The sequence below is a fragment of the Tautonia sociabilis genome, from assembly GCF_003977685.1.
Taxonomy (GTDB): Bacteria; Planctomycetota; Planctomycetia; order Isosphaerales; family Isosphaeraceae; genus Tautonia; species Tautonia sociabilis.
Genome location: NZ_RYZH01000044.1, coordinates 1 through 57,671, shown reverse-complemented (window position 1 = coordinate 57,671; position 57,671 = coordinate 1). Strand labels below are relative to the sequence as shown.

Here is a 57,671-nt window from a genome sequence, read left to right as displayed (position 1 = left end):
GGATCGAGCGCGGGCCGGTCCGGGAGCCGAGGATCAGCCACTCGGAGGCCCCCGGCATCCGGTCGCTGCTGGGGCGGAAGACGGCCGCGTCGGCCCGGCCGTCGCCGTCGAAGTCGCCGATGATCGGGATGTCGTCGGGACGGAGCTGGGCGTTGAACAGCGGCGAGTTCGGGTCGCTCGACCGGAAGTCGGCCGAGCTGATGGTGCGGGAGCCGCCGCTGGACTGGCTGATCAGGAAGGTCGAGCCGCCGGCGGTCGTGCCGGGACGGTAGAGGGCCAGGTCGGCCCGGCCGTCGCGCTCAGAGTCGCCGAAGACCGACTCGATCGTCAGGGTCAGCGGAGCGCCGAACGGTCCGGCGATGCCCGAGGGGCCCCGGAGCCGGGCCCGGAGCTCGATCGTGCCGTTGGTCAGGTCGCTGGCCAGCTGGAGCCGGTAGCCGCCCTGGGCATCGGTGGTGCCCGAGGCCAGGACCTGGCCAGCCGGCCCGACGATCTCGATTGTGGTGTTCGGGGTCCCCTCGCCGATCAGGAAGGGCCGACGCGCGGCGGTCCGGCTGTCGCCGGCCAGACCGGTGTCCGACTCGGGGGCCAGGCGGAGGGTCGGGGCCTCGGTGGGGATCTCGTTGAGGATCGTCAGCACCAGCACCGGGCTGTCGATCGTGTTGCCGGCCACGTTGGTCACCCGGGCCAGGAGCCGATAGGTGCCGTCGGGCAGGTTGGAGGGGAACTGCAGGGTGTACAGGCCGTTGACCTGAGAGAGCACCGGGCTGCCGACCACGGCGCCGGGAGCAGCGCTGCCGGGGACCGTGCCGTCGACGTCGATCAGCTCGACCTGCAACCCGGCCCCGGAGGAGCCGATCAGGCGGGGCCGACGGATCGAGGTGACGTTGTCTCCCGGGACCCCCGTGTCGTCGGTCGGCGAGAGGCCGAGCGAGGCGGCCGGAGGCAGGCTGGTGTCGATCGTCACCGCCAGGCCCGGGTCGGTGCGGCTGACGTTGCCGGCGCGGTCGACGGCCCGGGCCTGCAGGAAGTAGACGCCGTCGGCCAGGTCGATGGCGATCTGGACCTCATAGGAGCCGTCGGCGGCGACCTGAGCCCGGCCGAGGACCTGGTCGCCGGGGCCGACGATCTCGACGAACGGCAGGTTTTCGGGAGTCTGCTCGTTGGCGGCCAGCGCCATCGAGCCGATGAGCCTCGGCCGCCGGACGTTGGTGATGGCGTCGCCGGCCACTCCGCTATCGTCGGCCGGGGCCAGCGCCGGCGTCGTCGGGGTCGCCGGGGCGACGGTGTCGATCGTCACCTCCAGCGTCGGGCTGTCGGCGCTGACGTTACCGGCCCGGTCGACCAGCCGGACGACGTAGGAATGGGTCCCGTCGGGGACGCCGGCGCCGGCGTTGTCGTCGGTGATCGAGACGGTTCCGGCCGGGGCGTCGGGCAGCGAGGCGACGAGCACACCGTTGCGGAGCAGCTGCACCGTCACGCCCCCCTCGACCCCGCCGACGTCGAAGGTCGGCGCCGCGATGCCACCCGGGGTCAGGGCGTTGGTGTAGTTGTCGGTGTTCGAGCTGCCGCTGTCGCTGCCCGGCTGCAGGTCCAGCAGCGTGGGGGCGTCGGGGGGAATGGTGTCGAGGATGACGTCGAAGAGGGCGATGTTGCCGGCCACGCCGGAGCTGTTGATCGCCTGGATGCCGATCCGCTTCGGACCGTCGGCCCCCAGGACGGAGGGGGGGATGCTGACGGAGAATCGGCCGGCCGAGTTGGTGGTTGTCGTGCCGACCGGCCCGCCGATCGGCTGGTTGTTGTCGTCGAGCAGGAAGGCCCGGATCGTCACTGTGTTGCCCGAGGCCGTCTGGGCGCTGATCCCCTCGAAGACGAGGTTGGCGCTGCCGACCTCTGGCGGCATGGAGGCGTTGGGAGCGATCCGCTGGCCGTTGAAGACCAGTCGGAGCGAGTCGGGGAAGACCACGGGGGCCAGGCGGATGGCGTAGGCGCCCCGGCCGAAGGTGGTCGCCACGAGGATGTCCGGGCTGATGATGTCGTCGCTGGTGCCGAGCGTGCCGTCGGGCCCGGGCAGCCGAGTCTGCGGGATGCCGGTGCGGCGGTCGACGTGGCCCAGCGCCAGGTCGAGGTCGCGGACGTCGGCCACGGGGAAGCCGCCGCCGTCACCGGGGGGCGTGGGGGTGGTGGCGATGCTGTTGGGCAGCTCCGAGGGGAAGCGCTGCCAGCTGACGCCGTCATTGTACGAGGCAAGCACACCGCCTTCGCCGGCCACGTAGAGCACCGGGTGCGTCAGCGACGGGTTGGTGGCGTCGCTCAGCGGCGGCGGGTTGTCGATGTCGTTGGGGATGACGTAGCGCCAGTCGACGGCCAGGGCCTTGATGTTGGCCAGCAACCGGTCCTCGAAGTTCGGGTCCCCGAAGATGTTGTGGGTGACCTGGAAGAGATCGCCGGTGATGTTCCGCCAGGATCCGGTGCGGGTGTCGTTGATATGGTAGACGCCGTTGGAGGTGACGGCGTAGGCCTCGAAGGTCCCCGGCCTGGGGTTGGGGACGATTGCCTGGAACGGCGCCGTGTTGCCGGCCAGGTCGCCGTTGTTGATCTGGATCCAGGAGGCGCCGCCGGTGTAGGTGACGTAGATTCCGCCGGCGGTGTTGCCGCCGATGATGTAGTCGCCGGTGATCTCCGAGTCGGGCGTCGCCGGGGCGCCGAAGGCCAGAGCCGGGAAGTAGGCGTTGCCCAGGGTGCTCGGCTCGCCGATCGGGAACCAGTTCAGACCGCGGTTGAGCGTGCGGAAGACCCGCCCGGAGACCGCCGAGCTCATGACGATCTCTTGACCGTTGACGGGATTGACGGCGAAGTTCGATCCGCCCAGGAACGGCCACTGCGGGTCGGGCACCTGGCCGCCGCCGGACTGCTGGATCAGGCCGGTGGTCCGGCCCACGCCGTTGTTCGGGGCGCCGTCGGGGGTATCGACCCGGAAGAAGCTGGTGATGGCGCCGCCGCAGCAGGGCCAGTTGTAGTAGTAGGCCGTGCCCGATCCGGTCTGGTCGGTCGCCACACCGGTGCCGTCGCCGAACGGGCCATTCCAGTTGATGTTGCCGTTTTCGAGCAGATCGGGGTCGGACCGGGGGAAGCCGTCGTCCTGGGCCTGGCCATAGAGCAAGGCGCCGGCGATCTGGGCCGTCAGGTCGCTCGGCTGCGCGGCGCCGTAGTAGAGCTGGGTGATCTGCAGGTTCCCGTTGCGCGAGCCGGTCGGCACGGTCATCGTGCCCAGGGAGGTCAACAGCGTGCCGTCGCCCGCGTCGACCCCCGAGGCGACCCCCTGATCGTAGCCGAAAATCAGCCGGCCTTTGCCGGTGAGCGGGTCGACGTAACTGAGGGCCCGGTGCACGTCGGTGCCGGTCAGCACGGCGTCGAAGGGGGTCCAGCGCACGCCCGCCCCGCTGTTGGCGAAGGCGCCGGTGTTGTTGACCCGAACCGTGACGTCGTTGGACAGCGGGTTGGCCGGGTCCCGCAGCAGGTTCATCACCGGGCTCGTCCGCGGGTCGAACCCGAACGGGTTGTTATCGCGGCGGTCGTCCGGGCTGGACGGCTCGACCGTCACGGCGCCGGTGACGTAGTTGCGGCGGACGGCTCCGCCGGGCAGATCGTTGTTCAGGAAGAAGGCGTGCGGGTCGTTGACGCTGGTGGCATCGACGCGGATCAGGCCCGATTCCTGGCCGTTGTTCGTACCGCCGAGGTAGACGACATTCGGGTTGGTCGGATCCACCGTCAACGCGATGTTGAAGTTCCCCTGGGCGAACTGGGAGTTGCCCAACGGATCGTAATCGGCCTGGGTGATGTCGTTGGTCGGCGTCGCCGGAATCGATCCGCTGTTGGACGGCGGCGGCAGGGTCGGGATGCGCAGCCGGGTCCAGTTTTGGCCGTAGTCCTTGGTCAGGTAGAGACCATCGAGCTGGCCGGCGGTGGTGGCGACCGCGGCGTAGAGCCAACCGGAATAGACGAGATCCTGGCGGGGGTCGCCGGTCAGAGTCGGCTTGGCCAGCACGATGCGGCCCTTGGCCCCGTTGGGCGTGTCCGCCTGGTTGGAGACCGGTACGGGCCGAACCGGGGCGACATCCAGATCGAGCACCGTCGGCTTGCCGACACCACCGGCCATGAGGCTCCAGGAACCGGCGCGGCCCTGGGCGGTGCTGATGAAGACCCCCTCGCCCCGGAACGAGGCGAAGACGGTTTGCAGGTTTCCGGTCGGGTTGGTGAAGATGTCCACCGGCCCGCTGGTCGGATCGAGCTCGATGTCGGTCGCCTGGCCGGCGCGGACCAACTGCCAGGTCCGGCCGGAGTCGATGCTCCGGTAGACGCCGCTGTTGGTGTTGGCCCCGGTGCCGCTGAAGGCGGCGTAGACGATCGCCTCGCCGGTGGCCGTCGGTCTTGGATCGACCACGACGTCGAAGGCCGTCAGACCGACCAGCTCGTGCCCGCGCTGAGCAAACGGCAAGGTGTTGTTCAGGCTGTCGAGCAGTTCCCAGCTCTGGCCGCCGTCGAGCGACCGCAGCAGCCCGACCCCCTGGCTGAACACATCCCCTTCGCCGGTGGCCACGAAGACGATCGACTGGTTCGGATCGTTGTTGCGGCCGAGCACGGCGATGCCGCCAATGTTCATGCCGAAGGTGGCGACCCGGTCCAGCAGCGGGATCCAGGTCGGGCCCTCGGGGTCGGTCGTCAGGAAGTTGGTCGTCTTCCAGACGCCTCCCGAGGCGCCGCCGACGAAGACCGTGTTGCCCGATGGATCCGACGGATCGACCGCCAGGCCGGTGACGCGCCCCGAGCCCTGACCGCCGTTGATCGACGCCGGTCCGACGGCCGTCCAGGTGCTGGAGGACAGCCCGTTCTCCTCGGCCATCGTGAAGATGCGGAAGTCGGCCGCGATCCGGTCGGCGACCGGCTCTCCCAGGCCGGTGCCCGTGACCGGCTCTTGGAAGATCAGCCGCCAGGAGTTGAGCGTCCCGGCCACGGTCCCGGCGTTGGTGATCCGCAGCGTGTAGGTCCCCGGGGTCAGGGATGGGTCGGTGTTGTCCAGCGCCGACAGCGGCTGCTGGGGCCGGAACCGGGAGCTGAACGGCGGGCCGCCCTGCTGGATCGGCAGCGTCGCCTCGTCGTCGAAGATCGTGTTGATGAAGTTGTCCCGGTCCCCGACGTCGCCGACGCCGGAGAACAGCAGGATCGTCGTCCCGTCGGGGGCGACCAGCTCGGCCGTCAGGTCGGGAACGTTGGTGTGGGCGATGTTCAGCTGCAGGTCGAGGTCGCGGATCTCGAACGCCTTGTCGACGACCAGCGTCGATTCGACCGAGCCGGACGCGGGGATCGTCACGGGGATGTCCCGGGAGACGAACGCCAGCTCCGCCGTTGTCTCCACCGGCCCGCCGCGCAGGATGTCCACGCCGGCGTCCTGGTCGCTGTCGACCAGGTAGCCCCCCACCGACTGGATATTCGAGGACAGCAGCAACTGGTAGGTGCCGCTGAGCTGCTGCGTCGCGAAGCCGACCTCGAAGGTGCGGGCGTCGATCGGCGTGACCGTGAAGGTCGACGGGTCCACCGGTCCGCCGGGCCCGATGATCCGCAGCACGTCCTCGACGGTGAAGGTGCTGGGCTCCATGTCGCGGTCGAACGTCACCCGGAAGGCGGCGACGGTGCCGTTGAGCACCAGGTTCGGCCCGGCCGAACCGAGCTGGCCGTTCGTGGTGACGACCTGCGTCGCAACCACCCGAGGGCCGGGCACAACCAGCGGCAGGGCCTGCCGGATGTAAGTGCCCGAGAAAGGCAGGCCCCCGTCGGGCGTCGGCTGCGAGAAGCGGTCATCCGCGGCCCCGGCCACGGCGTCGCCGCTCTGGTCCATCGCGTTGCCCGCGGTGTTGAACGAGCGGATCCGGTCGCGGATCTCCGGGCCGATGGCGTAGCTGTAGGTGCCCGGCGTGCTCTGGGCCGGGAAGGTCACCAGGAAGCTCGTCGCGCTGAGCGGCGTGACGTTCGTCGCCGGGATGCGACCCAGCACGTCCCCGCCGATCGGGTTGCCGAACGCATCCCGGGCGCGAATCTCGACATCGTCGGTGCTGAAGGTCGCCGGATCGATCGGCCGGTCGAAGGTGACCACAAACTGCTGCGCCTGAGGTGTGCCACTGGCATCGGTCGTGGTGACCACTCCCGAGGTGCCCTCGACAATTCGAGGGCCGGCGGCGATCGTCGCCCGGGCGACCTGGATGTCCAGCGCGTCCTGCCCGTCGAGCCCGCCGTTGAGGTTGCTCGACCAGGCCGAGTAGACCCGGCCGCCGAGCACCGCCAGGCCCTGCCGGATCCCGTAACCGAAGGTGCCGTCGGCGGGCGAGCTGCCGCTCGGGGCGTTGTCGGGAATCGGCCCGACAACCCGGGTCTGGCCGTTGGCGACGTCGAGGACCGCCTCCGGCTGGTTGACGAAGACCTGCTCCGAGAAGCTGGCGCCGCCGTCAATGCTGGCGGTCACGTACATCGCCGCCCGGACCCGGGAGGCGTCGTGCCTGGTGTCGTAGAAGCTGACGACCACCGTCCCGGTCGCCCGGTCAACGGCCACCTCGGGCAGGAACTGCGGCCGACCGGTGTCGGCGCCGTTGGCCCCGGAGAAGCCATCCCGGTCGGCGAAGTCGTCGTTGACCCGCCCGGCGGACTGCCAGCTGACCCCGCCATTGTCGGAATAGGCCAGGTAGATCTCCGTGTTGTCGGCCGGGTTGCCGGTGATGTCCAGCCGGTTGGTGTAAGCGACGTAAATCCTCCCCCGGTGTGGGCTGAAGGCGCCGAGGGTGTTGTCCACGGCGATCGTCGGCTGCGGCCCGACCCCCAGGGCCGTCAGCCCACCGAGCGTGCCGCCCCCCGCGTCGTTGCCTCGAACGTTCGCCACGGCGGCGACGAATGCCTCGGCCCCCAGCGTCGTGCCGCCGTTGAACACCTGCCGGGACCGGATGATGCTGGTCGGCGGGGTGGCGTTCGCGCCGCTGTTGAAGTCGTCCCAGACGACCGTGACCTGCCCCGGCTGGCTGCCGCCTCCCCCCTGGCTGACGGCGATCCGGGGCCGGGTGTTCCGCTGGTCGCCGAAGTTGCCGCCGGTGTTGAGCACCAGCGGAGTGCTGAAGCTGGCCCCCTGGTCGGTCGATCGGACCAGCTCGACGGTCAGCGGGTTCCAGTTGGTGGCCCCCTGCAGCGGCGGCGTGTCGCCGATGTAGGCGACGTAGACGTTGCCCGAGTGCGGATTGGTCACGTTGCCCGACGCATTGTCGGGGTCGGTGTAGCTGGCCGCCGTGTCGTCGACGGCCAGGGTCGGCAGGCGGATCGCCGTGGCTCCCGACTGGTCCTGGGCCGACCGGTTCCACTGGTAGACCGTCGTCGTGCCGGCCACCGAGCCGTCGGCGTTGTAGCGGCGGAGGATCAGGTCACCCGAGGTCACGCCATTGTGTTGCAGCGACAGCATGTAGAAGCTGCCGTCCGGGCCGAACGCGACACTGGCGTTGTCGATCGTCGGGTACGGCGCCGGGTTGGTTCCCGTGCTCGGGTCGATCCGACGGGCCGGGACCGACAGGGTCATCCAGGTCAGGCCGCCGTCGGTCGACATCCGGGCCTGGATCTCGGTCAGGTCGGGATCCGGATCGGTGTCGAAGCGCGTCCAGGAGGCGACCAGGTGGTTCGGGTTGGTCGGGTTGACGACGATCGTCGGCGAGCTCTCGCTGCTGTTGTCGTTGGCCCCGGGCGAATTGTTCGAGGCGTTGGCCCTCCCGAGCACCGCCGGCGCGGGGATGGTCGCCAGCAAGGTCCTCGGCTCCAGCCCCTCCAGGGTCGCCCGCCGGAGCTTCGCCTTGCGGTTGCTGCCCGACTTCTGCTGCCGGTGGCCCGAGGGCCGTTCAGACGGAGACGAACCGAAGAAGAATCCCGGACGCATCGTTTCGGTCCTCTAGGGTCGCAGCGGCGCTCGGTTCACCGATCGACGACGGGGAGATGAGGGCAGATGGCGCATCGATGGGGCGGATTCGCGCAGGTCTTTAGGGAGCATGAGGGACCCGGTCGACTCCGTCAAGGACCGGCGAATCCTTGAGCCACGTCCCGCATCGGAGATCCGGCGATGGGGGCCGAACGGTCATATTCCCTGCGATCGCAACTGGTTGCACCCACCGTCTTGGGCTGGATGCGCCGGACGACCCCGAATACCGGATCTCAATGGTGACATCAATGCTACATTGCTCGCATTGGTGCGTCAAATTCTTTCTTGCGTTCCCCCACAGAGCGCGGAGCGCGAACGGCCGCCCGGCCCGGGGCGGGGCGGTTGGGGAGGCGGCGGAGATGCTCGGCGATCGGCGCGCGGCCCGATCGGGGAGCCGTCCTGCCGGGGGAGGCGGCCCGTCGATCACCAGGGCCTCGGCGACGGCGGCGACACCAGCGGCGGCGCCGTCACTCCCTCTCCAGGACCTCTCCCGAGGGGGAGACGCGGACCTCCCGGATCCGGCCGTTGGCGGCCCGGCCGCGAAGCTCGTAGGAGTGCAGCTGGCCCTCGCCGTCGACGTTGGCCCAGGCGTCCTCGAACTCGACGCCGGGCAGGGCCTTCTCCGCGGCGGCCCGGGGCTCGTCGGGCACCGACGCGACGGTCATCGTCCGCCGGGCCATGCGGGCCGACTCCTCCTGCCGATCGCCGCAGCCGGCGACGGCTGGCAGCAGGGCGAGCAGCAGCGCCGCGGCCGAGGCCGCCGCGGAGAAGGCCGGGCGCCTCGCCCCGGGTTTAGAACGCGTCATCGGAGATCACCTCCCCGGTGGCCCGGGTGCTGAGGGCCTTGTAGATGCGGTAATCCATCGACTGCTTGAGGAACCGGACGTGGCCGTCGCAGAAGAGGAAGAACGCCCCTCGGCCGTGACGGCTGAGGAACTGGTTGACGTCCCCCATCGGGTCGCCGGGGCCGAACCCCTCGCCGGTATGGCCGAGGATCATCCCCGAGCCGTCCTCGCGCCGGCAGACGCCGGCGTCGGGGTCGAAGGGGTCGGGAGCGCAGGACCAGAGCTGCGCCCCGGGGACGGCCCCGGACCAGGTCGCATGCCCCCGGCCGGCGTTGAGCCGCACCGATCGCTCGCCGACGCAGGTGGTGTGGGTCAGCCCGTCGGTGATGTCCCGGAAGCCGATGGCGCTGTCCCGGAAGAACACCCCCTCGCCGTCCACCCCCGGTTCGCCGATCCCGAAGACGCCGACGTAGTTGGCCCCGGCCACGTCGCAGATCGGGTCCTCGGCCGAGAAGATCGCCCCCCCTTGCATCCAGACCGATCCGTTCTTGGCCGTCCAGGTCCGGGGCATGTCGTCGCTCGGGCAGATGAACACCGCCAGCCGGGCCAGGCGCACCGTGTCGAAGGCCGGCGAGTGCATCGGCTCCTCGAATCGGATCCGGTCGTAGAGCGCCTGCTGTTCCAGGTCGGGCAGGATCCGGCTGGCCCAGCCCCAGCCGGGGCCGGTTTCCCGGCGTCGCAGCCAGTCCCACTCCGACAGGTAGCCCGGCGGCAGGACGCCGTTGCGGTCGTGGTAGCCGTGCAGGGCGAGGCCGATCTGCTTCAGGTTGTTCTGGCACTGCGTCCGCCGGGCCGACTCCCTCGCCGACTGCAAGGCCGGCAGCGTCAGGCCGACCAGCACGCCGATGATGGCGATCACCACCAGCAGTTCGATCAGCGTGAAGCCGGGAAGGCGACGGCCGCCTTGGGGGGTGGTCATGGCATCGGGCTCCGCGCTCGAAGGCCCCCGGGAGGCGATTCCCGAGGATCGATCCGGGTCGGGTCGCAAGACCTATCATTCATGATCAAGGCTTCGGGGGCAACTCGCCCCGGCCGGGGGTCTCCCCCTTCTTCCCCTCCCCAGGAGCGCTGGCCCCCCCTGCCCCGAGGCATCCAGCTCGGCCAGGATCGCCGAGGCCGAGGCCCCGACGTCCGGGTCGCCGACCAGCCCCAAGACCAGTCTCCGGGCCTCGGCCGCTCGTCCCGTCGCCCGCAGGCACTGCGACAGGTTCAACGCCGCCCTCGGCCCGACGATCCCCGGATCGAACGGCTGCGAACGGTCGAACTCCCCCGAGGCCCCCAGCCGCAGCAGCCGATCCAGCAGCACCGCCGCCGCGGCGAACTGCCGGGCGTGGAAGTACGAACCCGCCAGCGCCCAGAGCAGGCCCGGGCTGTTGGGGAACCACCGCAGGGCCAAGGCCGCCGCCTCGGCCTTCGAGAGAAGTCCCCGGTATCGGTCGGCCGGCGCCGTCAGGACGTACTCCAGCGCCAGCTGAGCGTCGGGGGACGGCGGCCCCGGCGCGTCGGCCTCGTCGGCGACCCGGGCGACCGCCTCGGCCATCACCGAGTGCCCCTCCGGGTCCTCCAGCCGGAGCAGAGTCCTCCCGTATTCGATCAGGAAGTGCAGCCGTCCGGGGCGATCGGCCAGCTCCCGGCGAAGCAGCCGGGCGGCCCATCGCAGCTTGCCCGGGTCGAGCGTCGACAGGAAGGCCCACCTCCGGATCGCCAGCTCCGACGGCACGACCCGGGGAGGATCCCCCGGGGCCTCCCCCCCCTGCCCCGTCGCCAGGCTCGGGTGCAGCCGGCCGACGTACCGCAGGCCGGCCCCCTTGCGGAAGAGGCGAAGATCCCAGGACTCGGCGTACTGCTCGGGCCGGTCGGCCCGGGCCTGATGCCGGATCCGGGCGAGGAAGCCGAAGGCGTCTCCGGCGCCGGCGACCAGCGCCCGGGCCATCGGGCCGGCACCCGGCTCCAGCGCCTCGTCGGGGTTGATCCAGAGAATCCAGTCGCCGGACGCCTCGGCGATCGCCGCGTTGCGGCCCTCGGCGAAGTCGTCGTCCCAGGCGACCTGGACCACCCGGGCTCCCAGGTCCCGGGCCACCTCGGCCGTGCGGTCGGTCGACCCGGTGTCGGCCACGATCACCTCGTCGGCCACCCCCTCGACCGACCGGATCGGCCGATCGAGGTTCCGCTCATCGTTTCGGGTCAGCAGGCAGACGCTCAACCGGTTCGCCATCGTCGCCTCGGGGCCTCGAGCCGCCCCGCGTGGTCGCCGCGGGTCGTCCCCATGCTACCCCCCCGCCCCGGAGGCGTCCAAGTCGACCCACCCCCCTGCCCGTTCCTCCTCCCCGATCAACCCCTCCCGCCGCCGACCGCCTCTCGCCGCCAAGGAACCAAGGCACCAAGGCATCCGCATGATCGATCCGCCCAGCCTCCTCGATCGCCTCGGCCGCTTGCACCATGGGCCGCCGAGGGATCAAGCCGGATACATCCCTCCGCCAGCCATGCTCCCTCGAAAGCTCGATCCCCATCGACCAAGGCACCAAGGGACCAAGAAACCCAGGGCCCTGGTCAACCTTGGAGATCGTGTCTCCTTGGTTCCTTGATTCCGGGTCGATCATGTTCCCAGGTTGGTCGCGACGCCCAGAATCCAATTGGGCCGGTGTGCCAAGCTCCCTCCAGCTCCATGACACCTTGATTCCCTTGGAACTGTACCGGGCGATGAATCTTGTCGACCTTGGTGCTCCTTCTGACCTGGTCCCCTGGTCCATCGTGCTCCTTGATCATGACAGGGCATGGAGCCCCTGGATTCCATGATCCTGGCAAGAACCTGGGATCAATGCACCGACCTGCAACGGGCACCTTGGTCCCTTGGAATCCTCTCTAACTCGGTTTTTTGATCTCACAGGAGCCTCGGTCCCATGGTGCCAAGGCCTTTTTGAGACCAATCCGAACCAGCGGCCATGATCCCTTGGTCAATTGATGCCGAGGAACGAGAGTGACCCTGGCACCAAGTGATCGTCGTCACCTTGATCCGAAAGAGGAATTGGTCGCGATCGTCCTCGATTTCAAGGTCGATCGGTTTTCGAGTCTGATGGGCGATCAAGTAGCCAAGCTGACTGGCGTCCCAGGGGACCAAGGCACCCATGCGGCTTGACGTCCCGGGTTCCCAGCGTGATCGGCTGCCTCGGGGACCTTGCTCCCAGGGTGGTCTTCTGGCCAAGGTCGCTCGTCGACCCATCGATCGATGTCCCTTGATCCCGAGCGACTTGGGAGGCCCAGCCAACAGGATTGGCATGGGACCGAGGCCGGCGAGGGAACTCGGTCTTGGGGAAGATTGGAGCCAAGGTCGCGCGCTGGCCGATACGCCAGGGGGACGAGGTTCCTCGGGATCGAGGAGCCTTGAGATCGTGGCGTCTCGGTGTTGAGATTCCTTGGGATCGAGGAACCGAGACGCCGAGGTTCCGAGGCGGGCCCGCGACGCGAAGCGGCCCAAGCGGTTATGGCCGGTCCTGGCCAACGCCTCCCGTCGGGATCCGATGGCGGGGCAGGGCAGGGGAGCGGCCGATCGGGGGAGGGACGGCCGATGCGGAGCGTCGCCGTGACCAACGCGAAGGGCGGCGTCGGGAAGAGCACCACCGCCATCAACCTGGCGAGCTGCCTGGCCGACCTCGGCCGCCGGGTCCTCTTGATCGACGCCGACCCGTCGGGCAACGCCGCGCTGGGCCTCTTCCCCTCGGGGTTGCCGAGCGAGGGACTGGCCGACCTGCTGCTTGAAGAACGAGAGCTCCCCGAGGTGATCCGGCCCAGCGCCGTCGAGGGACTCGACGTGATCCCTCCCGGCGACCGCCTCGGCTCCTGCTCCGACCAGATGGGAGGCAGCCAGGGACTCGGCCAGGGCCGGGAGTTCCGGATCCGACGCATTCTGAGGCGCGTCACCGATCACGACGTGGTGATCGTCGACACCAGCCCGGTGCAGACGCCGCTCAACGTGGCGATCCTCTACGCCGTCGGCGAGGTCGTCATCCCGATCGATCCCTGCGTCGCCGCCCTAGCCGGGGTCAAGGCGCTGGAGGACCTGATCCGGGAGGTCGGCGCCCTGCGGCAAGAGTTCACCGATGCCGGCCCGCTGGTGCTGACCGGCGTCCTGATCACCCGGGTCGACCGCACGCTGGTCGCCCGGCAGATCGAGGCGGAGGTCCGCGCCTACTTCGGGCCGCTGGCCTTCGAGCGGTCGGTGCCGACCTCGGTCCGCTTCCGGGAGGCCTACGCCCGGGGCGTGCCGCTGGTCCGCTACGACCCCTACGGCGCCGGCGCCCGCGCCTACCAGGAAGCCGCCGAGGCCTTCCTGGCCCGAGGCGGCCATCCGGTCGGACCCGGCCGGAGCCGATCCGGCGATCGAGCACCCATCGAGGACGACGCAACGATCGAGGAGGAGGGCGGCGCCCCCGGCGCCGCCGCGTGAGGGCCGTTGAAGCGGGGGGCCGGCCGCCGGGCGAGGGCGGTCGCCCCCCCTCGGCCCGCGGATCAAGCAAGGGCAGTTGAGGAGGCCGGCGCGGGCGGAGCAGGGGATGCCGATCCGGTCCCGACGGCCGACGACCGCGACCCCAGGGGGCGAGCGATGAGCGCGACCAGACGCGGGGGCATCCCGGGCCCCGAGAGCCGGACCGGCCTGGTCCGGCCGGCGATGACCGAGGCCGAGTTCGAGCGCCGCATGGCCGCCGCCGAGACGGCGACCGCCTCCCGAGGCCCCGCCGGCCCGACGGCCGCCGCCACCGCCGGCACCGGCACCGGCGACAGCGACGGCGACAACCGCCGGCGCACCGATCCCGTCTCCGAACCCGACTCCGATCCGGCTCCCCGATCGGGGGGCTCATCGTCCGGCGGGTCGTCGCGGTCGAGGTCGAAGGGCAGGGGGGCCGCCAAGGTCCGCCGCGTGCAGCGGATGTTCGCCATCGAGGAGGAGCTGGACAAGAAGCTCTGGCTCTACGCCATCCACGTCGGCAAGGACCGCTCCGAGGTCGTCAACGACCTGCTCCGTCCCCTCGTCGGCTCGATGGTCCTCTACGACTCCCGAGACCGCCGCTCCAGCCGACAGGGCGACGCCGATTCGGAGAACTGACCCCGGAGAGCGCGATCGGATCTCGCCCCGACGCCGTCAAGCGTTGTCGGCCGGAGGATGATCCGGGGATCGGGGGCGAGGTCGATGACGACCGGACCCGGGGCCCCTCCTCCGGCCCTCCCGCGACGTCCCCTCGTGGCGGAGGCGGGGCCAGGGCGGGTATGCTGGCCCGGCCTCTGCGGCCGGGCGAGATCGACCGATCGCCAACCGACCCGAAGACCCGGGACCGACGACGATGCTCGACGAACAGGCCCCCCCGACGGCCCGGCCGGCACCGGCCGGTGATCGCCTCCTCTCGATCGACGCCCTCCGGGGTGCCGACATGCTCATGATCGTCGGCGTCGACCGCCTGGTGCGAGCCTGGGCCGAGTGGTCGGGCTCCCCGAGGTCGGCCCAGCTCGCCTCTCAGTTCGAGCACGTCGAGTGGGAGGGGTTCCGGTTCTACGACCTGATCTTCCCGCTCTTCCTCTTCCTGGTCGGCGCCGTGCTGCCGTTCTCTCTCGGCAAGGCCTCCGAGCGGGGCAGGGGGGCGGCCTACCGCCGGGTCGGCCGACGGGTGGTCCTGTTGTTCGCGCTGGGCCTGCTCTGCAACGGCGTGCTGCGATTCGACTGGGACAACCTCCGGGTGGCCGGCGTGCTGCAGCGAATCGCCGTCTGCTACGGGATCGCGGCGGTGATCGTCATGAACGCTCCGTGGCGATCGCAGGCCGCCATCACCGCGGCGATCCTCCTGGGCTACTGGGCCCTGCTGGCCGGCGTCGCGCCGCCGGGGGGATCGGCCGGCGACTACTCCCGGGAGGGGAACCTGGCCGGCTGGATCGACCGCCACTACCTGCCCGGCAAGATCCTCGAGCCCTACTACGGCTTCGGCGACAACGAGGGGCTGCTCTCGACGATCCCGGCGGTCGCCACCGTGCTCCTGGGGGCGCTGGCCGGTTCCTGGCTGCGGTCGGGTCGGGGGCCCTGGGAGAAGGCCGCCGGTCTGGCGGCGGCCGGGGCGGCGGCGCTGCTGGCGGGAGGGGTGTGGGGCCAGTGGTTCCCAATCATCAAGAACCTCTGGACCAGCTCCTTCGTCCTGGTCGCCGGCGGCTGGAGCCTGCTGCTGCTGTCGGCGTTTTACGCGGTGATCGACGTGCTGCGGTGGCGCCGATGGGCCTTCCCCCTGGCCGTCGTCGGCGCCAACGCCATCACGATCTACGTCGTCCCCCGCTTCCTCGACTTCGACACGTTCGCCGACTTCTTCCTCGGCGGGCTTTATCTGCTGTCCGATCGCTGGGTCGCCGGCGACTTCTCCCCGGTGGCCGCCGCGGCCGGGGCCCTGCTGGCCAAGTGGCTCTTTCTCTATTATCTCTACAAGCGTCGCCTCTTCCTGCGCGTCTGACCAGGGCGGCCGATCACCCCCGATCGGCCCGACGCCCCTTCCCCCCCGGCCCCCGGCGCGGCGACGGGGCGGCCGGAGCCGGAGCGTGGTCGTCGCCGCTGTCGGCCGGGAAGAGCGAGGGCTGTCCTGGTGCCGTCCCGCCGTCGAGGCGGGCCTCCAGCGCCGCCAGGCAGAGGGGCTCGAGCATCGTCTTCCAGCGCCGGAGCCCAGGGTGCGCCGCCTTCACCTGGGCGACAATCGCATCGCGATCCTCTGGTGCCAGCGCCTCCCATCGGGCCTTCAGGCCGGCCAGTCGGGCGGCCTCGGCAGCTTCGGCGTCCCGACGGCGCTGTTCCTCGGCGGCCTCGGCGTCCCGGCGGCGGCGCTCCTCCTCGGCGACGGCGGCCTCGGCCCTGGCGAGCCGCTCGGCATCGGCCGGCGGGACGTAGTCCTCCGGGACGCCGTAGTCCTCCCGGATCGAGGCCACCAGGTAGCCGGCCGGGTTCTTGGTCAGCCTCTTGTCATCCCGGGCGGCCATCCAGTCGAAGATCGCCAGCTTCGCTCGAAGATGCTCCGGCGCGTGCCGCTCGACCAGCTCCCCCGCCGTGCGAGCGGCCACCCCTCGGGCGGCGAGCGCCTCGGCCAACTCGGCGCGTTCCTCGGCTGTCGGCTCGATCGGCGAACGACCCCTCGGCCCCCGAACAAAGACAATCTGCCAGTGCCCCCTGGCCTTGCGCAGGTAGCGCCCCGCATCGTCCATCGGCTCGAGAAAGCCATTCTGCTCCAACTCGGCGATCGCCGGCCGCAGCCGGCGCTTCAGCTCCGTCGGCTTGTACGACCGGCTCAGGCCGACGTGCTCACAGGCGAACGTGCGCAGGTCGAACTCCAGACGATTACACCGATAGAACCGCTTGTCCAAAAATCTGAACACTCGTTTTGTTGTGGGCAGCCGCAGGCGGAGGTAGAACTCCAGGTCGATCTGCTTGAGATTGCCGCTCTGGAAGCTCCGGAAGATGACCTCGTTCCACTTGAAGCTCGACAGCGGCGGCGGCGCGTTGCCCCGCTTGCCCCGTCGCCGGCTTCCAGCCGACGGCGCTGACGCCCCCCCCCGAGACGGCCGGCGCCGCTCTCGGTCGTAGATCGTCACGTTGTCCAGCACGTGAAAATTCTCGTCCACCCAGCTCTTCGCCGCGTTGTCCCACCACGCATTCTCATACGAGAGGACGACCCCGACCCAGCGGTGCAGCGCCTCCTCGATCCGCCGGTAGCTCTGGCCGGTCTGGGGCCAGCCGAGCAGCTCGATCAGCTCGTAGCGGGAGAAGTTCACCTTCGCCTCGGTGAAGTTGTTCCACCGCTTGGTGAGTTGAATCAAGCCCACAAGCACCTCGTCATCCATCGAGGTCGGCAGGCCATGTTTGGCGGTTCCCATGATCGTCAGGCGGCGAACAATCGGCGGGCCGTCGCGGCGGTCGAGCTTGTCCTCGAAGACCAGGGTGGTCTGGCCGTCGGGCACGCGGTCGGCCAGCGAGGCGATCGGGAACTCGGCCAGGTTCAGCTCGTCCTTGAACGCCGGCTCGGCCGAGGGGTCCTCCGGGGCCTCGTCGGCCCGGGGGACTTCCTCCGGGTCGTCGAAGAGCGAAGGGGTGCGGTCTCGGTCGGTCTTGTCCGCCATGTCGGCCCCGCCTGGCGATCGTCCCCAGAACCCCCCGGACGGGTCGGTTTCCCGTCCCCTTGGGGGAATTCTGCAACACAACCGCGGACCCCTCCGGCCTGGCCCGCTCCTCGCGCGCACGCGCATACGCGGGCGCCCGCGCGTTGTTGTTGTTCTTAAAACAAAAGTCTTAAAAACAAAAGTCTAGGGGGACGCAAGTTGTTTTCTGGAAACGACTTACGTGACCAAAGTATGCTCGGTTAATCGTTAGGTGCACGGCGAAGGGTGTCCGGTTAATCGTTAGGTGGACCGCAAAGTATGCTCGGTTAATCGGTAATGGCGCCTGGAATTTTGAGTAGTTGGCGGCAAAGGCGCCCAATTTTTTTCGTGAACCGAATGCCAGTATGGGCGCCGAATCGTGGTGGCGGGTGTTCCCGGGGAAGACGGGGGGGTGGCGAGGGTGTCCGGTGAATCGGTAGGCCCGATCCGTCCGGGGCCGCTTCCGAAGGGTGTCCGGTGAATCGGTAGAACAGGCGCCCACGCTCCAGGGGGAGGCCGAAGGGTGTCCGGTACATCGGTAGAACGGGCGCCCACCACCCGGCCCGGGCGGAAGGTCGGCCGATCCGGCGAGGGTGTCCGGTGAATCGGCAGAACGGGCGATCACTATCCAGAGGGGCCGGAGGATGTCCGGCGAATTGAGTGCACGGACGATCACTTTCAAGACCCCAAAGGGTGTCCGGTGAATCGTCAGTGACGTGCGTTCAGGGGCGATGGCGGCGGCCCGTCCCAGGGTGCTCGGTTAATCGGTACGGCGGGCGTCCGACGGCGAGGGGGGGCTCCCTAGGCCAGGGTGCTCGGTTAATCGGTACGGCGGCGAGGTTCCGGCGCGTCCGACGGCCTCCGACGGCCGATCTCCGGCGGGGGACGGCTCGGGAGGCCGCGCCAAACGGCCCAGGATGCCCCCTGGCGCGACTTCGAGGCCGGGGTCGACATCTTGGCCGTCCGGACGAGTCGGCTCTTCCTGGAGCGTTTTGGAAGCCCGCGATCTGAGGGGGTCAGGGCCTCCCGGGGGGCCGGGATGCGGGCCCGAGCCGGGAGAAGAGGTCGCGCCAGCCGGATCGGGCCTCGCGATCGAGCTGGTCTTCCAGCTCTCCCAGCCGGTCGAGCAGCCAGGTCGTCGCCCGGCCTGGCTCGGTCGGCGAGTCGGTCCCGGGGGGGGTCTTCGGCGCGATCGGGGGGGGATCCGGGGGCCCCGGCGGTCGTCGAGAGGGGGGCAGGGCGGCCCCAGGGGGGAGCCGGCGCCGGAGCTCTTCCCGGAGCTCGGCCACCTCCGCCTGGAGTCGGTCGAGCCGCTCCAGGTGCCGGTCGAACAGCGCCGCCTGCTCCTCGTAGAGGCGGCGGACGACCGAGACGAGGGCCCGCTGGAACTGCTCGTTGGACCGGAGCAGCTCCTCCTGGCCGTTCTGGACCGCCCGGAGGGCCCGGGATACGGCCCCCTCATCCCCCTCGGGGGGGCGCGCGGCGGCCAGGGCGGTTGTCGGGGAGATCCGGCCCAGCGAGGGTGTCGGCGACGGGGAGGCCGGCCGGAGATCGGCCCGGAGCCGGGCCTCGAACCGGGAGCGGCCGAGCGCGATGCGGTCGCCGTCCCGGATCGGCCCGGCGGGGGAGGCCGGCCGGTCGTTGACCGTCAGGGCGGGTCCTCCCAGGTTCACCAGGAAGATTCCCCTCGCCGATCGTACGACGACCGCATGGACGCGGGCCACGCCGTCGCCGTCGGCCTGGATGGCGCACCTCGGGCTCCTGCCGAGGAACGACAGCTCGGAGAGCAGCGTCAGCGGCCGATCGGGGTCCCCCTCGGCTAGCAGGTCCAGCGGCGGCAGGCCGTCGGCCTCGGCCAGCGGGTTGGCCCCTGGGAGCCGGTCTCCCGGGCCGTCGACCGGATCGGCCTCGATCAGCTCAACGCGGTGGCCGGCCAGCTCCAGGCCCCTCCCCGGCCGCAGCCAGCACGCCCGGGCCCCCTCCGGAGCGTCGTCAAACCGCGTCCCGGTCCGGCTGACCAGGTCGACGGCGAAGGCCCCCCGGCGGTCCAGGTGCAGATAGACGTGCCTCACCGCCGCCGAGGGGCTCGGGACCGGCACGTCGGCCGTCGCGACGCGGCCGATCGTCGCATACGGCCGGTCGACAATCACCAGCGTGCGGTCACCCTGGGGGTCGATCAACCGCAGGCGGATCCGGCCCTCGGCCCAGAGCGTCGGCGACGCCCCGGGAAGGCGAATCGGGTCGGGTCGGCCGGCGTCCGGGACGATGGCGGTTCTCCTTGGCGGTCGGGCTCGGAGATCGGTCGCTCGGGCGGAGCGGGCCCGCCCCCCTCTCACCGAAAGCATGTTAGCTGCGATGCGGCAACCGCTGTCAAGGACGAGGGCTCATGCCAGAATGGCATCCCGGCCCGCCCCTCACGCGACCGGCTCGGCCGGACGGTGCCATTCTGGCATGAGCCGGGGGTTCCGTTTCGCGGGACGGATCTCGTAATTCGTTCATTTGGTTCACATTAGGTTGAATGGTTTGGGTCTGGTACGGACGTTGCTTGTCTTAGCAACGCAACGATCCGGACGGATCGGAACGGGCGAGGCAGCGGGCCGGCCCGGGCGTCCGGATCTCCGATTGTGTTGCGATCGAGCGACGGCCCCCCTGGGCAGGCGTCCGGGGTGCGCGCCGAACCGCTCGGGGAGAGACGACGATGGCAATCGAACGCTGGGATCCCTTCCGGGAGATGGTGAGCCTCCGAGACGCCTTCAACACCCTCTTGCAGGAGAGTTTCGTGCGTCCGGACAGCCTGAGTCGAGGAGAGGCCGCGGCGCTGCCCATGCCGCTGGACATCTCCGAGACGGCCGAGGCCTTCGTGGTCCGAGCGTCTCTGCCGGGAATCAAGCCCGAGGACGTTCAGATTTCCGTGCACGGCGACACCCTGACGATCCAGGGGGAAACCAAGTCCCAGGAGGAGCGGCAGGGGGAAACCTGGCACCTCCGGGAGCGCCGCCATGGTGTCTTCCGCCGGACGGTGACCCTCTCGGTGCCGGTCGATGCCGACCGCGCCTCGGCCGAGCATGAGAACGGGGTGCTGACCCTCACGCTCCCCAAGGCCGAGTCGGCCCGGCCCAAGCAGATCAAGGTCGCCTCGGCGTCTTCCAAGTGAGCCATCCGGCAGGGTGGCCGGCCCCGAAGTCGGGGCCCCCCGAGTTCCTCGGGGGGCCCCGACTTTGTTTAATTTAGCCTGTTAGGCCGGAACCAGGACAGCTGGTGCCGGCCCATCGCCGGTGCCGGCCGGCCCGCCAGGGGCTTCTGGATCTCCCCTCCCGGGGCGACCGGCTCGGGTTCCATCTCCCGCATGGTCGGTGAGGGAATTTCCCCGGGAGAGGGGGTGACGGGGATCGTCGCGGTGTAGGGCAGGGGGGCCGGGTCGGGGAGTCCGGCGTCGTTGGAGGTCGAGATCATCCGGGTGCCGGCCCCGTCGGGGATGAAGCGGAACTCGGCCGACAGGGAGCCTCCCGACAGGGAAACCTGAGGCGGGTCGAACGTCCCCGGGCTGTCGCTGCTCGGGGTAACGACGACGGGAGCACTCGGCGGCTCCCCCCCGGCCCACTCGACCACAAAGGGGCCCGAGGGCTGACCGGCCAGGCCGGTTGCCGGGTCCGGACCCCGCAGTGTGTAGCCAGGACCAACGGGCGGCGCCGAGATCGTCGCAGTCGCGGTGCCGCCGCCGATCGTCATCGACCCCGAGAAGACATCGATCGCGTCGAGCCGGAACTCGTAGTCTCCCGACGTCGTCGGCCGGAAGACCGCCGCCGACCCAACCTGGCCGGCGATCGGCGTGAAGGCCGCCTCCGTCCCGGCCCTCCGGGCCGCCCAGCGATGCGCCAGGTACAGCGGCCGATCCCCCCGCGGCGGCCCCGACGCCGTCAGCAGCGCCGCCCCGCCGCCATCGACGACCGCCTCGATCGACGCCGGCGCCGTCGCCGTACCGTCCACGGTCTCGATCGTCCGATCCTTGAAGACCAGCGGAACGACATTGCCGGTATCCGTGAAGATGGAGTCCGTCCGATACAGCTTCGCCTGGGGGATCCGGATGTCGTGATAGCGGACGTCGAGAACCCGGTGAAGCCGAACGTTCTCATAATCGACGATGTAGACAATCGTTTCTTCAGATGCGCTCGTCCGGCCGATCGTGCAGTCCCGAACGCTCGCGTCGTCCGTTCCCTGGAGGTACAAGGCGACGAGGTCGCACCGCTCCACCAGCACGCCGTGCGTCCCGTACTCGGCGTGTCTGTTCGTGGCCTTGGCGTATGCCTGGATCTGGACGAGCCTCGAGAAATCGCTGTCGGTCACTGACGTCCAGTGGTGCGTGTACCGGATCGTCACGTCCCCGATGATGCCCGGTACCGAGGTCGGCGGCATCGAATTGCTCAAACCGCGGATCTCGAGGCAGTCGCCTCCCATGGTTCGATAGATATGATAGATCGAATCATTCGACCCGTTTGGCCCATGCCACTTCCCGGACCAGTCGGCCCGAGTGCTGCTGAACCAACGGATCCCCGGCATGTCCATGTAGAATCCGTAGACGTCCGCATCGAATGTGTGGTCGTCGATAATGACCGCCGTCACTCCCTGATAGAACTGCGCGTACGCTCCCCAACCGATGTCGCTCGGTTGCTGATTGCAGCGGAGCACCGTGAGCGAGGAGGCGTCCGTCGGCTTTAGGAACGAGCCGTAATAGCCATCGTCGGGCCGAACCGTCAGGTCGGTGATCCGGAGGTCGTGGACTCCGTTCAACTCCAGATTGAAAGAGAGGCCCGGGACATTGGCCCGAAGCCGGGGTGAGGGCCCGTCCCCGTATCGAGTGATGAGGGCCGGCCCGTGCTTGCCGGAGATCACGGCGGGCTTGGTGAATGACGTGCCCGCCTTCAGGAAAATGCGCGTGTACGGCGACACCCAGCGGGCGATCGCCGCGTCGACGCTGTTGAGCGGGCTGCCAATCGATCCGTCGCCGCTCGTTGGCAGGCTCGTGTCGACATAGATGTCGGTTGTTTGTGCCGGCCACTCCTCGACGGTGATTGTCGCGAACTTCCCCGACCAGAGAACCTGGGGCGCCTGGCGGGCTCCAGACCGGTCGTGCGGCGGCCGGGCGATCGTGACGTAACAGTCATACTCTCCCGGATCGCGGAAGACCTGCGAGCAAAAGAATCCGGTCGGGAAGCAGTAGCCCTGTCCGGTCGTCAGGGTCCGGTCGTCGTGCGGCTGCCGAGTGCCGGCTCGGTAGAACTCCCACTGGATGCGGCAATGGGCCAGTTCCGACCGTTGGACACCTCCGAGGTACCACGTCGCCAGGAACTGCACGCCCAGCGGTCCTGGGCCCCGCGTCTTCGTCGGCAAGAAGCAGCGCCGGCGGTTCTCGTCGAGTGCCGTCGCGTCGTCGCGGGCCCCGTCCTCGACCGACACGCTAAAGAGATCGCAACGCGTCGCGAGCAGCCGGTCGGACCCCTGGAGGATTGTCGTCGTCCCCGAGGACGGACCGAGCCTTGCCGCGTCGATCGTCGCGGTTCCCAGCGCCTCGCCATTGCGGTAGAACCGGACGACGGTCCCATCTCGGACGACCGAGAGGTTGTAGCGGTGCCACTCCCAGCCGCCGCGGCTGTCCTGGTCGTCGGCGACCGCGAAGACGGGGTTCACCGACATCTGGCGCCGACCGAGCATCCGTACCATCGGTGTGTCCGGCGCGGCCGAGAAGGCGATCTCAAAGCCCGGGACGCCCGCGACCGCCGGGAAGGCGCCCGAGACGTTGATGAGGTCCCGACCGTTCCCGCTCGCGTCGAGCAGGTCCCCGCCCCGCTCGTCGCAGTTATAGAAGGACCAGATCCCCGATCGGGAGCCGGAAGAAAGGCCCGCCCAGGCCGGACCCTCGCCGAACAGGGCGGCAACATCCGGCCCCGCCAGCGCCCGGCCCAGCCACAACCCGATCCCGTCGAACGAGCAGCCGAACCGGGCGGTATGCGCCTGATTGAAGCCGATCCCGATCCCGCTCCAGACCGAGGCGGCCCCCGACGACCCGGACAGATCGAGCGGACCGCCGATCCTTATGGTCGTGTTCGTCAGGTCGTACCCGCCGGAGTGGGAGTCGACTCGGGTCGATCCGGGCGTCCCCTCATACCAGGCGACGAGCCCGGTGTCGGCCGCGTAGGAGCCACCGAGACCGGCGTAGGTCGGACCCGGCCCGGCTCCATCGAACTCGGCCGTCACGGCGGCCAGCGCCGTCGACCAGTTCGGGGGGGATCGGTGCAATGCGATCGGATCGAGGGCGCCCCAGAAGGAAGAAGAACCGTCATGGTTGCACCCGATCCCGACGGACGTCGCCGTCTGGGCCACCGCCGTCACGCCTCCCGTCGTGACGGGAGCCCCGCCGTCGATCCGAAGGCTGATCTCCTCCGTCACCGGATCGTAAGCGGCGATCACATCATGCGAAACACCGTTGGCCTGCCCCCCGGCCGGCGCGGCCGAAACGCTGCGGATGGTCCCCGCCACCGAGTTTCTTGTGAGCACAACCCGATCAATGTAGGCGGAGGTTGGCTGGTCGGCCACCATGCCTTTGATCTCGATCCGATGCGTCCCGGCCGGTACGGAGAAGGTGCGCGTGATCGTCGCAGCGGTGGATGTGACCGTGATGTCGGCACCGAGTTGGACACCGTCGAGAAAGACCTTGAGCGTCTGGTTGAAATTACCCCGGCGGATCGTCCAGAACTGGAACGTGTAGTTCGCCGGGTCGGGCGCCTCGAAGTCGCGGTAGACTGATCCGAGATTCTGAAGGATCAAGCACTGCTGTCCGTCCAACTGGCTATAGACAGTGCTGGTGGTGAAGGCGTTCACTCCATTGGAGATCGCCACATTCGCGGCACTACGCACCCAGCCGCCCCAATTCTCGTTCGTGCCAAGGTACTTGAATGTATTGGTCGGAAGAACGGGCGACTCGAAGCTGCCGTTGATATTGACCGTGCTCCCGTCGGTCGCGGCGATGCCGTCGTTGACATCGAGCCGGTACTGTTGGGCCGCCGCCACCCAGCGGAGCCGCACGTCGGTCCCGCTCGCGTAGAGGACCTGATCGATATCGAGCCGGTCGGGCGTGACCCGAGCGGCGAGAATCCAAGGGGTGTCCCCCAGCCGGAGCGCAGGCTCGGTGGACGTGGAGACATCAGAGCGGAGATCGTAGGGCTCTCCGTCGAAGTACGGGGTCAGGGTTTGGGCCGCGCTCTTGTGGACCAAGGTGTAGTGATGCCACTGGCCCTGGATCGCTGGGCCGACCTCCACCTCCAGCGCTGTTCCGGGGATCCGGGCGACGACGTAGCCCGACTGATAAACCAATTCCACGCGGGTTCCCGTGGCACGAGCATCCCCGATCGGCGAGGCGCAGAGAATGCCGGCGCCATCGATGCCGGTTGAGTCCTGCCGGAACCAGCCGGAGAGGGTCCAGTCCCCGCCGGACCACTCCGACTCGAAGCGGCGCGACAGTGCCGCCGTCAGGTCCGAGCCGGAGCCCGCGCTCATCGACCGAGCGCCGATTGTGGTCGGGTTGGCCTGGGTGTTCTCGGTGTTCGTCGCCCCAGTCGGGGTCGTGACGACAATATAGATCGAATCCGGTGTGGTGTCAGAGACGACGTGATGCCCGTCGATAAACCCGAAGCCGCCGAGGAGGACCTCGTCCCCGGGGACGAACGGATGCTTCAGCGTGCCTCCCGGGGCCGGCTGGAGGGTTTCCGGGTCGAGCGACGCGAGGTTGATCCGATACGAGCGATGGTAGTAATCACGGAGCCCATTGCCGTCGCCGTCGTCATCGGTCGTGAAGCCGGTGCCGCCCCGGGTCCAGACGGTGCCGAGGTCGGCCCAGGAGGTGATTGGCCATCGCGGCGCGAGGGAACGCGGGCAGCGGGCGACGGCCTCGGGCTGGCCGGGGGTCTGGATCGCCACCTCGGGGTGGCCCAGGGGGTCGATCCGCAGTTCGAGGGCGCTATGGTCGGCGGCGGCCTCGCGGTACAGGGGCACCGCCCGGAAACCGAACGGGCCGGCCAGGTCGGCGTCGATCGTCCAGGACGGCCGCCCGGAGGCCGCGACACCCGGCCGGGAGAGCGAGGCTCCTCGACCGGCGGCTCGGACCCGTCGGCAGTCGCCGAGCCACGAGAAGCCGCCCTCCGACGCGAGGAAGGCGGCGCCCCCTTCCAGGTCGGCCCAGGCCCGGACCGCCCCGCGATGGACGAGCGGGCCCGAGGGCGGGGCCGGGCCGAGGTTCGGGTCGAGCCGGAGCAGGGGGGTCGTCAAGGAAGCTGGGACGGGAGAACTCATCAGTCGCCCCGATCGGAGGGATGCGGGGCCGGCCGCGGTCTCCCCGACGTCGGGGAGACCACCTGGCGGTCGGGAGGCGACGGCCCGGGCGACCTCCTCATCGTCGAGGGGCCCGCCGTTGTCGGCCGCCGTCGTCGGCGCCGCCGATCCTCCGGGCCTGGGCGCGGCCCGGTCGGCGCAGCCGGTCGAGGCCAGCAGCCAGCTTGAGGCCGCCGCGAGGACCAGGGTCGCGAGCGATCCCGACCAGCCGGGGCGGGGGCGGGCGTCGTCTCCTCGGGGGAGGGCTGCGGATGGCCCGCCCGGCTCCTCGGGCTCGACGGTCGTCGTCGATCGGATCCGGGCTCGGTGGTCCCTCGGCGGGCGAGGCCCGCCGGGCTCGCCGCGAGAGGCGGCCGGCCTTGCTGGGGGATCGCCCCCCCCGACGTAATCATCTCCGGCGCGGGGCGCTCTGGTCACAATATCTTCCGAGGGTTCGGGCCGCGATGGTTGTCCGCGCGTCCGATGCTCCGGGGACGTCGCCCCTGTTGTGATGGTCCATTGTTTCCCGGATCGCTCCTGGGGGCCAGCCTCGGCGCCCTCCCCGGCGACGGGAGGAGAGGTGCGCCTCGTCCTGGAATTCGTCCGGCGGGATCGATGGGTATTCCGGCCCCGACCATCCCCCCCGGCCGTCATCGGCCGACGACGGTCGGGAGGCACACTTTACCGAGGGCCCAGGGGCCTGGGCCCTCGATGTCGATTCCTGTTGACCGCCCCGGCATCTCTGCTAGAGTCCGCCCGTCGCCTGCTCGGGCCATGTCGATCGCCTGGCCCGAGGAAGCGCCGGGGGGCGGCCGGGTCGCGCTCGCGCGAGGGGGACGCGGGAGTCGACATCCCTCCGGTTTGGTCGTCGTTCCCGGTCCCGGCGGGCCGACCGCCCCGATACCCGGCCGCGTCGCTGGAGGCGCGCAGATGAGCTCCGACGGATCGACGAGGGACGCCCTCCTCGTGCTCGGCATGCATCGCTCGGGGACCTCGGCCCTGACCCGGGTGCTCAGCCTCCTCGGGGCCGAGCTGCCCGGTCGCCTGATGCAGCCCCAGCCGGGCAACAACGAGACCGGCTTCTGGGAGCCGATCGAGATCGTCGAGATCCACGACGAGCTGCTCCGGTCGGTCGGCTCGAGCTGGGACGACGTCACTGAATTCCCCCGGGCCTGGTTCGACACCCAGGAGGCCGACCGGTATGTCGACCGGCTCGTCGATCGGGTCCTCGAGAACTACCGGGACGCCCCGCTGATCGTCCTGAAGGATCCGAGGATCTGCCGGTTCCTGCCGCTCTGGCTTCGGGTCCTGGATCGGGCGTCGGCCCGGCCCCACTTCGTGATCCCCGTCCGCAACCCGCTGGAGGTCGCCGCCTCGCTGAAGCGGCGAGACGGCTTTCCGATCGCCAAGTCCGCCCTGCTCTGGCTGCGCCACGTCCTCGACGCCGAGCGCGACTCCAGGGGGCACCCCCGGGCCTTCGTCGAGTACGATCAACTGCTCGTCGACTGGAAGCGGGTCACCGACCGCATCGCCGAGGGGATCGGCCTGTCCTGGCCGCATTCGTCGCACCGATCGGCTGTCGAGATCGAGGCGTTCCTCTCGGATGCCCACCGGCACAACCGATTCACCCGGGAGGAGTTTCGGAGCCACTCCCAGATCGTCGGCTGGGTCAAGTCCGCCTACGGGGCCCTGATCCGGGCGGCCGCCGGCGACGCCCGGGCTCCCGGCGAGACGCTCGATCGGATCCGGGGGCGGATCCGGCAGGCCGACCTGGCCTACGGCCCCGTCGTCGCCGACGCCCGCGCCCGGCTCGAGCGGGCCGAGGCTGGCCTCCAGGCCGCCGAGCAGTCGGCCCGGACCCTCGCCGACGAGAAGGCCCGAGCCGAGGCCGAGGCCCTCGGCCGGGCCGAGTCGCTGGCCGTCGAGCTCGAACAGGCCCGCCGCACGATCGCCGACCAGCAAGACCAGATGGCCCGGGAGCGGCTCCGGATGGAGGCCGACCTCCAGGAGGCCGAGGCCGACCGGGACCGGCTCCGGGCCGAGCTCGAGAAGACGGCCTCCGATCGGGGACGCCTGGAGGCCTTGCTGCTCACCGCCGAGGCCGACCGAGACCGACTCCGGACCGACCGGGACCGGATCGAGGCCGATCGGGACCGGATCGAGGCCGAGCGCCTGGAGCTCGCCGGCCGGCTGTCGGAGCGGTCCGACGACCTGCGCCGCGTCGAGGCCGAGCGCGACGCCGCCCGAGCCGACCGGGAGGCCGTCTACCGGATCCTCGCCGAGCAGATGGAGGCCGCCCGGGCCGCCCACGCCGAGGCCGTGCGGGCTTACCTCGGAGCCGAGTCCGAGAGGCAGCGGGTTGAGGCGGCGCTGGCCGAGCTGACCGGCTCCCGCTTCTGGCGCTACACCGGGCCGATCCGGGCGGTCGGCCCGATGGCCCGTCGGGCCGGGGCCAGCATCATCCATGCCCCCCACGTCGTTGCCCGGGGGCTGCGGCGACGGCTCATCAACGGTCGCCCCGATCAATGATCCCTGGCCGTCCCTTCCCTCGTCGGAGGGGCGGGATCCCCTCCGGGACCGACGACCGGCCGCCATCCCGGCCGGCCCGCCGGCCCCAGCCGGCGCGGATTGAGATTGTCCGCTCCGGATCGATGAAGTATGTTGCCGCGCATCGCGAGTCGATATCAATGTTCGGTTATGCCTCGCGCCTCGGATGGGACAGCGAGGCCAGTGGGCTCGACGATCAGGAGGATCCGCCCCGTGGACGACCTGACATCGGTGGCGATCGGCCCCGGGCGATCGGCCCTGGGGCGGGGACCGGCGGGCGACCCGCCGGCCGACGGGCCGGGCGTGCCGACCCTGGCGACGCCGACCGACGAGGCTCGCGCCCTCTGGGCCGAGCTGCTCGATGCCTTCCACGACCGGCAGGCCGCCCGTCGGCTCTCGGCCGACACCGACCCCCGCGCCGGCTACCGATGGCGGCCGACCCTCGCCCTGGTCCTCCCCCGCGACTTCTCGCCCGACCGCCTGTCCCACCGCCGGGATCTCGCCGTCGCGCTCGAGGTGCTGGCCTCGGCCGTCGGCCAGTACAACGTCCGGGTCCTCAGCGACAGCCCCGACGCCCCCCGGCTGTTCGCCGACGTTCGGCCGTTCTCCGCCGAGGCCGTCGCCGAGAGTGACGGCGCCCTGGTGCTCGGCTCCCGGTCGCTCAACGACGAGGTCGCCGCCGTCTGTCCCAGCCGACGGGTCGCCGCCGACCCCTGCGGCTTCCGGACCGAGGCCCGCCGCATCGTCTTCGAGGCCGGCGGCGTCGGCTGCCCCCTCGAACCGGCCGCCGAGGCCGAGGTCGTCCGGGCCACCCCCGAGGTCGTCCCGGTCTTCCTCGACGACGACGAAGAGGCCCCGGCCTTCCTGGAGGCCCTCCGCCGGCTCTCCTCGGCGGGCCGAGGCCTGCGGATCACCCTCTCCTCCCGGGCCGACGCCGACTTCTCCCGCCTCGCCCGGGAGGCCCTGGCCGGCGTGCCCCAGGCCGAGGTCGTCGACCCGCCGCCGTCGCAGCCCGACGACGCCCCCTCGTTCCTCCTCGGCAACGAGCCGATCGCCCTGCTGACCCGGCATCGCCCCGGCCGGCCCGCCTTCCTCTTCCGGGGCGGACGGTTCCTCCGGGTTGATCCCCACGCCCTCGCTCGGGGCGACCTCTACTTGCACCGGGGGGAGGAGGCCGACGCGCCGGCCCTGCTGGCTCGATGGCTCGGCCGCCTCGCCGACGCTCCGGAGGCGGCCCCCCGCCCGGTCGCCGGGGCCGAGCCGATGGTCAGCATCGTCGTCCCCGTCTACGACCGGACGACCGAGCTGCTTCGCCTGGCCGCCTCGATCTTCGACCAGGACTACCCCTGGATCGAGGTCCTCTTCGTCAGCAACGGCAGCCCTCCAGAGACGCTCGAGGCGCTGCGGGCCGCCGAGGGGCACCTGATCGTCCGCCGGATCCGCACCCGGATTATCGAGATGCCCCGCGCGTGCGGCTCCGCCACCATCCCCCGGGACGTCGGCATCCGCGCCTCCGCCGGCGAGCTGGTCTGCGTGCTCGACTCCGATGACTGGCTCGACCCCCACTTCTTCCGCTTCATCGCCGCCGCCGCCGGCGGCTGGCGATCGGACACGATCTACTACCCCAAAAAGGTCTTCCGCGACTTCGGCCGCTCGATGCGGGACGGCTTCCCCTGGGACACCCCGCTGGCCGGACCGGGGACTGTCGAGGCCCGGGAGATGGCCGGCGCCCTGCGCAGCCTCGGCAACTTCCTGTGCAACTCCGGGGTCTGCTTCCCCCGGGCCCTCTTCGATCGCTCCGGGGGGATCGACCACCGCCTGAGCTACGGTGAGGACCTCCACCTTTGGTGGCGGATGGCCCTGGCCGGCGCCCGAGCCGAGATGCACGAGGGGATCGTCAACATCGCCCTGCACCCAGGCAATAACGAGCTGGCCGTCGGCGAGGACGATCGGATCATCGAGGCCGTCGCACTGGCAAATGACCGGGGGCAGACCCAATGGCTGTGAAGCGGATCGGCATTGCCCTGCCGGTGCTCGGCATCTCCGGCGGCATCAACATCGTCCTCAACTGGGGCGCCATCCTGGCCCGGGCCGGCTACCGCGTCGAGCTGATCCTGCCCGCCTCGGCAACCGACGCCGAGATCCCCTTCCTCCCCGAGCGGGACTGCCGCCTGCTGCACGTCGTCGCTCTGCCCGAGGCCCGCCGCCGCCGCTACCACGCCGCCGTGGCGACCTGGTGGGCCACCATCCCCTGGCTGGCCGACCTGGAGGCCGACCACTACGCCTGGTTCATGCAGGCCGTCGAGGGCCAGTTCTTCGGGCCCCACACTCCCGAGCAGGCCGACTTCGCCGAGCTGGTCTCCGCCCGGATGAACGTGATCACCACCGCCCACTGGCTGCAGCGGCACGTCGAGCGCCACCTCAGCCCCGAGCCCCGCCAGACCTTCTGCGTCGTCAGCGGCCTGGACAAGGAGCTCTGGCGGCCAATGTCTCGGGAACCGCTCCGGCCGGGAGGACGCCCGGTCCGCTTCCTGGTCGAGGGCCCCCCCACCGACCCCCGCAAGAACGTCGTGCAGACCGTCCGGATGCTCGAGGGCCTGGGCCTGACGTACAGCTGGGTCGGCGCCATCGTCGACCCGGACGCCGTCGGGCCCCGCTGCCGTCGGATCGAGGCGAAGGTCCCCTACCGCTGGATGCCCTCGGTCTACGCCGATAGCGACGTGCTGGTCAAGGCCTCCAACTCCGAGGGGATGTTCGGCCCCCCGCTGGAGATGTTCGCCACCGGCGGCACCTCCGTTTCCTGGGACGTCCAGGGGGCCGAGGAGTACATGGCCGACCGCCACAACTGCCGGCTCACTCCCATGAACTCCTGGCCGAAGCTGGCCGAGGCCGCCCTCGAGCTGGCCGAGAACCCCGGCCTCGTCCGCTCCCTCCAGGAACGCGCCCTGGCCACCGCCGAGGCCTGGCCCACCTGGGAGGACCAGGCCGACCAGATCCTCCACACCATCGAGTCGCTCGCTCCCTGCGACCGCTCCTCCCTGGTCCGCCGCGTCGCCCGCACGACCTTCCGGGGAGACGCGGCCCTCGACGAGGCCCGCCGCCGGATGGCCTGGCTCGAGTCGGAGGTCGCCCGGCGGGATGCCCAGATCGCCGGCCTCTGGGCCGAGGCCGACGCCCGGGGGAGAGCCATCGAGGCCCTCCAAGCCCGGCTCGAAGCCAACCCCCTGCGCCGGGCCGCCCGCCTCGTCCGGCGGCCCGCCCGCGCCCTGCTGGACGCCGCCCGCCCCTGGATCGGCCGCCGCGCCCTGGCCTCGTACCGCGACCAAATCGCCCGAGCCTTCCGCCCGAAGGACCAACCCCTTCCCGCCCCGGAGGGGACGGTCGCCGCCGCCCTCCCCGCCCCCGCCGGCGAGGACCGCTTGGCCGCCTGAACCGGCGCCGCCCCCCTCGGTGGAGTGGGGCAGCGCCGCGGGCGACTCCCCCGGCCCTCCGCTCCTCGGGCCTCGGATCGCCGGCCGCCGCGGAGGCCTCCGGGATCAGGTCGCGCCGGCCGTCGAGCCGGACCGCAACGCGGCCTCGGCCTCGTCCCGCAGCCAGGCCAGCGCCGGGGGGGCCGAGGACCCCAGGGCCGCCAGTCGGGCATCCAGACGGGCCAGTGCCCGGGAGGCCCCGTCCGGATCCCCCAACTCGGCCAGGATCGGCACCAGCAGGGCATCGTCATATCCCGAGACGTCGGGTCCCAGGCGGAGCGACCTCGCCAGGGCCTCGTAGGCCAGCCGGGGATCGCCGGCGGCCCGGTAGCAGGCGGCCAGGGTGTTCCAGTACGCCTTGCGATCGGGCCCCAGCCGGGCCGCCTGCTCGGCCATCGCCACGGCCCTTCTGGGATCCCGGGCCGCCGGCCCGGCCGACACGGCCAGCAGCCAGGCCAGGTCGTTCAGCCCGTCGGCGTAGCGGATCAGGGCCTCGGCGTCGTCGGGAGCGGCGGCGGCCAGGGCGGCGCGCTGCTCCAGGGCGATGCCCCGGATCTCGGCCGCCGAGGCGAACCGCCCCCGTCGGGCCAGGTTCCTCGCCAGCCGCTCGCCGCACTCGGCCAGGGTCTGGCGGCCAACCGGGTCGGCCGGGTCGGCGGCGGCCAGGGCGGCGCGGAGCCCCAGGGCTCGGCGGCGGGGGGCTTCCGCCTCCTCGGGCCGGCCGAGCGCCTCCAGCAGGTCGGCCAGCCGGTCGCAGGCATCGGCCAGGCCGGCCTGCCCGGCCGGAGCCTGGGCCCGGGCGGCAATCAGCCGGCGGCAGGCCGCCTCCGCTTCCCTTGGCCTCCCTGAGATCGCCAGCCGCTCCACCCGCTCCAGCTCCCGATCGACCGGTTCCTCCCGCCTCGGCCCCGGAGACCCCGCTCCCACCGACGCCGGCAAGGCCATCAGCAGGCCAGCGATCAGCGGAATCGGCGGCATGACGTAGGCGTTCAGCGTGCTATCCAGCGTGAACACCAGCAGAACCGCCAGCAGCCCCGCCACCGCCGCGTTCCCCGGATCGGTCCAGGCCCGGGGCGGATACCGTCTGGCCACCAGCAGCGGGGGCAGGCACAGCATCCCGTACAAGGCCGCCAGTCCAATTAATCCGTAAAGCTCAAACTGAATGATCCATTGGCTGTCAACCAACTGCCGCCCATGGAGACTGAGCTTGTCGAACCGGCCGTCGGCCATCGTCCCCCAGCTCAGCAGCGGCCGGTTTCCCAGCACGTAGGGGATGATCCGATCCTCGGTGTCCCACCGGAACGACAGCGAATAGGTCCGTTCCCATCCGAGCAGCATGTAGGCCAGCGACAGCAAGATCTGCGTCGACACGATCTTGGTGAGCCGGATGACCAGAAAGATCGGCGTCACCAGCGCCATGCCGATCAGCAGCCGGCGCGACTGGAGATCCCTCAGGTACCGCATCCCGGCGATCATGGCCAGGCCGAGCAGCGTGAACCGGCCCCCCAGCTTCGGCGCCAGCGCCACCACGGCGGCCAGGGCGATCACCTCCGGCACACTCCCCAGCCGCTGCTTGCCGACCGTCAGGCTCAGCAGGAAGCACCCCAGCAGCAGCAGCCCCACCGCCGCGCTCTGATGGCAGAGGATCGCCGCAGCAAGAACCACCGCCGTCCAGAACCCAAAGGGAACACCCCACAGCGATCGCACCGATCGGCCGCACCACAGCGCGAAGGCCGACAGCCCCGTCAGGCTCACCCAGAGGTTCAGCTCCAGCGAGTTCCGGGCCATCAGCACCGGGTTGTACAGCCCGTACTTGAACCCTGTCCGGACCGGGATGCCGTAGATCAGGCCGCTGATCGACTGCCGCCCCAGCACCTCGAAGGCGATCAGCGGCGCCATCAGCACCCCGCAGACCGCCATCCCCACGGCCAGATCCCGGCTCGCCCCCGGCCGAGCGGCGTAGAGCCTTCCCACGAGGTAGGGCACTCCCCAGCGGAGGACCGCGTCGGAGCAGGCCGAAACCGCGTCCCAGAACGGCAGACCGCCGGCCATCGTCGCGACGGGAGGCGTCAGGCAGACGGCTATCGCGAAGCCGTCGTACCAGCGCGGCCGGAACGCTCCCAGCCGGCCGCCGTCGAAGACCAGGATGCCAATCAACGCCCCGAGGTTGGCGGCCATGTACTTGTCGAAGTCGGGGAGCCCCGCCAGAGGCACGCCGACCCGGGCCGACAGCAGCACGTGGGACGCCAGGTACGAGGCGATCACCCCCCGCCACGCCCCCAGCCGGGCGCACAACCCCAGCGTCACAACCGGCCAGGCCAGCATGGCGACAATCGCGATCTGGTTCACGGCCGCATTCCCTCCCGAGCCGCGAGTCGGGAACCGCCGCCGAGGCCGAGCACCCGGCGGTAAACGTCGATCGTCCGGGCCGCGACCGCCTCCGGGGCGAATCGCTTGAGACTGTGCTCCAAGGCCGATCGGCCCATCGCCTCCGCGCCGGCCGGGTCGGCCAGCACCGAGGAAACCGCCGAGGCCAGCGCGGCCGGGTCGTCCGGCTCCACGTGGAGGCCGTGCGTGCCGTGCTCGAACAGCTCCGCGGCCCCCCCCACCCGCGTGGCCACCAGCGGGCAGCCGGCGGCCATGGCCTCGGCGGCGGTCAACGAGAACGTCTCATATCGAGAGGCGACCACCGTCACCGCCGCCCGGGCCCTCAGCGCCGCGATCTCCGACGGCGGCCGGCGGCCAAGCCACCGGATCCGACCGTCCTCCAGCGCCCCCGGCAACCGAGCGGCCGCGTACTCCGGCAGCGTCTCGCCGATACCGTTGCGCGCCGGGTTGCCATCCGGGCCGATGATCGTCAGCCGGGCCCCCGGCCGGTCCCTCAGCAGCAGGGCGAAGGCGTCGATCACCGTGTCGCCCCCCTTGCACCGATCGAATCGGCCGACGAACAGGATGTGCTCCGGCTCGCACCCCTCGGCTCGCCAGCGCGCCTCGGGAGGCACGGGACGCACGGGGTTGGGAATCACCTCCCCCGAGCCAGCGGGCAGGCCGTAGTGCGCCGCCGATCGGGCCAGCACGTCCCGGGACGGGGCGGTGATGGCCGCTGACCGGCGGAGGCCCCGGCCCTCGGCCCGCACCCGGGCCTCGAACTCCGGGGCCGAGGGGTCGACCCCCTGGTACGGCCCAGTCAGAAACCACGGCCCGTGCAGCCGGGCCACCACCGGCACTCGCACCCGGCCGGCGACCATCCCCGGCAGGCCGAACGACTCCTCGACCTCCAGCACGTCCAGCCTCGGCCGTCCGTCCGTCCGCCTCGCCACCTTCCTCAGCGCCCGGCCGATCCATCGAGGGGAAACCCAGCCCGATCGCCCTCGAAGCCGGGAGGCCAGCGCGTCGGCCAGCCGAGCCGGGACATCCGGCGTCTCCAGGGGCTTCAGGTCGATCACCGGGATCCCTTCCCTCCGCTCGGCCGGCTCCGAGACGGTGCCCGCCAGGATCACCGGCCGGTGGCCCAGCGCCCGCATCCCCTCGGCGATCGCGTCCACATAAGTGACAATCCCGTTGGCGAACGCCGAAGGCGGCCACCCCACGCAGTACAGCCCGACGACCAGGGAACGGCCGCCGTCGGCCGCCGCCGGGGTCTGGCCTTCGCTCCGATGCCCGATCACCCGGCACCTCCCCCGGCCTCGAGGGCCTCCGGCACCGCCGGGGACGGCGACGGGGACCCGGCCCGGCGCCGAGACGCCCGGGACAGCAGCCGGTCGCAGGTGGCCGCCACCTCCTCCCGGATCGCGTCCGCCGAGTAGTGCTCCGAAACGAGCCGGCGCCCCACGTCGGCCATCCGTTCCCGCATCGCCGGGTCGGTCAGCAGCGCGATGCAGCCTCGGACCTCCTGCTCGTCCGACGCTCCCCGCCAGATCGCCTCGCCGTGCCGGAGCAGGTGCTCGTAGCCGTGCAGCGCGTGAGGGGTCGCCACGCAGGTCCTCCCGAAGGCCAGCGCCTCGATGACCTTGATCTTCGTCCCTCCCCCCCAGTCGACCGGCGCGATCGCCAGGGCGCAACGCTCGTAGGCCTCCCTCAGATCGGCCAGGAAGCCGGCCACCACCACCCCCGGCTCGGCCGACCACCGGGCCCGAGTCTCCTCGTCCAGGCCGTCGCCGACGATCCGGAGCGTCGCCTCCGGCACCTCGGCCCGGATCCGGGGCCAGCAGCTCCCGATGAATCGGCCCAGTCCCTCCCGGTTCGGTGGGTAGTCCAGCCGGCCGACGTAAAGCACCTCCCGGCTCTCGGGACGGTGGGCGCAGGGAGAGATCGGGGGGCTCCCCGGCGGCCGGAAGGGGACGTTCGGCAGCACGCTCGAACGGGGCAGCGCCGCCTCCGACAGATCGTCCCGGCTGGCGACCCAACACCAGTTGAACCGCATCGCCCGACGCCGGCAGGTCGCCCGGTGGTATCGGACCGTCGGCGGCACCCCCGCCCTCGCCCGGCCGGCTTCCTCCGGGACCGTCCGAATCCGGCTGGCCAGGATCTGCCAGTCCAGGTCGTCCAGGTCCAGCACCCGGGGCACCGCCGGCATCCGGTCGGCCCCGGCGAGCATCGCCGTCCTCAGGTATCGGCAGGCGATCAGGTCGTACCGGCGCCGATCCACCTGCTCCTTCAGCCACGTCCGGGCCTGGCCGTCGGCCTCGTACTGACCATCCAGCGCCGCCAGCCGCCGCGCGGGGCCCAGGCCCATTCGCCCCGGCAGCCGCCAGAAGCCCGCCGGCCGAGGCGATCCGACCTCGAACCGCGAGACAATCCGGAACCGATCCCGAAGCGCCTCGACCCCGGCCGGGGGGAGGAGTCCCTCCGCCGGTCGGATCCACATCAACTCAACCTGCCCGATCGCCTCCAGGCCCTCCAAAAGCAGGGCGGTCCGCTGGGCCCCTCCGAAGTCGTGCGCCGGCCAGGGCAGCACCGGGACGATCAGCAGGATACGGGGTCGATCCATGGGGCGGCACCTCCGGGGGCGGGTCTCGGCCGGGATCAGGATCTCTCCCCGCTGCCGGCGACGCCGGCCGGGACCGCTTGTCCTCCGGTTGGCCTCGGGGAATCCGGCCTCCCCACCACCCGGGCGACGGCCTCCAGGTAGGCCGAGCCGTGGCGCAGATCCGGTTCGAGGTACATCCCCTCGGCCCACTCGTTCCAGGCGTTGATGAAGACGATCCGCTCCTCGGCCGGCCGGTCGGCCACCCGGGCGATGCACCGCCCCAGGTGCTCGGCGAACAGCTCGGGACTGCCGCCGACCATCACGATCCCGTCCTTCCCCCGCCTCGGCGTGTTGTCCCAGCCGGAAAAGCAGCAGGGCAGGTGCGGGTAGTCGTCGGCCACCGCCTCGGCCATGGCGCAGGCCTGCTCGAAGGCGTCCCGGTAGCGATACACCTTCAGCCGGGCGCTCGGGACCCCCCGCTTCAGGTTGTACAGCAGCCGGCGCTTGCCCGAGCCGTCCCAGCTGGCCATGGGCAGCCGGAGCAGGTGGGGCTCGTGAAATTCGGTGATGTCGAAGCCCAGCGACCGCATGTCCATCCCGATCTCCGGGCTGCCGGCCCCCACGAGGTACGGGTCGGGCAGGCCCCTCCGCGCGCACGCCTCCCGGATCGCCCCGGTCGTCCGCCTCGGGTCCGGCAGGTGCTGCGGGTGGAAGACCAAAAACAGCGGGCGGCCGCCCACCCTCACGTAGCGCGGATCGGCAAACGCCTCGGCCAGCCAGCGGGCGTGCTCCTGGTCGTCCTCCGCCGAGTACCGCTGCTCGACGAACGTTTCCCGGTTCCCTCCCAGCCAACGCCGGACCCACGAGTGGTTGGCCCAGCCCAGGCAGAACGGGAAGTCAGGCTCGCCGCTGGCGAGGATCTCATTGACCGGACGTTCCAGCAGTCGTCGTCCGTGCAGCCAGTAGTGCCAATAGCAGAACCCCTCGATCCCGGAGGCGCGCGCCAACTCGGCCTGGGCCGCCCGAGCCTCCGGCAGCCGGAGGTCGTAGAAGCCCAGATCCGAAGGCAGCTTCGGCTGTTCGTGACCCGGGTAGAGCGGCCGGGCCCGGGCAACGTTGGTCCACTCGGTGAATCCGCGCCCCCACCACTCGTCGTTCTCGGGGATCGGGTGGAACTGAGGCAGATGAAAGGCCAGCAGGCGGGCCACCCGATCGCTCGGCTCCCCCGATCGGGCCTCGTCGCCGTTCGCCTGAGTCTCGGTGGTCACGGTTTCGGCCATGGTCGCTCCGGGCAGGGCTGGCGGACGTCCTGGGGCTCGGTCGGGGCGACGGCGGCCCGACCACCGGGGGAGCGGGAGCGGCCGGTCATCGGGCCGCCTCCCCGACGCCCGCCACCCCCTTGTACTCGATCAGGGTCCCGCGACGCCCGAGCAGGCGATTGCCGGCGTACCGCAGCAGCCCGATCGCCTGCGGAAACTTCGACACCGCGCAGGACGCCCCGTACAGGGCCGACTGCCCGACTGGCGTCCCCCGCCGCATCCGGCCCCGGGCCGCCCGGGCGGCGATCACCGGGTAGCCCAGCAGCAGCGACAGGCTCAGGCCCGAGGTTGGCCAGGCCAGGCCGATCGCGGCGGCCGGCAGCGCCAGGCCCCAGAACGCGATGCTCGCCACCTGCCGGGCCCAAGGCCGGCCGGGACGGTGCGCGTGGCGAGCCGCCCCCTCGGCGTAGGCGTGGCCGGCTCGCTCCAGCCGTCGCCACCACTGGCCGAACCGGGTCATCGCCAGGTCGTGACTGGTCATCTCGGCGTCCAGCCGGGCGACCTTCCACCCCTCGGCCCTCAGCCGGAGGCAGAGGTCTGGCTCCTCGCCGGCGATCAGCGTCGGGTCGTAGCCGCCAACGCCGAGCAGCGCCTCGACCCGCATCATCGCGTCGCCGCCGCAGGAGTCCGCGTCGCCGACCGGCGTGTCCCACTCCAGGTCCGCCAGCCGGTTGTAGAGGGACGCCTCCGGAGCTCGCTCCCGCCTCCGGCCGCAGGCGACGGCCAGCTCGGGCCTCGACTCCAGCGCCTCCCGGCCGCGATCGAGCCAGCCGTCGGCCAGCTCGCAATCTCCATCGACGAACTGCACGTACCGCAGGCCCGGCGCCAGCTCCAGCAGGCGGTCGAGCCCCGCGTTCCTCGCCCTCGCGGCGGTGAAGGGGACCGACAGGTCCAGCTCGACCACCTCCACGCCCCGGGCTCTCGCCGCCTCGACGCTGCCGTCGGTCGACCCCGAGTCGACGTAGACCACCCGGGCGACCTTGCCGGCCAGCGAGTCCAGGCATCGGATCAGCCGCTCTCCCTCGTTGCGGCCGATCGCCACCGCGCCGAGGTCCTCGGGCGTCGTCGTCGGCGAGGGCGTCGGATCCGGTCGGCTCGGAGGGACGGTCACGGATGCGGGATCCTGGGGGATCGGGGTGCCGGGAGGCGTCTCGATCGCGGTCGGGCCGAGGGGGAGGTGGGTCGGTCAGTGGCGGCCGGGCTTCGGGCCGTAACCCTCGGGGTGGGTGGAGAGCCATCGCCAGGCGGTCTCGACGATCGCTCGGATGTCAGTATACCGCGGGCTCCAGCCCAGTTCCGAGGCGATTTTGCTCGGGTCGGCGATCAACGTCGGCGGGTCCCCCGGCCGGCGGCCGGTTCGCTCGACGGGAATCGGCCGGCCGACCACCTCCTCGCAGGCCGTCACAACCTCCAGCACCGTCGCCCCGTGGCCGGAGCCGAGCACGTAGACCCGGCCGTCTCCCGGACCGATCGCCTCGACGGCCTTCTGGTGCGCGTCGGCCAGATCCGCCGTGTGAATATAGTCCCGCACGCAGGTCCCGTCCCGCGTCGGCCAGTCGTCGCCGTAGATCAGCAGCCTCGGCCGACGGCCGGCGGCCACTTGCAGGGTCAACGGAATCAGGTGCGTCTCGTGACGCCGGTCCTCCCCGTGCGAGCCGTCCGGATCCGCCCCGGCCGCGTTGAAATAGCGGAGGATCGCGTACCCCAGCCCGTAGGCCGAGGCATAGTCCTGGATCATCCGCTCGGCCGCCAGCTTCGTCGTCCCGTAGGGGTGCTCCGGCGCCTGGGGAGACTGCTCCGTCAGCGGCATCTCCGCCCGGGTCCCGTAGGTGGCGCAGGTGCTGCTGAAGACGATCCGGGGAACGTTCGCCCGCCGCATCGCGTCGAGCACGCTCTTGGTCCCCAGCACGTTGACCCGGTAGTAGTTGTCCGGGTCCTTCACCGAGTCCGGCACGATCGCCAGCGCCGCGAAGTGCATCACCGCCTCGGCCCGGTGCCGGCGGAGGGCCTCGGCCATCGCCTCGGTGTCCAGGATGTCCCCCACCACCAACCGATCGGCCGGCACCGAGGGCGGGTTCCCCTCCGACAGGTCGTCGAAGGCGATCGGGTCGTGCCCGTGGTCCAGCAGCCACCGCAGGCAGGCGCTGCCGATGTAGCCGGCGCCTCCGGTCAACACGATCTTCATCCGTCCTCCTTCCGAACGCGATCGCCTCCCGACGCCGGCCTTGCCCCGGCGCCCTGGCCCGAGGCCCCCGATCATACCCGATCCCCCGCCCCCCGCCGACCCGCGCCGCCCGGGGGCCTCACTTCGCCTTGCTTCGCCTCGCCTCACCTCGCCTCAGCCCGGCTCTCCGGCCTCCGGCCGACGCTTCACGACCCGGGCCGGGATCCCCACCGCCACCGATCCCGGCGGCACGTCCCGGATGACGACCGCGTTGGCCCCGATCACGCTGTCGTCCCCCACGTGCACCGCCCCCAGGATGCACGCCCCACAGCCGATGTCCACCCGGTTCCCGATCGTCGGGATCGACCGCTCCCGGCCCCGGTGGGCCAGGCCGAAGGTCGTGTTCTGGCGGATGTGCACGTCATCGCCAATCGACCGGGCGTGCAGGATCATCCCCCCGTGGTGCCAGATCCGCACCCGTCGGCCGAGCCTCACCGTGTACGGCAGCGTGATCCCGCAGGTGATCTCCACCCACTTGAACAGGATCTTGTACAGCAGGGAGAACGGCGCCCGCAGCAATTTCGGCCGGATCCCCATCCGCCAGTTGCCGAAGCGGTGCACGGCCACCGCCCAGAAGCCCTGGTCGAAGGGGTCGCGGTCGTGGACGCGGAAGTCCTCCGCCAGCAGCGCCAGCAGGCCCATCCCCGGCGGGTTCCCGTCGTGATCCCCCCGGTTCAGCGGGGGCAGGTGGGCCTCCTCGTCCCAAAGTTCGTTCCGCCGGATCGTGCTCGCCGATTCGCTCATCGCGGTCCCGGGCTGCTCGAAGGATCAGGGAATCGCCGGACCTGCAGGGGGGCCGGCCTCGGTCGCCTCCCCCCTTCTCCCCCATCCTACGCGACGGCCCTCCCGGCGTGCCGACCCCACCCCCCGGAAATCGCGATCCCGGGCGCGGCGTCCCGACGGCCGGTCCCCTTCGGGCGGCGATCCCCGGCCGGTCCCGCTCAGTCCGGAACCCCGGCCGGCTCCTCCTCGGCAATCGCCCTCGACATCGCCTCGGCGCCCCCGACCACCGGCAGCTCCAGCCTCGTCGCGTCGAGGTCGACCGTCAGCTCCGTGCCCGGCTCGGGCCAGAGCGTGAAGTCCCGGTCGCTGGCGAAGATCATCAGCGCGATCCGCTGCCCCGCCGCAATGACCTGGTCGTCCGGCTGGAGGTCGAAGCTCAGCGCGCGGAACGCTCCCGGGACCAGCGGCTCGCTCTCGGTCAGCGACCCCGCGTTCTGCGGGTCCGCCCACCCCCGGGTGATGAGGTTGTCCGTGATCGCCGTCCCCCGGCCTTCCTCCCAGGGCAGGGCCACCAGCCACGCCGACAGGTTCACCGCCGGCTTGCTCGCCGCCAGCCGGATCGTCAGCCTCGGCGTCCCCGAGATGTGGACCGCCTCCGACAGCTCCGGCGTCGCGAAGAGCAGGCGGTGGTTGGTCCACTCCGCCTTGGCCAGCGTCTGGCCGTCAAACGAGACGTTGTCGACCAGCGTCTCGGTCCCCTGCGGGGCCGGCTCGTCGATCGCCAGCCCCCCGACCTTCGGCGCCCCGGCCGTCGGGTGCAGCGTCACCGGCTCCGCCTCCGGGTTCGGATAGTCGGGGTAGGGGGTCGGGTCGCCCCGGTCGGCCTCCTCCCGGACGATCCAGGCTCTCGGGCCCTCCTCGACGCCGTTCTCGACCCCCAGCAGATACCGGGTGAACCAGCGGTTCATCATGTCCAACGGAGGCGGGCCGCCGTGGCCGCCCTGGTGCATGTAGAGCTGCGCCGGCACCCCCTTGGCCTTCAAGGCCTCGTAAATCCGGATGCTGTGCTCCGGCATCACGTTCCAGTCGTTGAAGCCGTGCGACATCAGGCAGGCGGCCTTCATCGGCCCCAGGTCGTTGAGGTAGTCGCGCTCAGCCCAGAAGCCGTTCAGGTCGCCGGTCTGGCGGTCCTGGTTCCCCGCCATCTCACCGTCCCGGACGGTGCAGTCGCAGTAGTCCCGACGATCCGGGTTCCCGCTGCGGATGAAGTCGTAGAGCACGTCGATGTCCTCGCCGAGGTATCCCCCCGGCGACCGCACCAGGCCGTTCGATCGGTAGTAGTGGTAGTACGACGTATTCGGCGCAACGGGGATGATCACCTCTAACCCATCCACCCCCGTCGTCGCCGCCGCCAGGGCGAGCGTTCCGTTGTACGAGGTTCCCGTCATCCCGACCTTGCCGGTGCACCAGTCGGCCTCGACCGTCTCGTCCCCGTCCGGAGAGGTGTAGCCCGTCGCCCGGCCGTTGAGCCAGTCGATCACCGCCTTCGGCGCTAGCGACTCGTTGTCGCCCCCCACCGTCGCGCAGCCCTGGGAGAGCCCCGTCCCCGGCGACGAGGAGTGCACCACCGCGAACCCCCTCGGCACCCAGTCGCCGACCTCCGAGTTCGAGAGAATCGGCCGGTTCACCCTGGGCGTGATCTCCGGCGGCGCCTCCCTCGGCTTCGGCGGCGCCCCCAGCTCCTGCCTGACGTTCCACATCAGGGAATCCGCGTCCCCCGCCGTGCCCGCGAAGTACGGGCTGGAGACATAGATCGCCGGCACCTTCAGCCCCTCCGACTCCGTCTGCCCCGGCCGGGTCACGGCCACGTGCATCCGGTCCCGCTTCCCGTCGCCGTCGGAGTCGAACTCCGCCTCCACCCACAAATCGTGCCGGATCCAGCTTCCCCGGTCCTTGAACTCCGGCACCTCCTGCGCCATCCCGTCCTCGATCCGGTGCGACGCCTTCGCCTTCTCCTCTTGCTGCCCCGCCGCCTCGCCGCCGAGCCACGGCCCCATCAGCACGATCGCCGCCGCGACCGCCGCCCGTCGACCAAGCCCTCGTCCTCCTCGTCGCCATCCTCGATTCCGAGCGATCATCGGAGTGCGGCCCTCGTGCTCTTGGTGGTGACCCTCAGCGCCGGACATCCCTGGTGCGGGGCCGTTGGAGGATACTCCCTCTCCCCCCGCGCCGACCAGTCGCCGCCCCCTCGTCGATTCCCGGCAACGCGCGTCCCTCCCGGCCGATCGCGCGGTCCCTTCCGCGTCGGCGTCCTCCGGTCGGAGACGTCGCCTCCCTGCCGTCTCTCGTGGTGTGTCCTCGACGACGCCCGGCCGATCCCCCCTCCGGTCGGCCGAGCGTCGCCTGGCGCCGGCCGGCCGGTTGCTGGCGCCGGTCAATCCACGGTCAGGCGCTCCACCGCCCAGCCCTCGTCCCCCTCGGCGACGAGGACGGTGATGGTCGATCCCCCCGCCGCTCCCTTCGGAAACGCCGGGGCAAGGAACACGCACTCGGCCAGGTCGAGGCCTCCCCGGTCGAGCGCCCGGGTCTCGGCATACTCGGCCGGTTCCCCGAGGACTGGGTGGGCCCGCACGAAATCCCGGAGGTTCTCCAGGCCCATCAGCGACTTGAACTCGGCCGAGGTTCCTTGCCAGGCCGCTTCCAGGCGGCCGGCTCGCACCTCGTCCAGGAACTCGGTCGCGGCTGTCCGGGCCCCCTCGTCGCCCTCTCCCCCAGGGCCGACGCAGCCGCCCAGGAGCAGGCTCGAGAGGACCGCCATCACCCGGGCGTTCCCGGGCCAAGGTCGTCGTCGCATCCGCAGGTCTCCCGATCGATCCATGCCGGATTTCTCCGATCGCCGATCCTCCGGGGCCCGGGGAGGCCGGGGTCGGTTCGATCCCGGAGTCCCCGGCTCATCGGTCAGCCATCGGTGCAATCTGGTATCAATACTGGTCGGCGGAGATGACCTCTCGGCCGGCCCGGGTGCCCAGGCCCCGCCAGATCTTCAGGTCGATCGTGTCCTTGACGAAGCGAACCGAGCCGTCGAGCATCATCGCCGAGACGCCCCCCGGGTGGTAGCTACGGGCGGTGACCGCGGCGTAGGTCGGCAGCGTGATCGACTCGCCGTCCCGCATCGAGGTCAGGTCGATCTCCTCCGGCTGGCCGGCGACGTTCGCGATGACCTTCGTGTTGGGCGAGAACGTCGTGGTGAAGCCCACCTCGTGGACGTCCCCCTCGACCCACTCGGTGTGGCCGTTGCGGTCGAACGTCCCGCCGACATACGTTATCAGCTCGGCCGGGGTCGACGGCGGGGCGACTCCCAGCACCGAGGGGTTCTGGGAGTCCCAGTAGTTCGCCTGGTACGCCTTGGCCTCCGACATCCCCAGAGTGTTGCTCAGACCGTCGGTGATCGCCTGCGGGCCGTAGGCCCGGTTGGGCACGAACACGCCGTCGCCGACCTGCCCGCTCACCGGATCGTAGACGAACCAGGTCCCCTGATTGAAGCAATAATTGTTCGGGTAGTAGGTCAGCGTCGGCGTGAGCCTCGGCACCTCATTCACCTCGCTGGGGCACATGAAGTTGGCAACCCGCACCTTCGCCAGCGTCGGGCTGGTGGTGAACTCGAAGTCGCGGTCCCAGTTGATCGCGTCGTAGAGGTTGGACTGCTCGATGTACGGCAGCAGCCGAGTCAGCCCCGACCACGGCTGAGTTGTCCGCCCCCGGGGCAGCACCACCACCGGCGGGAACGTGGTGTGGGTCGACAGGTAGTTGTGCAGCGCCAGGCCGACCTGCTTCAGGTTGTTCGAGCACTGCGCCCGCCTCGCCGCCTCCCGGGCGCCCTGCACGGCCGGCAGCAGCAGGCCGATCAGCACGCCGATGATGGCGATGACCACGAGCAGCTCAATCAGCGTGAAGCCCCTTCGGGGGCGTCGCCGTCTGAAGACCAAGGGCATGGACTGGTTCCTCCCGGAGGGTCCGGCGGGATCGGCCCGGTTGGCGTCCCTCGCCGACGGGCCGACGACCAAGCCTACCGGGGACAGCCCTGGCGAGCACGATCAGATCGATTAGTTCTTTCTAATCGAGCCCGAGACGGACTCGGCCCTCGACCGGCCTCCCGGATCCTCGACGAACCTGGCCGGAATCGCGACCCGGAACGTGCTCCCGACCCCGGGATCGCTCTCCACCCCGATCGTCCCCTCGTGCCGCTCGACCACCGCCCTCGCGATGCTCAGGCCCAGACCCGTCCCTCCGGTTCGGCGGCTCCGAGAAGGGTCGGCGCGGTAGAAACGGTCGAAGATCCGGGGCAGCGCGTCGCCGGCGATGCCGACACCAGTGTCCCGGACCTCGATTACCGCCCTCCCGCCCTCCCGGCGAGCGGTCACGGCCACCTCGCCGCCGGCCGGCGTGTACTTGACCGCGTTGTCCAGCAGGTTGTCGAACACCTGGCGGATCAGGTCCGGGTCGCCAGCCACCTCGGCCGGGCAGAGCGGCCCGACCCGAAGCGAGACCCCGGCCCGGCCCGCCGCGACGGCCGCCGCCTCGGCCGCCTCCCGCACCGCCTCGTCCAGCCGCACCGGGCGCCGGTCGAGCGCCCGGCCGGCGTCCTCTCGAGAGAGCAGCAGCAGCCGGTCGGCCAGCCGGGAGAGCCGGTCCGCCTCCTCGACCACGCTCCGCAGCGCCTCGCGGTACTCCTCGGGAGGACGAGGGGCCAGCAGGGCGACCTCGGCCTCGGTCCGGATCGCGGCCAGGGGGGTCCGCAGCTCGTGGGCGGCGTCGGCCGTGAAGCGCCGGGTCGCGGCGAAGGCCTGGTCGATGCGGTCGAGCATCGCGTTGAGCGTCTCGGCCAGAAGGTCCAGCTCATCCCCCGGGCCGGCCGGGGCCAACCGCTCCCCGAGGTTCTCGGCCGAGATCCGCCGGGCCGCCTCGGTCATCCGCTGCACCGGCGCCAGCGACCTCCCGGCCAGCCAGTACCCCCCGATCGTGGCCGCGGCCAGCCCGGCCGGCAAGATCGTCAGCAGAGCTCCCCGCAGCTCCTCCAGCTCCCTGAAGTACGACTCCAGCGGAGTCGCGATGAGCACGGTCCACCGGCCGGGAGCCGGCCCGACCCTCCCCGAGACGACCCGGCAGCGGCCGATCGGCCCGAGCGTCGCATCGAAGTGGGCCGACGGCCCTGCCCCCGCGCCGGTCGCCGGCACGGGCAGCGGCAGGCCCGCCAGCCGGGGGCTCTCGGCCAGGGCTCGACCGCCGGGGCCCAGGACCCGGAGCAAAAACGACTCGTGGAAGGCCGCCGGCGCCCCGGCCAGTTCGCCGGGAGGGTGGCCCGATTCGAGCCGCTCCCTCGCCTCCTCGAACTCGAAGTCGAGCGTCGCGTCAACCCGCTCCCGCAGCGAGCTTGCCAGCAGCAGATACGTCGCCGTCCCCAGGCCCACCACCGTGACCATCAGCACGGCGCCGTACCAGGCGGTCAGACGCACCCGGATGCTCGCCGACGGCATGGCTCAGGCCTCCAGCTCGTAGCCGACCCCCCGGACCGTCCGGATCGCCCCCCTCGCCCCCGCCCTGTCCAGCTTCTTGCGGAGGTAGTTGACGTAGACGTCGATCACATTCGTCAGCACCGCCCCCGGGTCGTGCCAGACCTCCCTCGCCAGCTGCTCCCGGGAAACGACCTGGCCGGCCCGGAGCATGAGGGACGCGAGCAGCTCGCACTCCCGGACGGTCAGCTCGACCCGGATCGGCCCGCGGCCGACCACCCGCCGGGCCCGATCGAGTTCCAGCCCCCCGGCCCTCAACAGCGCCGAGGCGTCGGCCGGGGACCGCCGCAGGCAGGCCCGGAGCCGGGCCCGCAACTCGTCCCAGGAGAAGGGCTTGGCCAGGTAGTCGTCGGCGCCGGCGTCGAGGCCCAGCACACGGTCCTCAACCGCCCCCCGGGCCGAGAGGATGAGGACCGGCGTCGGCACCCGAGCGGCCCGCAGCTCCCCCAGGACCCGCAGCCCGTCCCTCCCCGGCAGCATCAGGTCCAGCACCACACAGTCGAACGACCCGGCCGCCGCCCGCGCCAGGCCGTCGTCGCCGTCGGCGACCGCGACCACGTCGTACCCCTCCTCGGCCAGGCCGCGTTGCAGCGCCCTCCGCAGCTTGTCCTCATCCTCGACAATCAGGATCCGTGGCATGGCATGACATGGCGGCCGCGACACCCCGAGGGTCCTCGTCCCAGGCCGCCATCATACCCCGGCTCGGCTCCGCTCCCCACCGGCCTCCCGGGGCACCTCTCGCGGTGCGTCCCCGGCGGCGTCAGCCTCCTTCGGCAGAATGATCCTCCCCGCTGACTCGACCCGGCCGGTCGGATCCACCTCGCGCACCCGCAGCGTGATCCGCCAGAGCGTCCCCGAGCCGATCTGAGATCGCCTCCTCCAGCATCCGATCCGGCGGAGAGTCCAACCGCATGCTGTGAAACGCCGCTCGCGAGCCCCGCCCGCCGCAACACAGCCTCGACCATCGATCGGGAACCGGATCACCCCGAGTCAACCGCCCGACAGCCGTTCAAGCCGGCAGGAGAGATCAACCGAGGCGTGTCGATCCCGAAGCAAATCCCCCGACTGCCGTGCCTCCGAGATGACTCGACGGTGAGGATTGCTTGATCGAATCACGGTTATTACCAGCGATGGCTGACAGCGAGCGAGTATTCATCGTCCGATGAGGAACGAACGATGAACACGCTGATGCTGACGCTCACCGTGGCCACGGGCGGACAGACCCTCTCTCCGGCCCAGGAGATGGAGTCCCTCAGTGAGCGGAGGACCGCCGCCCGGTCCGCGCTTCCACAGCCAGGCCGATGCCGGCAACCAGGCCGCTCGCCGCGGTGAACCAGGCCCGCCATGTCCCTCCGTCTCGCGTTTCGAGATCGGCCGCGGGAACCCAGACCGGACGGATCGTTCCCGATCGCCCTGGCAGGTCGTTCTCCCCGATCGCAACCGGCGCGGTGACACCCGCTTGAGATCGGTCGGTTCCAGAAGCCGGTTGCCCGGACGCTCGAGGTCGGTTCGAGGAGAAACCCTCGAATCGAGTCGGCCCATCCCCCGATGATCTCCAGCAGGGGCCTCGCCCCCCTCGTCGCCGCGCGCGCCGACCGTCGGGCCCCCGAGGGGACCCGGAAGGCTCCAGGGTCGTTTGACTCCGAAGGCGCGGGGGCGAGGCAGAGCGAGGCCAGATCGGCCGACCCGCCGGCGCGGAACGAACCCAACATGATTGACACAAGTGCAAATCAGGAAAGAACAAGCTCAAAAACACGCCGGCGCACCGCCAGCGCACCGGGAGCCGTCCCGGCGCGGGCCGAGCGCGTCTCGGGGAGAGATCGGCCTTCTCGTCGCGGCGGCGACGGAGCGAACCCATGGTCCGCGGGGGCGCCGGCGCGGAACGAACCCAACGCGATCGACACAAGTGACGATCGGAAAACGAAATCCGCCCGATTGTCCCAGCGCACCGCTCGCGTATCCAGCCGCGCACTGGAGCGCACCGGGAGCGTCCTGGCGGGCGATCGCTCAGATCGGGGAGCGGGCCGGGACGGGGGAGGCGTCGGGGGAATCGGGGGACCATCGGGAGGCGGATTGCTCGTCGAAGTCCCGGGTGGTGCGGCCCTTGCCCCGGAGCAGGCAGCGGCGCTGGTAGGCGCGGAGGAAGCGGCGGAACTCGGGGTCGTCGTAGCGGGGGGCGCCCCGGAGCATCGCGCCGAAGTAGCCGGAGAGCATGGCCAGCCCACCGACGACCAGCGGCGGCCGGGTCATCCGGAACAGGGCGCTGGCGATCATGTAGGAGGGGGCGGTCCCCATGAAGTACTGGCCGAAGCCGTGCCGGGAGCGGCCGGTCCACCAGCCCTTGTGGCTGGTGCCCATGGGGCGGAGGTGCTCGAACCGCAACTCGGGGTCGTCCCAGCTCACGGCCACCCAGCCGAGCATCCGGCAGCGGTGGCCGTCGATGCCGTCCCACATGACCTCTCGGACGAAGCCACCGATCTGCTCGAAGCAGCGCCGGCGGTAGAGCTTGGTCATGCCCACCGAGTTCTCGTCGCCGCACTTCTCGCTGACGAGCCGGTCTCCCAGGCGGAAGTACGGCTTGCCGCTGCAGGTGCCGATTCGGGGGTTGGCCTCCATGCGGTCGATGAGGAGCTCGAAGTAGCGGGGGGGCAGGTCGAGGTCGAGGTCGAGCTTGCAAATGTAGTCGAACTCGGTCGGCTCGATCGTCTCGAGGCCGGTATAGAAGGCGTCGATCACCCCGGGGCCGACCTTGCGGACGCCCCGGTCCGGGCGGCGGACGACCCGGATGCGGTCGTCCCGCCGGGCGTACTCGTCGAGAATCGCCGGCGTCTGGTCGGTCGAGCCATCGTCAACGATCACCCAGCGATCCGGCGGCCGGGTCTGGCCAAGGACGCTCTCGAGCGTCCGTCGGGCGTAGGCGGCCTCGTCCCGGCAGGGGGTGATGACGCAGAGGGTCGGTCGGCTTCGGTTCATCATTGGTCGACAACGGCGGGGGGGGAGGGAGAACAGCCGACCGACTCCGCCGGCTCCTTCGGCAGGGGACGAGAGGGATGGGGATCGACCAGGGCCGGGCGCCCCTTGGCCCGAACCAGTTCCCTTGGAACACCCCGGCCCCGGACCGCGAAGCCCAGCTCCGAGAGCCGTCGAATCAGAGCGCTCCGGGAACGCCCGGGCACGGCGTGCGTCTCCATCACCAACTGGGCCATCATCTCGGCCGTGTCCGCATCAAGCGTATCGACGATCTCGTGCTCGGCCCCTTCACAGTCCACCTTCAGGAGATCAATCCGCTCCAGCCCCAACTCGGCGATGACGTCAGCCAGCGTGCGGACGGTGACGGTGGTCACCATCATCTCGCCGGCGTTCCGAGTGTCGACGCCATCGAGCAGCGAGCTGAAATTGGCCTGGCGATGCGTGTAGAACTCGAACGATCCGGTCCGGCCGCCAATGGCCAGGGGGTAACAGTGCACGTTCGCAAGTCCGTTGAGCTCCACGTTCCGGCACAGCCGCTCGAAGGCCATCGGATCGGGCTCGAAGGCGTGCACCACCCCCCCGGGGCCGACCAATCGGCCGGCGACGATGGCGAAGGAGCCGATATTCGCCCCGACGTCGAGCACCGTCGCGCCGGGAGCCAGCGCGATGCCGTGGCGCAGGCAGTCGCGATTGATTACGTTATCATAAAAGAAGAAATATTCTCCTCGCCTCGGGCGCAGCTCCATGGTGATCCCGGAGGGATCGACTGCCCGGTACGGGCGGTCCTGGAGCCGGAAGAGATCCCGGATCAGGGGGGCGGGGGTCTGGCTCCGAGCGACGAAGGTGATCGCCTGCTTGAGCTTGAGAACCGGCTGGCGCGGCAGCTTCATGGCGGTGGATGGCTCCGAGATGGCTCAGGCCGGCGGCGAGGCGGGCAGAACGGAGGCGCGGTCCTCCGCCGGGTCGGGCTCGGGACGGCGGCCGCGGCGCAGGTCAGCCAGGACCATCCGCAGCAGAAACCGGGCGTTCCGGGCATAGCGGGGTCCGAGGCGGCGGGGGTCGGTGCCAATCCGCCAGGCCCACTCCATGCCGATCCGCTGCACCCAGACCGGGGCCCGGCGGACTCGGCCCGCGGCGAAGTCGATCGCCGCCCCGACGTTCACCGCCACCGGAACGCCCAGCTGCTCGATGTGCTCGGCGATCCAGTGCTCACCCCGGGGCATGGTCGAGGCGACGAAGAGCAGGTCGGGGGCCGCCTCCCGGATCCGATCGAGCTGATCACGCCGCTCTTGCTCAGAGAGCGGCCGGAAGGGGGGGCATTCGGTGCCGGCGACGACCAGACCGGGTGCATGCCGCCGCAACCGCCGGGCGGCCTCGTCGGCCACCCCCGGCCCTCCTCCCAGAAAGAAGACCCGGTATCCTCGCGAGGCGGCCAGGCAGCAGAGGTCGTAGATCAGGTCCGAGCCGGCCACTCGCTCCGGCAGGGGACGGCGGCGCCAGCGCGAGGCCCAGACCAGCGGAGCGCCGTCGGCCAGCACCAGGGCGGCCTGCTCGGCGACCAACCGCAGCCTCGGGTCGCCAGCGGCGAGCATGGCGAAGTGCAGGTTGGCGGTCACGAAATAGGAGGGCCGGCGGTCTTCGATCAGCGCTCCGATCGCGGCCACAGCTTCGGATCGGGTCAGGGGGGCCAGCGGCAGGCCCCAGACTCGGATCGGGCGGAGGGACATGTAAGGGCGGCCTCGCGGTCGGATCGACTCGCCTCAGCGCCGAGGCGGGCTCGGACGGATGCCGGCGGTGGTCATCAGGGTCGGCGAGACGGGCTCGGCGGCCTCGTCCTCGGTGACCAGCCAGGACAGCCAGGCCAGCTCCAGCAGGACGATCACCAGCGCCAGGGGCATCATCAGCCAGCCGGCGACGTCGTGGGCCAGTTCCTGGCCCCGCTTCGAGCCGAGCAGGTGGTAGGCGTACGCCGTGCCGGCGATCCGCAGGATGTTGCACAGCAGCGCCACCGGCACGACGCTCAGCAGCAGCGCCACCCGCTTCCAGTTGGCCATCGGCACGAGGATCACGAAGGCCGAGATCGTGGCCGCCAGGCTCATGAGCATGGCCAGGCCGTTGCAGGCGGCGGCCACCTCGAGCTTCTCGCCGCCGATGACCAGCACGTTCCCCTCGTCCATCACCCAGAAGCCCAGCAGCCGCATCAGGCCGGCGCTGGCGATGCTGGCGACCCGCTGCAGCGGCAACGAGACCTGGCTGTTGATCGTCGGGGGGACCGAGAACATGAAGACGAGGAAGGCCACCGCCGGCCAGGTCCGCCACAGCAGCCGCCAGCCGCCGTAGGCCAGCACCAGGGCGCCAACCGTGGGCACCAGGGTGAAGCCCTCCAGCCAGTAGTGGCCTCCCCGCAGCAGGGCAAAGCGGACGGCCACGAGGCCGGCGAGCAGAGCCCAGCCCCAGGGGCAGGGGCGGAGCCGATCGGCCTCGGCCCCCCGGGGCCAGAGCCACCAGAACATGAAGCCGACGATTGGGATCACCAGGTAGCCGTGCGAGTAGTTCGGGTCCCGCGACCAAAGGGCGGCCAGCTCCAGCAGCTCGGTCTTGTACGCCCAGGCCAGGACCGCCAGCACGGCGGCGACCGCGACCAGCCGGGCCGCCAGGGCGGCGACGGGAGTCGCGGGCTCGGGGCCGGGGGTCGAGGCTCGGCTCATCGTCGGTGCGCTCCGCGGTCGTCGGGTCGAAGAGGACGGGCCTCGGCGGCCGGCCGGGCCGGTTTAGGAACGGCGTTGCGCGGCGAGGGTGCGCCCGGCGGCTCAGGAGCCCGACACGCCGCCGCCCGGGTCAGAGATGCGGTCGGACCGGTAGGTGTAGGTCGCGTAGCCGGTGCCGAAGCGGCGATCCGAGGTGCGGGCGCCGTTGACGACCACGCCGAGCACCGGGATGCCGGCGCCGGTCAGCAGACCGTTGGCCCGCTCGACGGCCGGGAAGCGGCTCTGGTCGTGCCGGGTGGCGATGACCGCGCCGTCGGCCAGGCGGCCGAGGATCAGCGCGTCGGGGACCGGCAGAACCGGCGAGGTGTCGATGATGACCACGTCGAAGCTGCGGCGGAGCCGCTCGAGCATCGGGGCGAAGGCCTTGCCGCGGAGGATCCGGTTGGGGTAGGCCTCCGGGGAGCCGGCCGGCAGCAGCTGGCAGCCGCCGACCTGGCTGATCGGCACCAGGGCGTCTTCCAGCTGGGCGTCCCCTCGGAGCACGTCGGAGAGGCCCGGGCAGTCGGGCACCTCGAAGAGGCGGCCGAGGGTGGCGCGGCGGAGGTCGGCGTCGATGAGCACGGTGGAGGCCCCGGCCTCGGCGCACCGGACGGCCAGCTGGGCGGCCAGTGTGGTCTTGCCCTCGCCGCCGACGGCGCTGGTGATCAGCACGCATCGGCCTCGGCCGTCCTGCCCCCCCTCGCCGCAGAGGGCCACCCGCAGGTGGTCGAGCTGCTGGACGAATTGCTCGAACTTCGGGTCGTACCCCGGCCCCTCCAGGCGGGCCCGCTCGGCGTCCCGGGTCGTCGGCAGGGGGGGCACGGCGAAGACCTCGGCCGCCAGCCGGCCGGAAAGCTCCTCGGTCCCGCCCACCCGGCCGGAGCGCAGCTCGACCAGCGTCACCAGCCCGAGCACCAGCCCGAGCATCGCCAGCGGCGTCAGCGCCAGGAACTTGTCCCGCTTGTTGGACAGCATCAGGCCGGGCGTGGCCGGGTCGATCACGGTGATCGTGTCGGCCGGGCGGGACTCGAAGCGGAGCACCTCCAACCGCCGCTGGACCTGCTGCTCCATGGCCTGGTACTGCTTCAGCTTGGTCATCGCGAAGGAGATTTCCAACTGCTCGACGCTCTCGGAGCGGTCGGCCAGCTCAATGAGGTCGAGCTTCTGCTGCAGCAGTTGCCGCTCCCGCTCCAGGCGGAGCAGCCGCTGCTCGGCCCGGAGCACGATCTGGACCGGATGGGTCTCCTCCGCGGCGAGCTGGGCGCGGAGTGTGGGCTCCAGATCGGACCAGAGCTGCTCGTATTGCTCCATCAGAATCTGACGCTGGGACATCAGTCGGGACAGCGCCGGGTCGCCGGGATTCCTGATCCGGGTCCGGGCCTCGGCGATCCGGGCCTCGACGTCCCGGATCGCGCCACGGAGCGCGTTGACTCGCTCGTCGGACAGGAAGACTTGCTCGATGCGGCGGTCGACCCAGACCCGGGGGTCGGTGGCCGCGGCCTGGCGGCGCACCGCCTCCAGGTCGGCCCGGGCTTCGATCTCCTCGTACTCCAACTCCAGCAGCGCCTGGCTGAGCCGCTCGTACTCATCCACATCCACCTGGAACGCGGCGCGCTGGCCCTCCTCACCGCTCGCCGCCGGAGCGACGCCCCCGTCCATCGCCGCCAAGTTGCCGAGCATCCGCCTCGGATCCTCCGCCTCCTTGAACAGCTCGATGAGCTTCTTCTGCTGGGCCTCGACCTTGTCTCCCAGCTCCTTCTCGTACTCCACGAGCATCCGGATCGCGTTGTTGGTCCGGGCCTCGGACCATTCCTTGTTGGCGTCCAGGTAGGACCGGACGACCGCGTTGACCACGTCGGCCGCCTCGTGCGCCCGCTCCGCCTCGGCCGCGACCTCGATGAGGCTCGTGTTGGGCCGGGCGGCAACCTTGATCATCTCCCTCAGGTATTGCTCGGCGTCGGGGGCCTCGCGCACGCCGCTCTGGGAGGCGACCTTGGGATCCAGCTTCGCCACGGACAGGACCCGAGGGCTGGTGATCAGCTGAATCTGCGTCTGGAGGTATTCGATCGACCGGGGGTCCTCGAGGGAGCCGTACGGGTTGGCCTGGTTCCGCTCAATCTGCAGCAGGCTGAAGGAGCGGTAGGTCGGCTGGAACTTCAGGTAGACCAGCGCCGCCAGCGCCGCCGAGCCGACGACCCACAGCGCGAGGGCCTGCCACCAGTGCCGGGCCAGCCCGCGCAACACCAGTCGCGGATTGATCGGCAGCCCGCCACCGTCCGAGGCCGGCCGGGAGGCCGGCGGCAGCGGGGCGCGCAGCGCCGGCGGCAGGTCGGACAGGCGGGCGAGCTCGTATTGCGGCCGAGTCGTCTCGGATGTGTCCATCGCGGTGTGCTACCTGGGGCGAGTCGTTCGGTCGATGGGGCCGATGCGGTTCCGGCGCGGCTGCAACGGGCAAGGGCCCCCCGGCCCGTCACCACTCTATCCCTCCGCTCCGGAGACGGTCAAATTCAAATTGCGTGACCCTTCTTGTGCCGTCGGCGACCGCCGGAACCGCCCGCCTCCGGCACGTGGCGAGGCTGTCCCGCGGCCCTTCCCGAGGCCCATCGATCCAAGGCCCGATCGGCAATCGGCCTCCCCCGCCGAGGGCTCCCGCCCGAGGGCCTCGAACCCTCCCGCCAGCACTCCCGACCGGACGAACCGGCCGGACCTGGGGCTCCCCGGGCCCGCCATGACCAGTCGCCTTGTTTGGCCCAAAATCCAGAAAAAATTGCAAAAACGGCCCATCAATGCCATGACTCCCCAAAACCAACGGCGTAGAATTGATGAGGAAGGCACCTTGACCGTTTCCGGGACGCACCATTTCATGTTGCCGGGAATCAACGCGGGGTGAACCGAGAGCTAGGGTCACAGCGGGACGAACCGCTCGGGTCGAACACGAGGAGTCGAACCGATGACCGCAGCAGAGGCGACGATCGGTGAGGATCGTCGCGGCAACGACCCGCTGCGACGGGTGGCCCTGGGGGTTTTAACCCTCTACCTGGCCCCCGCGCTGCTGATCGTGCTGGCGATCGGGGCTGTGGGAATGGCCGTCTGCGCGCTGCTGCGGTGGCTCGGGGGCGGGTCGGAGTCGGGCGGCCCTGGGGCGAGTCGGGAGCGGAGGGACGGGGCGGCGTCGGCCGTCACCGCCCCGCACTTCGGGGTCGCGACCCGGAGTCGGTCGACGCCCCGCTGACCATCGCGGCGGGGCGGGGTGAGCAGCCCTCTTTCCGGGGATGACTGCGGACCCGGCCGGGCGTCAGGCCTCGGCCCGGCTCGTTGCGGCGGCGTCCAGGCGGCGCTGGATCTCGGGAACCAGCCCCCGGAGGAAATCCTCGATCGGGCCGTCGGCGTCGCCGGCCTTCTCGCCCGGGATGATCGGCCGCTCGACCTGGATCTTGATCATCGCCGGGCGGTGCCGAAACAGCCGTTCGGTGGCCTCGGCCGTGGGCGACCAGGTCCCGTCGTGCCAGAACGAATAGTAGACCTCTTGCAGGTTCTCGAGGCCGCCGGTTGCCTTGCCGAAGGTCAGGACGTGGAACGGGAACCGGAGCGGATCGGCCGAGGAGGAGCCGGGATCGGCCGCCGACGCGTCGTCGCTGATGATGACGCGCCGCCAGGGGCCTCCCCGGTGCTGGTAGCCGTTGGCGGGGAAGCAGACCTGCGGGGTGTGCGGGTAGACCAGCGAGGCCGGGCCAAAGGCGACCAGCACCCGGACGGCGACGCCGGTGCGGTCATCTTCGTAGGCGCGGTACATGTAGTCCGAGCAGCCGGCGATCTGCTGGGTCTCGGGCGGTAGCTCCAGCTCCTCACCGACCATCTCCCAGTGGCCGCCCACTGTCCGGGGCAGGTCCCGCATCGGGAAGGGGGGAGTTTCGGCGGCTCGGGAGGCGTCGGCGAACTGGAGTTCCTGGTTGACCCGGACGGCTCCCGAGGCGGCGACCAGGGCGCAGCCCAGGATCATCCAGAGCCAGGGGGACGGGCCAAGGCGGCGTCCCGGAGCGGAGGTGGACGCCGGCGAGGGGGAGAGGTGATCAGACACGGGAAACCTCCGACGGATGGCGGGTGTCCGGCGGGGAGGGGCCGGGGCGACGACCTCGGGGGGGAGGGGCGAATCGGGAGGGGAGGGGGGGGGAAGCGGGGGCGATCGGCTCAGCAGGCGCCCCGGGCCGAGAGGACCGCCGGGATCGTCTGCAGCAGGATCTTCAGGTCCAGGGCAAGCGACCAGTTGGTGATATACTCGATGTCCTGCCGGACCATTCCCTCGGTGCCGTCGCTCCGGCCGCCGACCTGCCAGGCCCCGGTGATGCCGGGCATGACGCTCAGCCGACGGGCGAAGGCGTCGGGGTCGAGCGCCTCCAGGCGGTAGGAGTCGCGGAGCTGCAGCGGCCGGGGACCGACGAGGCTCATATCACCGCGGAGCACGTTGATCAGCTGCGGCAGCTCGTCCAGGCTGCTGCGGCGCAGGAACGCCCCCAGGGGGGTGACCCTCGGATCGCGCCGGATCTTGAAGAGCACGCCGCCGGCGGCCTCGTTGCGCGCCTCCAGCTCGGCCAGCCGATGCTCGGCATCGGCGATCATCGTGCGGAACTTCAGCACGTAGAAGGGCCGGCCGCCTCGGCCTAGCCGGAGCTGCCGGAACAGGATCGGACCGGGGGAGCTGAGACGCACCACCAGGGCGACCGCCAGCATCAGAGGGGCCAGCAGCACCAACCCGAGCCCGGCACCGACCACGTCCATGACCCGCTTGAAGACCGACGCGACCGTCACCGGCGCCACGGCCAGCGTCGGGCCCGGCAGCTCTCGGCCCGAGGCCTTGCCCCCCACGATCCGGGCAATCTGCTCGGATATGAGCATGGACTGGGTCGTGGTGCTCATCGAGTGGTGTCTCCGGTGCTGCGGTGTCCAGAAGGAGAGGTCTCAGGTGGGCTTCGACCGACTGCAGGGCCGGGGACGCCGCGCCAGGCGGGCTCGCCTCGGACGGCGATCAGAATCCAGGCAGGGTCGATTTCGCTGCGAGGTCGCGTGGTTTGCCCGGATGCACATTCGTGGGATTTAAATCGAACTACCGATCGTTCCGGGAGTTTGTGACGGCAGCATAGCAGCGGCCCTTGGCATCGTCAATCAGCGGAACGATCCGTCATCCTCGTGTCGCGGCCGAGCAACACGCCGCCGTGTTGCCGAGAATCAACATCGCCCCAACGCCGACGCGAGGGGGCAATTCGGGGCATCGACCTCCTGCATCGAGCGTGCCATCCCCCCTCCGACCGGCCTTAGGAGACGGCCGAACCGACCTGATTCCCTGGCCGATCCCGGGTTGAGCCACCGGCTGGCGGCGGTGTTGCCGGCCGCCTCGGCCGGCTCCCGCTGCCCTCCTGGGATGCGTCCTTGCCTGGGAATCGGGCTCCGGTCCCTCTTCCGGAGGCCTCGCCTCTCCGTCGGCTCCTCCCGCGGATGGCCCATGCCCCTCGTCGTCGTCTCGAGGACAATGGGCTCGCCTCCGGTTGGCTCCGGGCCCCAGATTCCTGAACTCGCGACCCCGCCCGCTCGGGCCGACCAATCCACCGAACCCGAAACGGTGAATGGCCTAACGGCCAATCGCCGAGCAACTGTGGGTGTGACCGACGAATGATGTGGTTCGCGGCCCCTCCGGACTCGCTTACGCCGCCACCGGGTATCCCTCCCGGCTGAGCCTGCCCCAGAACTGCTCCCAGCGACCCGTCGTGTACGTCAACGCTCT

The 57,671-nt window shown here is 70.9% G+C and carries 34 protein-coding genes (1 of these 34 running past the window's edge); 8 read left to right on the top strand and 26 right to left on the bottom strand.

The genetic code is table 11. From position 1 onward, the window contains the following. The 4 genes from TsocGM_RS19585 to TsocGM_RS19570 form a co-directional block, all read right to left on the bottom strand. A protein-coding gene (locus TsocGM_RS19585; RefSeq protein WP_126727156.1) for an Ig-like domain-containing protein crosses the window boundary here: on the bottom strand, nt 1-7,960 show its 5' portion. Its footprint begins 995 nt before the window's first position; 7,960 of the gene's 8,955 nt are visible here — the first part of the coding sequence; the start codon lies at nt 7,958-7,960; its stop codon lies off the left edge, out of view. A 506-nt stretch (nt 7,961-8,466) separates the two neighbouring features. Next, entirely contained in the window at nt 8,467-8,805 is a 339-nt protein-coding gene (locus TsocGM_RS19580; RefSeq protein WP_126727155.1) for a hypothetical protein, read from the bottom strand. Beyond that, the gene (locus TsocGM_RS19575) at nt 8,792-9,763 is read right to left on the bottom strand and encodes a DUF1559 domain-containing protein (protein WP_126727159.1); all 972 of its coding nucleotides are present in this window, start codon (nt 9,761-9,763) and stop codon (nt 8,792-8,794) included. The genes TsocGM_RS19580 and TsocGM_RS19575 overlap by 14 nt, the downstream gene beginning before the upstream one ends. Nucleotides 9,764-9,838: 75 nt before the next feature. After that, nucleotides 9,839-11,059 carry a glycosyltransferase family 2 protein gene (locus tag TsocGM_RS19570; protein WP_126727154.1) on the bottom strand — a complete coding sequence of 407 codons (1,221 nt, stop codon included), beginning with the start codon at nt 11,057-11,059 and terminating at the stop codon, nt 9,839-9,841. Between the two features lie 1,350 nt (nt 11,060-12,409). On the opposite strand from TsocGM_RS19570, the gene TsocGM_RS19565 reads away from it, so the two are divergent. From TsocGM_RS19565 to TsocGM_RS19555, 3 genes are all read left to right on the top strand, one after another. Beyond that, a complete protein-coding gene (locus tag TsocGM_RS19565) occupies nt 12,410-13,288 on the top strand; it encodes a ParA family protein (protein ID WP_158633638.1) in 879 nt (292 codons plus the stop codon). Nucleotides 13,289-13,444: 156 nt separating this feature from the next. Next, on the top strand, nt 13,445-13,945 hold the full coding sequence (locus TsocGM_RS19560) for a hypothetical protein (protein WP_126727152.1): 501 nt from the start codon (nt 13,445-13,447) through the stop codon (nt 13,943-13,945). Nucleotides 13,946-14,180: 235 nt separating this feature from the next. Beyond that, nucleotides 14,181-15,326, top strand: a complete 1,146-nt coding sequence (locus TsocGM_RS19555) for an acyltransferase family protein (protein ID WP_126727151.1) — start codon at nt 14,181-14,183, stop codon at nt 15,324-15,326. A gap of 13 nt (nt 15,327-15,339) precedes the next feature. Here the strand turns inward: TsocGM_RS19555 and TsocGM_RS19550 are convergent, their stop codons facing one another. Next, nucleotides 15,340-16,977, bottom strand: coding sequence for a replication initiator protein A (locus TsocGM_RS19550; protein WP_126727150.1), 1,638 nt, complete (start codon nt 16,975-16,977; stop codon nt 15,340-15,342). Nucleotides 16,978-18,011: 1,034 nt separating this feature from the next. Further along, nucleotides 18,012-19,175 carry an FHA domain-containing protein gene (locus tag TsocGM_RS19545; protein ID WP_158633637.1) on the bottom strand — a complete coding sequence of 388 codons (1,164 nt, stop codon included), beginning with the start codon at nt 19,173-19,175 and terminating at the stop codon, nt 18,012-18,014. A 518-nt stretch (nt 19,176-19,693) separates the two neighbouring features. On the opposite strand from TsocGM_RS19545, the gene TsocGM_RS19540 reads away from it, so the two are divergent. After that, entirely contained in the window at nt 19,694-20,149 is a 456-nt protein-coding gene (locus TsocGM_RS19540) for an Hsp20/alpha crystallin family protein (protein ID WP_126727148.1), read from the top strand. A gap of 68 nt (nt 20,150-20,217) precedes the next feature. On the opposite strand, the gene TsocGM_RS19535 is transcribed toward TsocGM_RS19540, so the two are convergent. After that, the gene (locus TsocGM_RS19535; RefSeq protein ID WP_126727147.1) at nt 20,218-25,338 is read right to left on the bottom strand and encodes a hypothetical protein; all 5,121 of its coding nucleotides are present in this window, start codon (nt 25,336-25,338) and stop codon (nt 20,218-20,220) included. A 948-nt stretch (nt 25,339-26,286) separates the two neighbouring features. Between TsocGM_RS19535 and TsocGM_RS19525 the strand changes: the two genes are divergently transcribed. The 3 genes from TsocGM_RS19525 (at nt 26,287) to TsocGM_RS19515 (ending at nt 31,334) form a co-directional block, all read left to right on the top strand. Further along, nucleotides 26,287-27,885 carry a sulfotransferase gene (locus tag TsocGM_RS19525; RefSeq protein ID WP_126727145.1) on the top strand — a complete coding sequence of 533 codons (1,599 nt, stop codon included), beginning with the start codon at nt 26,287-26,289 and terminating at the stop codon, nt 27,883-27,885. A 231-nt stretch (nt 27,886-28,116) separates the two neighbouring features. Next, on the top strand, nt 28,117-29,910 hold the full coding sequence (locus TsocGM_RS19520; RefSeq protein ID WP_126727144.1) for a glycosyltransferase: 1,794 nt from the start codon (nt 28,117-28,119) through the stop codon (nt 29,908-29,910). Continuing rightward, nucleotides 29,901-31,334 carry a glycosyltransferase gene (locus TsocGM_RS19515; protein ID WP_126727143.1) on the top strand — a complete coding sequence of 478 codons (1,434 nt, stop codon included), beginning with the start codon at nt 29,901-29,903 and terminating at the stop codon, nt 31,332-31,334. The genes TsocGM_RS19520 and TsocGM_RS19515 overlap by 10 nt, the downstream gene beginning before the upstream one ends. A gap of 105 nt (nt 31,335-31,439) precedes the next feature. Here the strand turns inward: TsocGM_RS19515 and TsocGM_RS19510 are convergent, their stop codons facing one another. The 17 genes from TsocGM_RS19510 to TsocGM_RS19430 all read right to left on the bottom strand — a co-directional run bounded on the left by TsocGM_RS19510 (nt 31,440) and on the right by TsocGM_RS19430 (nt 54,277). After that, nucleotides 31,440-33,722: a tetratricopeptide repeat protein gene (locus TsocGM_RS19510; protein WP_126727142.1), complete on the bottom strand. Its 2,283-nt coding sequence runs from the start codon at nt 33,720-33,722 to the stop codon at nt 31,440-31,442. Next, nucleotides 33,719-35,041, bottom strand: a complete 1,323-nt coding sequence (locus TsocGM_RS19505; protein ID WP_126727141.1) for a glycosyltransferase family 4 protein — start codon at nt 35,039-35,041, stop codon at nt 33,719-33,721. Before TsocGM_RS19505 ends, TsocGM_RS19510 begins: the two co-directional genes overlap by 4 nt. Next, nucleotides 35,038-36,363: a glycosyltransferase gene (locus TsocGM_RS19500; protein WP_126727140.1), complete on the bottom strand. Its 1,326-nt coding sequence runs from the start codon at nt 36,361-36,363 to the stop codon at nt 35,038-35,040. Before TsocGM_RS19500 ends, TsocGM_RS19505 begins: the two co-directional genes overlap by 4 nt. Nucleotides 36,364-36,398: 35 nt before the next feature. Further along, nucleotides 36,399-37,622 carry a glycosyltransferase WbsX family protein gene (locus tag TsocGM_RS19495; RefSeq protein ID WP_126727139.1) on the bottom strand — a complete coding sequence of 408 codons (1,224 nt, stop codon included), beginning with the start codon at nt 37,620-37,622 and terminating at the stop codon, nt 36,399-36,401. Between the two features lie 85 nt (nt 37,623-37,707). Beyond that, nucleotides 37,708-38,772: a glycosyltransferase family 2 protein gene (locus tag TsocGM_RS19490; RefSeq protein ID WP_126727138.1), complete on the bottom strand. Its 1,065-nt coding sequence runs from the start codon at nt 38,770-38,772 to the stop codon at nt 37,708-37,710. A gap of 75 nt (nt 38,773-38,847) precedes the next feature. Then, a complete protein-coding gene (galE, locus tag TsocGM_RS19485) occupies nt 38,848-39,846 on the bottom strand; it encodes a UDP-glucose 4-epimerase GalE (RefSeq protein WP_126727137.1) in 999 nt (332 codons plus the stop codon). Nucleotides 39,847-39,999: 153 nt separating this feature from the next. Beyond that, entirely contained in the window at nt 40,000-40,629 is a 630-nt protein-coding gene (locus TsocGM_RS19480) for a serine O-acetyltransferase (protein WP_126727136.1), read from the bottom strand. 197 nt (nt 40,630-40,826) lie between these two features. Continuing rightward, nucleotides 40,827-42,746 (bottom strand): Xaa-Pro dipeptidyl-peptidase, encoded by a 1,920-nt coding sequence (locus tag TsocGM_RS19475; protein WP_199756842.1) that lies wholly within the window; start codon nt 42,744-42,746, stop codon nt 40,827-40,829. Between the two features lie 296 nt (nt 42,747-43,042). Continuing rightward, the gene (locus tag TsocGM_RS19470; protein ID WP_126727135.1) at nt 43,043-43,462 is read right to left on the bottom strand and encodes a hypothetical protein; all 420 of its coding nucleotides are present in this window, start codon (nt 43,460-43,462) and stop codon (nt 43,043-43,045) included. Between the two features lie 127 nt (nt 43,463-43,589). Next, complete coding sequence (locus TsocGM_RS19465) at nt 43,590-44,600, bottom strand: DUF1559 domain-containing protein (RefSeq protein WP_126727134.1); 1,011 nt, start codon at nt 44,598-44,600, stop codon at nt 43,590-43,592. 111 nt (nt 44,601-44,711) lie between these two features. Beyond that, nucleotides 44,712-46,142, bottom strand: coding sequence for a sensor histidine kinase (locus tag TsocGM_RS19460; RefSeq protein ID WP_126727133.1), 1,431 nt, complete (start codon nt 46,140-46,142; stop codon nt 44,712-44,714). Nucleotides 46,143-46,145: 3 nt separating this feature from the next. Next, on the bottom strand, nt 46,146-46,817 hold the full coding sequence (locus TsocGM_RS19455) for a response regulator transcription factor (RefSeq protein ID WP_126727132.1): 672 nt from the start codon (nt 46,815-46,817) through the stop codon (nt 46,146-46,148). Between the two features lie 1,368 nt (nt 46,818-48,185). Further along, entirely contained in the window at nt 48,186-49,151 is a 966-nt protein-coding gene (locus tag TsocGM_RS19450; protein WP_126727131.1) for a glycosyltransferase, read from the bottom strand. Continuing rightward, nucleotides 49,151-50,038 carry an FkbM family methyltransferase gene (locus tag TsocGM_RS19445; protein WP_126727130.1) on the bottom strand — a complete coding sequence of 296 codons (888 nt, stop codon included), beginning with the start codon at nt 50,036-50,038 and terminating at the stop codon, nt 49,151-49,153. The genes TsocGM_RS19450 and TsocGM_RS19445 overlap by 1 nt, the downstream gene beginning before the upstream one ends. 24 nt (nt 50,039-50,062) lie before the next feature. Further along, nucleotides 50,063-50,875, bottom strand: coding sequence for a WecB/TagA/CpsF family glycosyltransferase (locus tag TsocGM_RS19440; protein WP_126727129.1), 813 nt, complete (start codon nt 50,873-50,875; stop codon nt 50,063-50,065). A gap of 33 nt (nt 50,876-50,908) precedes the next feature. Next, the gene (locus tag TsocGM_RS19435; protein WP_126727128.1) at nt 50,909-51,856 is read right to left on the bottom strand and encodes an exosortase/archaeosortase family protein; all 948 of its coding nucleotides are present in this window, start codon (nt 51,854-51,856) and stop codon (nt 50,909-50,911) included. A gap of 102 nt (nt 51,857-51,958) precedes the next feature. Beyond that, entirely contained in the window at nt 51,959-54,277 is a 2,319-nt protein-coding gene (locus TsocGM_RS19430; protein ID WP_126727127.1) for an exopolysaccharide transport family protein, read from the bottom strand. Nucleotides 54,278-54,845: 568 nt separating this feature from the next. On the opposite strand from TsocGM_RS19430, the gene TsocGM_RS19425 reads away from it, so the two are divergent. Beyond that, nucleotides 54,846-55,127 carry a hypothetical protein gene (locus TsocGM_RS19425; protein WP_126727126.1) on the top strand — a complete coding sequence of 94 codons (282 nt, stop codon included), beginning with the start codon at nt 54,846-54,848 and terminating at the stop codon, nt 55,125-55,127. Between the two features lie 63 nt (nt 55,128-55,190). Here the strand turns inward: TsocGM_RS19425 and TsocGM_RS19420 are convergent, their stop codons facing one another. After that, nucleotides 55,191-55,973 (bottom strand): exosortase-associated EpsI family protein, encoded by a 783-nt coding sequence (locus TsocGM_RS19420; RefSeq protein WP_126727125.1) that lies wholly within the window; start codon nt 55,971-55,973, stop codon nt 55,191-55,193. 110 nt (nt 55,974-56,083) lie between these two features. After that, entirely contained in the window at nt 56,084-56,809 is a 726-nt protein-coding gene (locus TsocGM_RS19415) for a sugar transferase (protein ID WP_199756841.1), read from the bottom strand. Nucleotides 56,810-57,671: the final 862 nt, after the last annotated feature.

Bases quoted from the DNA above. Each gene is read 5' to 3' on its own strand.
- TsocGM_RS19535 (WP_126727147.1), bottom strand. From the start codon at position 25,338: ATGAGTTCTCCCGTCCCAGCTTCCTTGACGACCCCCCTGCTCCGGCTC.
- TsocGM_RS19455 (WP_126727132.1), bottom strand. From the start codon at position 46,817: ATGCCACGGATCCTGATTGTCGAGGATGAGGACAAGCTGCGGAGGGCG.
- galE (WP_126727137.1), bottom strand. From the start codon at position 39,846: ATGAAGATCGTGTTGACCGGAGGCGCCGGCTACATCGGCAGCGCCTGC.
- TsocGM_RS19480 (WP_126727136.1), bottom strand. From the start codon at position 40,629: ATGAGCGAATCGGCGAGCACGATCCGGCGGAACGAACTTTGGGACGAG.
- TsocGM_RS19540 (WP_126727148.1), top strand. From the start codon at position 19,694: ATGGCAATCGAACGCTGGGATCCCTTCCGGGAGATGGTGAGCCTCCGA.
- TsocGM_RS19575 (WP_126727159.1), bottom strand. From the start codon at position 9,763: ATGACCACCCCCCAAGGCGGCCGTCGCCTTCCCGGCTTCACGCTGATC.
- TsocGM_RS19550 (WP_126727150.1), bottom strand. From the start codon at position 16,977: ATGGCGGACAAGACCGACCGAGACCGCACCCCTTCGCTCTTCGACGAC.
- TsocGM_RS19515 (WP_126727143.1), top strand. From the start codon at position 29,901: ATGGCTGTGAAGCGGATCGGCATTGCCCTGCCGGTGCTCGGCATCTCC.
- TsocGM_RS19560 (WP_126727152.1), top strand. From the start codon at position 13,445: ATGAGCGCGACCAGACGCGGGGGCATCCCGGGCCCCGAGAGCCGGACC.
- TsocGM_RS19445 (WP_126727130.1), bottom strand. From the start codon at position 50,038: ATGAAGCTGCCGCGCCAGCCGGTTCTCAAGCTCAAGCAGGCGATCACC.
- TsocGM_RS19475 (WP_199756842.1), bottom strand. From the start codon at position 42,746: ATGATCGCTCGGAATCGAGGATGGCGACGAGGAGGACGAGGGCTTGGT.
- TsocGM_RS19570 (WP_126727154.1), bottom strand. From the start codon at position 11,059: ATGGCGAACCGGTTGAGCGTCTGCCTGCTGACCCGAAACGATGAGCGG.
- TsocGM_RS19580 (WP_126727155.1), bottom strand. From the start codon at position 8,805: ATGACGCGTTCTAAACCCGGGGCGAGGCGCCCGGCCTTCTCCGCGGCG.
- TsocGM_RS19555 (WP_126727151.1), top strand. From the start codon at position 14,181: ATGCTCGACGAACAGGCCCCCCCGACGGCCCGGCCGGCACCGGCCGGT.
- TsocGM_RS19470 (WP_126727135.1), bottom strand. From the start codon at position 43,462: ATGCGACGACGACCTTGGCCCGGGAACGCCCGGGTGATGGCGGTCCTC.
- TsocGM_RS19500 (WP_126727140.1), bottom strand. From the start codon at position 36,363: ATGGATCGACCCCGTATCCTGCTGATCGTCCCGGTGCTGCCCTGGCCG.
- TsocGM_RS19425 (WP_126727126.1), top strand. From the start codon at position 54,846: ATGACCGCAGCAGAGGCGACGATCGGTGAGGATCGTCGCGGCAACGAC.
- TsocGM_RS19415 (WP_199756841.1), bottom strand. From the start codon at position 56,809: ATGAGCACCACGACCCAGTCCATGCTCATATCCGAGCAGATTGCCCGG.
- TsocGM_RS19525 (WP_126727145.1), top strand. From the start codon at position 26,287: ATGAGCTCCGACGGATCGACGAGGGACGCCCTCCTCGTGCTCGGCATG.
- TsocGM_RS19435 (WP_126727128.1), bottom strand. From the start codon at position 51,856: ATGAGCCGAGCCTCGACCCCCGGCCCCGAGCCCGCGACTCCCGTCGCC.
- TsocGM_RS19495 (WP_126727139.1), bottom strand. From the start codon at position 37,622: ATGGCCGAAACCGTGACCACCGAGACTCAGGCGAACGGCGACGAGGCC.
- TsocGM_RS19465 (WP_126727134.1), bottom strand. From the start codon at position 44,600: ATGCCCTTGGTCTTCAGACGGCGACGCCCCCGAAGGGGCTTCACGCTG.
- TsocGM_RS19565 (WP_158633638.1), top strand. From the start codon at position 12,410: ATGCGGAGCGTCGCCGTGACCAACGCGAAGGGCGGCGTCGGGAAGAGC.
- TsocGM_RS19440 (WP_126727129.1), bottom strand. From the start codon at position 50,875: ATGTCCCTCCGCCCGATCCGAGTCTGGGGCCTGCCGCTGGCCCCCCTG.
- TsocGM_RS19430 (WP_126727127.1), bottom strand. From the start codon at position 54,277: ATGGACACATCCGAGACGACTCGGCCGCAATACGAGCTCGCCCGCCTG.
- TsocGM_RS19450 (WP_126727131.1), bottom strand. From the start codon at position 49,151: ATGAACCGAAGCCGACCGACCCTCTGCGTCATCACCCCCTGCCGGGAC.
- TsocGM_RS19460 (WP_126727133.1), bottom strand. From the start codon at position 46,142: ATGCCGTCGGCGAGCATCCGGGTGCGTCTGACCGCCTGGTACGGCGCC.